Consider the following 56474-nt stretch of genomic DNA (forward strand, 5'->3'; position numbering starts at 1 on the left):
CCACCCCACCCATGCCCACCCTTTGACAGTGGGCTGGTGCGCAAGGGAAAAGCGGACCCTGGCTCCGCGACTGCAGCAGTGACTGGGTTTGTTTTGCCGTCCAGCTTCGTTATGTGGCGTTGCCGCTCCGCTTCGTAGAGCAGCACAGCGCCGCTCTGCTGTTGTGCTCTGCTGTTGTGCTCTGCTGTTGTGCTCTGCCGTTGTGCTCTGCCGTTGTGCTCTGCTGCTCTGCTTTGCTGCTCTGCTTTGCTGCTCCTGCTTTGCTGCTCCGCACTTCTGCACTTCTGCACTTATGTGCTGCTTCGCCGTTTAGCTGTTTAGCTGCCCAGCACCGCCACTCTGAACCACTGGTTGGCACTGCAACTTAATCTGCTGCCTAGCGCTGCTACTCCGCGCTGCCGCTCAGCTCCGCTTACTGGCTTTTGATCTCAGCATGGCCACCAGCCAAGTGTCGGGGGGCGGGCACGTGCAGGCTGGAGGGACCGTATGCCGCCATGGATGGCGGCATACGAGCTTACATGGACGTACTTGCAGCGGGTCCCGGAAGCCTGTGCGTGCCCGACCCAACCAGCGGACACAGGGCATTTGCCGCTTCAAGGCCAATCAGCAAGCACGCTGGCAGGAAGACCCATCCGCGTGCATGCCCGTGTCGCCAGGCCATCCTGCAGCGCACGCCGGAACAACGGCGCCATGCCTTTCAGCATCGCCGCGGACGCCCGCGACTGCGCACGTTGCATCGGTGTGCGCGCCAACATCGACGTTGCCCACTCCGGCAGCAGCGCCGCGCCGGCGCCGAGGAACACCTCGCGTGACAGCCCGGCCATCGGCACCGGCAGGCGGATGCCTGACAGCACCGCCAGCACCTCGCGCGAACGCGCGTCGAACACCAACGCCGATCGCTGACGCGCGAAGTACGCGTCCACCTCTGCTTCCGAAGCGGGCACATCGGCAGCCCCGAGCGCTTCGGCCACGCGCTTGTACTCGCGGTAATACTGATCGGCGATGTCGCCGGGGACGTCGCGGCAATAGCGCCGGCAGCCCTGCAGGAAACCGTAGGCCTCGGTCACGTGCACCCAGGTCAGCAAGGCGGGATCGTCGGCGGAATACGCGCGCCCGTCGGCGGTCTGCCCGCGCACCTGCGCGTGGATGCGCGCCACTTTGCTGATCAGCGCCTCGACTTCCGCGATCGGTGCATAGGTGGTGCCGGCGACGAAAGCGGTGGTGCGGCGCAGGCGGCCAACGAGGTCATCGCGGAAGTTCGAATGGTCGTACACGCCCGCCAGGGCGAGCGGATGCAGGGTCTGCAGCATCAGCGCGCACAGGCCGCCGGCGAGCATGCCGGGGAACTCCGAATGCACGCGCCAGGTGATGCTGTCCGGGCCGAACCAGCCGGGGTCGCCCAGCGGCTGGTCGTAATCGATCCCGCTCTGGCCGCGGGGAAAAGCACCCAATACCCAGCGGCGGATCGGGGCGGTGGCGGGACGGGCAAGCGAACGCAGCAGGGAAGACATCAACAGTACCGAGGGCGGAGCGGACCGGCGTTTTGCGCGGATGCGTCAATTCTGCGTGATACCGGCGGGGCTGGCGAGGACGCTGCCGCCAGGGGCCTGCACATTGTGCACGTGCAGCATGAACACCCCCACGCAACCCCTATTTACCCGGTGATTTACGTGCCGCAATGCGCAAATCCGCTGCGGGTTTCCCCATTCATGCAGGAATGACGCCGGATCTTTGCGCTTTGCCCATTGCCAAGCGCCGTGAAAGTGCTAGAACTGGACCTGCCACAACGTCGTCCAATGCGCTGCCGCACGTTCCAGAAGGAGCTCGTCATGATCGCTTTGTTCAAAGGTTTGGGTTTGCTGTTGCAGGACAACGAGCTGTACAACAGCCCGTTCGAAAAACAGGTCGCGCATTGGCGTAACAAGAGTGAACAGCAGATCCGCGAGGAAGTCGCGGTGCTCGCCAAGGCCAAGGGCCAATGGCTGATGGCCTCGATCGTAGGCTGGCAGGCGTCCTCGCTGCTCATCCTCGGCCTGATCAGCAACTACCTGTGGAAGGATGACTTCCATATCACCTTCACCCGCGTGGTGATCGTGTTCGGTTCGTGGGTCTCGATCCTGTTCGTGATCTGGTTCATGGCCAACATGTTCGATCACACCGCCGGCTTCGAGCGCTGGATGAAGGCCTTCAACAGCCGCGCCCGGATCACCTCCGATGCCGATACGGTGGAGTGCGTGGCCGAAGCATTGGACATGGCCCAGCACTACCCGGAAGTCCTGGATTACAAGCAGGCGGTGAGCGCGAAGCGCGAGCTTCGCCACGAAGACATCCGCATCATGCGCGAGATCGGCCGGATGAAGCAGCACACCGAACTGGTCGGCCAGCTCAACCATGTCGGCGAGCAGCCCAACGGCACCAACCTGCATCTGCAGCCCGCGTTCTGACCCTACTGCAAAGCGGGGGGAGCCACGATGCCACCGTGATCACTCACGGTGGCATTGTTCTTTCTGATCCGCGCTGACGCAGTGCTGGAAGCCGGCCGGCAAGCCCGCCATCTGCTCGGTCTTGCCGACCGCCACGGCCAGCCGGTGCAGCGGCGGGTAGGCACAGTCCTTGTCCTTGGTGCAGCGCGCATCCAGCACCAGGTAATGGCATTGGCCGCTGCTGCTGGCGATGCAGGCGAAGCTGGCCACGCCGTTGTCCACGGTGGTCCTGCTGTGCAGCGTATCCACGCCATTGGCGCGGATGCGGGTGACGGAGGTGTTGCTCGATTGCTGGCACGCGGCCAGCATCACGACGCAGAGACTGGCGGCAACGGCAATACGCATGGCAGGCTCCAGAAAAAGGCGGTTACATCCCGCGGAACAGACTCATGAAGGGCTGGCTGACGTTGAGCACTTCGGTCCGGTGCTTCAAGCGCAGCTGACCGCGGCCGGTGTCATCGCGGGTGACCGCGGCGACCGCTTTCATGTTCACGATGGTGGAGCGGTGGATCTGGCGGAAACGCTGCGGATCGAGCGCGTCGAGCAGTTCGCGCAACGAGGTGCGCAGCAGGCTTTCACCCTGTTCGGTGACCACGGTGGTGTATTTGCTGTCGGCCCGGAAGTAGATCACGTCTTCCAGCATGATCAACTGCGTGTCGCGCCCGTTACTGGCCGTGATCCAGGCCAGCGGCGGGGTGCTCGATGCGGCGGCGGGCTGCTGGCCGAGGCGCTGCAGCAGCTGCTCGAGCATGCCACTGTCAGGGCGGCCCAGCTGCATGCGCGCCAGGATGCGCTCGCGCGTGGCCAGCAGGCGCTCATCGCTGACCGGCTTGAGCAGGTAGTCGATCGCGCCCTGTTCGAACGCATCGATGGCGTACTGGTCGTAGGCGGTGACGAACACTACTTGGGTACGCGGGCTGATCTCCGGCAGCGCGCGGGCCACTTCAATGCCGGTGATACCGGGCATGCGGATGTCGAGCAGGGCCAGATCCGGCTTCAGCTCGGCCAGACGCTCCAGCGCGCTGGCACCGTCCTCGCATTCGGCCACCAGCCGCAGTTCCGGCCACAGCCGCTGCAACTGGGCGGCCAGCGACTGCCGCAACAGGTCTTCGTCTTCGGCAATGAGCGCATCAAGCTGCATGGATCGCCTCACGTGCATCGCGCGGCAGGGTGATCGTCGCCGCCACGCCGCTGGGGAAATTGGACACGATCGCTACACCGGCGCGTTCACCGCAGGTCAGGCGCAGGCGTTCGCGCAGGTTCTTCAGGCCGATGCCGGAACCACTGGTGCCCTGGCCGAAGCCGAGGCCATCGTCGGCCACGGTGAGGGTGACATGGTCCTCGAAGGCGCGCGCGATGATCCACACCGTGCCGCCGCCGGGCTTGGGCTCCAGGCCGTGCTTGATCGCGTTCTCGACCAGGGTCTGCAGTGCCATCGAGGGCAGTGCCAGCCCGAGCAGCGCCGGGGGTACATCCACCTGCAGGGCCAGGCGCGCCCCCATGCGGATCTTGAGGATTTCCAGGTAGGCCTGGGTGCGCTCCAGCTCCACGCCCAGGGTCGACATCGATTCCTCCACGCTGGGCAGCGAGCTGCGCAGGTACTGGATCAGGTGCCCGAGCATCTGGTCGGCGCGGGGCGGATCGGTGCGGGTCAGCACCTGCGCGTTGGCCAGCGTGTTGTAGAGGAAGTGCGGCTCGACCTGGGCATGCAGCAGGTTGAGCTTGGCGACGGACAGCTCCTTCTCGGTGGCGGTCTGCTCGGCAGCGGCCTGCTCATCGCGGCGCTGTTCGGCGACCCGACGGGTAATCGCGCGGCTGACGGCCTCGGCGTTCTCATGATTGCTGCCTTCGTCGACCGCGAGCAGGTCCGCCCAGACCCCGGCATCGGGTTCGAACAGCAGGGTGACGCTGCTGGTGCCCTGCCCCGGGGTGACCGTGGCGAGCACGCTGTTGCGCCGGATCGCCACGCGCGCGGGCAGATTCCAGCGCGATGGCGGGCGGCCGTTGTAGGCGTCCACGCGGCGCACGTACGCCCGCACCTGCAGGCTGCCGGGCGCGCTTTCGATGTCCTCCACGCGGGGCAGCTCGGCGATGGCCGCTTCGAGCAGGGCGAACGCCGGGCCGGCATCCATCGGCAGCTCGATCTGGCGGCGCTGGCGGCTGGACAGCGTGGTGGCATCCAGCCGCCCGGCGACCAGCCAGACCCGGCGGATATGGGTGATGCAGCTGCCCACCGCCGTCACCATCACGAACAGGGCCAGCAGGCCGAAGACCCAGCCGGGACCATCGTTCATGCCGCTGAAGATGCCACTCCAGACGAACCCCGCCACCACGATGGCGGCGGCCCAGGCCAACAGGATGCGGAGAATCAGAGCGAGGCTGGCGAACACGGCGGCGTCATCACATAGGGAGTGAGGCGAGCATAGCCCTGCCGCCAGCGGGAACAAGCGGCATGCGACGAAGGCGGGGTTTGGTGGGACGAAGCGGTGTAGAGCCACCCCATGGGTGGCTGGTTTTCGTTGCGGGACCGCGAAGCCACGCATGGCGTGGCTCTACATCGGGGTTCGGGACCGCGAAGCCACGCATGGCGTGGCTCTACAGCGGGGTCCGGCCGGCGTGCCGGCCGGACGCGGTCTTATTTCCGCTCGGCGGCGCTGGCATCGCGCGGGGCGCGGAACTGGGAGTCGTCGCTCCAGTTCGGCCAGGCACGCGAGTTGGCCAGCTGGTTGCCCAGCGTGTACAGCACTTCCAGATCGCGCGAGGCACCGGCGAAGGTCCAGTCCGGCTGCCACTCGTCGCCCTGCTGGTGGTAGCGCTTGGCGGTGTAGTCATCGGAGGCCGCCTTGCCGGCCGCGACGCCACCCTCCACCCAGTCCTGGCCCGCCGAGTACGACACCGCCGGCACGCCGCGCTTGGCGAACGGGAAGTGATCGGAGCGGAAGAACAGGCCGGCTTCCGGCTTGGGATCCGGGGTGTAGCGGATGTCCCAGCCCTTGGCGACGTCCTTGAGCTGATCCAGCAGTTCCAGCTTGGCCGAGCCGTAGATGCCGAAATCACGCGACGGGCTGAAGGGCGCCATGCCGTCCATGTTGATCAGCGCCACGGTCTTGCCGAGCGGGTACAGCGGGTGGCTGGCGTAGTACTCCGAGCCCAGCAGCCCCTTTTCCTCGGCGGTGACGGCCAGGAACAGCACCGAACGTTCCGGACGCTTGGCCTTGGCGAAGCCGCGGGCCAGCTCGACCAGCGAGGCGGTGCCACTGGCGTTGTCCAGCGCGCCGTTGAAGATGGTGTCACCGTTGGCGTCCGGCTTGCCGACGCCGATGTGATCCCAGTGCGCGCTGTAGATCACGGTCTCGTCCGGATGCTTGCTGCCTTCCAGGCGCGCGGCCACGTTGTGCGAGGTGATCACCTCGGTCTTGACCGCGTACTTGGCCGAGAAGGTCTCGCCCTTCAGCTCGACCGGCTTGAAGTCACGGGTCTGCGCCTGCTTCTTGAGCGCCTCGAAATCCAGGCCCGAGCGCTTGAACAGTTCCACCGCCAGATCGCGCTGGATCCAGCCTTCCAGCAGCGGATGCGCTTCGGCCGGATTGTCGCGGACCACGTCGAACATGGTGTTGGTGTTGGAACCGGCCACGGTGGCCCAGCCGTACGAGGCCGGTGCGGTTTCGTGCACGATCAGCACGCCGAGGGCACCCTGGCGCGCGCCTTCTTCGTACTTGTAGGTCCAGCGACCGTAGTAGGTCATGCCCTTGCCTTCGAAGTCGCCCTGGCCGGTCTCGAAGTCCGGGTCGTTGATCAGCACGACGGCGATCTTGCCCTTCAGGTCGACGCCCTTGAAGTCGTCCCAGTTGCGCTCACCGGCCTTGACGCCGTAGCCAAGGAAGACCAGCGGGGCGTTCTTGATGTCGACTTCGCTGGCACCATTCATCGCGGCGCGCACGGCGATTTCCTTGCCCTGGCTCAGCGTCTGCGGCTTGCCCTTGCTGCTCAGCGACAGGCTCGGGGTGCCGACGATATCGCCTTTGAGCAGCGGCACGGCCTGGGTCCACAGGCGCTTGCCGTCCTTGAGGTCGCCGCCCGGCTGCAGGCCGGCCGCCGCGAACTGCCTGCTCAGGAAGGCGATGGTCTTTTCTTCACCGGCCGTGGCCGGCGAGCGGCCCTCGTAGGCATCCGAGGCCAGTTCCTTGACGTCGGCGGAGATCCGCGCGCCATCGAATTTGGGGGTGGCGGCCATCAAGGCCGACGACACCGACAACGCCAACAGGCTGATTACCACACGCTTCACGCTGCACCTCATGACTGACCGACAATCGCCCGAGTGTAGGCCAGAGCCGCCGCCCGGTGCAGTGCCGGTCTACACAGCCGCCGCGCGTGCCAACAGCAGCGCCTTCTCGCGCGCGTTGGCGGTCAGCGTGGCCGCGCGCTCGAACGCCGCCCGCGCGTCCTCGCTGCGACCCAGCTGGGCAAGGAGGTCGCCCTGGACCGCGGCCAGCGGCGCGTAGTCGCGCAGCCGTGCGTCGCCAGCGAGCGCATCGACCAGGGGCCAGGCCGCGGCCGCCCCCTCCGCGCGCGACAGGGCGACCGCATGGTTCAAGGCGATCACCGGTGACGGCTGCCGCTGGGCCAGGCGCGCATAGAGCGCCGTCATCCGCGCCCAATCGGTGTCTTCGGCACGGCGCGCGCGCGCATGGCACTCGGCGATGGCGGCCTGCAGGACGTACGGATCCTCGCTGCCCCCCAGTGCCACCGCCTGCTGCAGCGCCGCCTGGCCGCGGCCGATCTGCAGCCAGTCCCAGCGCGCGCGGTCCTGCTCGGGCAGCAGGATCGGCGTCCCGGTGGCATCCGTGCGCGCGGCGGTGCGCGAGGCCTGCAGTTCCATCAGGGCGAGCAGCCCCTGCACCTGCGGCCAGGTCGGCAACCGACTGGCCAGCACGCGGCCCAGCCGCAGCGCTTCATCGCACAGCGCCGGACGCATCCAGTCATCGCCGGCACTCGCGGCGTAGCCTTCGTTGAAGATGAGATAGACCACCTCCAGCACCGACGCCAACCGCTCCGGCAACGCCGCCTGGCGCGGCACTTCGAACGGCACCTGCTTCTGCGCCAGCGTGCGTTTGGCGCGCACGATGCGCTGGGCGATGGTCGGCTCGGGCGCGAGGAAGGCCCGTGCGATCTCGTCAGTGGTCAGCCCGCCCAGCAGGCGCAGGGTGAGTGCCACCCGCGCGTCGGCCGCCAGTACCGGATGACAGGCCACGAACATCAGCCGCAGCAGGTCATCGCCGATGTCGTCTTCCAGCGCGTCGCTGTCATCCGGCGCAGGCAACGGCGGCGGCTCCAGTTCACTGCCGTACTGCGCGTGCTGCCCGGCGACGCGCTGGTGCTGGCGCAGCACATCGATGGCGCGGTTGCGCGCGGTGGTCATCAGCCACGCTCCGGGATTGTCCGGTACGCCCTGGCTGGGCCAGCGCTCCAGCGCGGCCAGCCAGGTGTCCTGGACCAGCTCTTCGGCACGGCCGACATCGCCGCCGAGCAGGCGGGTCAGGCGGGCGGTCAGCACTGGCGCCTCCATGCGCCAGATCGTGTCCAGTCGTTGCGTCAGTGCCGTGTCCATGCGGCCGATCAAAGCACCGGTGCGGCCGGGGCACAAGCCGCACTGCGCCGTGCCATCAACCGGGTTCGCCGTCCATGTGTGCGATTTCCCACAGATGGCCGTCCAGGTCCTGGAAGCCGCGCTGGTACATGAAGCCGTAATCGCGCGCCGGCTGCGGTTCGCGTGCACCGGCCTTCAGCGCCGTGTCCACCAGTGCATCGACTGCCTTGCGGCTCCCGGCCGACAGGCAGGTGATCACCTCGGTCTGCCGCCGCGCATCGCTGATCGGCTGGGTCGTGAACTGGGCGAAGAAGGACTCCACCAGCAGCATCACGAAGATGCTGTCGCTGATGATCATGCAGGCCGCGTTCTCATCGGTGAAGGTCGGGTTGAAGCTGTAGCCGAGCGCGGCGAAGAACGCCTTGGAGGCCTCCAGGTCGCGCACCGGGAGATTGACGAAGATCATCTGTTGCGTCGCGTTGGACATGCGGGCGTTTCCTGTTGGACGTGGGAATCAGGGCTGCTTCATGCAATTGACCATCCACGGCTTGCCGTAGCGGTCGATCAGAAAGCCCCAACGATGGGCCCAGAACGTTTCGGTGATCGGCATCTTGATCTCGCCGCCGTCGGCCAGGGCCTTGAACACGCGCTCGGCCTCCTCGATCGAGTCGACATCGATGTTGATCGTGGTGCCGCCCTGCCCTTCCGGGGACGGACCGTCGGCAGCCATCAGGATCGCCGGACCGACCTCCAGCTGGCTGTGCGCAACGTGGTCCAGTGTCTCCGGCGGCATCTCGCCACAGCCTTCCTGGCTCTCCATCGGTGGCATGTCGCGGTACTTCATTTCCGAGGTGACCTTGCCGCCGAGTACCTGCGCGTAGAAGGCCATGGCTTCATGGGTCTTGCCGTTGAAGCCGAGGAACGGAATCAGTTTCATGGGAATGCTCCAGGGGTGAGAGGTGGGTCAATCGGCCGCGCCGATCTGGTCGCGCAGACGCTGTTCCTGCGCCTGTAATTCGGGGGTGAAGGCCGCGCCGAAATCCTCGGCGCTGAGAATCGGGCGCAGCTCGACCACGTCACCCGGCGCGAACGGCGCACGCTTCAGCCATTCGGTGGCTTCGTCCAGCGAACGGACCTGCCAGAGCCAGAAGCCGCAGACCAGCTCGCGGGTTTCCGCGAACGGGCCATCGATCACGCGCGGCGGTTCGCTGCCGAACGCCACCCGGCGCGCACGCGAGGTCGGGTGCAGGCCCTCGCCGGCCAGCATGATCCCGGCCTGGACCAGCTGCTCGTTGTAGGCGCCCATGGCGCGGATCTCCTGCTCGGTCGGCAGCTGTCCGGCCTCGGTGGCCGCGGTGGCCTTGACCAGTACCATGACTTTCATCGGTGTCTCCTTCGGGGCCGGCCCGTCTCTGGGCCGTTCAAGGGATACAACGTTGCAGTGAGCCGGAAATCGACACGCCCGCCAAAAAAAATGCCGATGCCGTCGGCCAGCCGTCGCAGACAGCCTGAACAGGCGCGTCCTGTCGCGCTGCAACACGGCTGCCGCGTGGCCTGGGGCATGATGATGGCCCTGCCCATTCCCTGGCCTGGCCATGCAATTCCTGCTGCTGATCTACATCGACGAGGGCCTGTTGCAGGCCCTGCCAGGCGAGGAGTACGACCGCCTGATGCACGACTGCCTGCAGCACGCCGATGCGTTGCAGGCCGAGGGCACGCTGGTGCTCGCGCAGAAACTGGAGCCGGTGGACAGCGCGCGCACGGTGCGCGTGCGCCAGGGCCAAGCCCGCATCACCGATGGCCCGTTCGCCGAGACCCATGAACTGCTGGCCGGGTTCAACCTGATCAACGCGCCCGACCCCGCCGAGGCGATGCGCATCGCCCAGCAGTTCCCGTGGTCGCGCTTCGGCAGCATCGAGGTACGGCCCCTGGCCGACATGGACGCCGAGCGCGTGCGCGTCGGCGCCTGATACCGCTCAGGGCAGCAGCGTGATCTTCAGATCGCGCGGACCGATCGCTTCATTGCCGCTGTAGTCGCGTGCACTGCCACGCAGGATGTAGTCACCGGCCGGCAACGCATCGGGCTGCCAGCGTGCGGTCTCGACCAGGCCATCGCGCACGGTGTTGGTGACCAGATAGCGGAACCGCGTGATCGCACTGCCATGCACGGTGATGCCACTGTCCGGTGCATAGGCCACGCGGGTGGCGCTGTCTTCGCGCGGCATCCGGTTGAACACGATGTTGAAGCGCGGCTGCTCGTAGCCCGCCAGCGGCCGGCCCTGCGCATCCAGCACCTGGTAGCCGACCTGGTACAGGCCCAGCCGACGCCGCGGCAGGTTGCGGTCGACCTGGTCCCAGGCCTCCACCACGATCTGCACTCCCTGGCCCTGGCGCGGTATCGCAACGCGGCCGTCGGCACCGGCCGTGATCGGCTGGTCGAGATCGTCCAGTACGGCCACGTCGGTGATGCGCGGCGCGAAGGCATCGGCGTAACCGGTGAAACCCAGCGCCACCGCATTGCGTTCGAAGCCGCTGGCACCCACGCTCAGGTGCACGTGCGCCATGCGGTTGATGGTGCCGAGCGCTTCACCTGCGGCGAAGCGGGTGCCGCGGCGCACGCGGATGCGCTGCAACCTGCCGTCCTCACCGGACAGCTGCTGCCAGCGCGCATCGAACGGACGGTCGCGCGGATCGCGGCCGACCTTCATGTGGATGTACCTGAGCGACCCCAGCGACAGGCCCTCGGCCTGCCCGCCCACCGACCACGCCGCGAACGGGGTGTCGACCTTGCCATCGGCGATCGCCAGCACCGGCTGGCCGACATCGCCGCGGATGTCAAAGCCGCCGTGCAGGTGATGGCGGCTCTCCCCCTTGAAGTCGCCGCGCACTTCACCCAGCGTGCCGACCACTTCATGCCACCCCTCCTGCGGGGCCAGCGGCCAACGGCCGGCGGTGGCGGGCAGCGGGGCGTCCGGCGCCGGGCCGATCAGGGCCGGCGGTGCGGTCTGGCCTGCGGCCAACGGACTCAGGCGATGCACACGGTAGGACGCGGCATCGGCCAGATACAGCCCACCGCCCGCATCCAGCGCGAGCGCGGTGGGGCGGGCGAAACGTGGTTGCGGCGGCACCCCGGCCAGCGCGAGCTGGTGGCCCTGCGCCGAAATCTGCACCACCTTGCCATTGATGTCGCTGGCATAGATCACCCCGTCGTGGGTCACCGCCAGGGACAGCGGACCGCTGAGCAGCCCTCCATCGGCAACGCGGGTACTGAGCGTGCCATCCGGGGCGAGCTGGCGGATCGCGTTGTTGAACAGGTCGGCGATCAGCAGGTTGCCGTGCGCATCCAGCGCCAGCGCCACCGGTGTATCCAGCCGCGTGAGCGCACCGCTCCCATCGGCGTTGCCCGGGCGTTCGCCGCCGGCCACGGTATGCACCCGCCCATCGAGCTCGATCACGCGGATGCGATCGTTGTAGCTATCGGCCACGTAGACACGGCCCCCCGCGTCCACCGCCACGCCCATCGGCCCATCGAAACGCGCCTGCGCGGCCGGCCCATCGACGAACCCCCGCCGGCCATCGCCAGCGAGCGTGCTCACCGTGCCATCCACCGCGATGCGCCGGATGACATGGTTGCCGGTGTCGGCGACGAAGACAGTGCCGGCGGCATCCACTGCGATACCGGACGGCGTGTTGAACTGCGCCTGCATCGCAGCGCCATCGCGCCAGCCTTCGCCCTGCCCGGCCAGGGTGTCCACGCGACCGTCGGGATGTACGCGACGGATGCGGTTGTTGTCGCCGGCATCGGCGATGTAGACCACGCCGTGGGCGTCGACGGCCAGCCCATACGGATCGGCAAAGCGTGCCTGGGTGGCGGGGCCGTCTGCAATGCCGCCGACGCCGTCGCCGGCGATGCTGTCGATGCGGGGGGACCAGCCCAGCACGGTAGGCAGCGGGCCGGCGGGCGGCGATGGCGGCGATGGCTCACGCAGGAAGGTCCATGCGAGCACCGCGGCGGTAGCCGCCGCGATCATTCCTGCCCATGCGTTGCGTCCCATTGCGATCCCTGCATTCCAAAGGGCATTGACGATACGGCCTGCGCGCGGATCTGCAAACCCTGACACAGGTCGCTTGTGCCGCCACGGCCCGCCGGGTTCCAATCAGGATTCATGCCATGGAAGGAAGCGCCGCATGCCGCACCTGCGACCCCACCGCATCGCCCTGTTGATCGCCCTGGCACAGGCCGTTGCCGCGCCGGTGCAGGCATCGGCCGATACCCGCGCGCCAGCCGACAGTGCGCACGTACAAGCACTGCAGGACGCGCTGGGCGACGCCGCGCAGCAAGGCGACCAGGGTGACACGCTGGGCGCACTGATCACGTTCGAGCGGCTGCTGGCGGATCCCGGCCTGGCGGACATTCCCGATGCTGATCGGGTCAACGCCTACGTCGTGGCCGGCTGGGTGGCATTGCAGGCTCGCCAGCATGCACCTGCGCGCCGCTATCTGGAGCTTGCCCGACACGCGACACCCGATGAGCCGCGCGCGCTCTATCTGCTGGGCGTGCTGGATGCGGAGGATGGCCGCCACCTCGAGGGCGCGCGTCTGATCACCCGCTCGCTGCAGCTGTCCGGTCAGTTCCTGCCCGACATCAGCATGTCCATGGCCGGATCGCTGGGCCAGCAGCTGCAGGGCCACGATAACGACTACCGGGACTTCCTGCAGGCGCTGTTCGACCAGGGCTGGAAACCCGAGGCTATCGAGCCGACCGATTTCTGGAAGCGGCTGGCGGTGTTGCAGATCGACAGCGGCCAAGACGACCGGGTCGCCGCGACACTGGAACGTATCGACAGCCCGATGGCCATCCTCGCGCTGCGGGCGGACAAGCGGTTCGACCGCTTCATTGATCGCGACAGTCCGCGCTTCGACCCGCTGCAGTCCGCACAGCGCGAACTCGATGCATTGCGCGTGGGTAACCTGCTGGCACCCGAGGAAATCCGCAATCTCGTGGAGATGAGCTATGCGCTGCTGGCGCTCGGGCGCCATGAAGAGGTGGTCGCCATGACCGGGAAGGTTGCTGGCGCGGCGGCCGATCCCAGCCTGCCGCGCAGCTTCGAGCACTCCGGGGATATTGCCTGGCTGCTCAACAACCGCGCCATCGCACAGCGCCGCCTCGGCGATGCGCAGGCCGGGCTGGCGACCTTGGAAACCGCCGCCGCGTTCCACGAGGAAGGCGCGGCCAACGTCAGCCAGCAGTTGAACCTGGCGTCGTGGCAGGCGTCGCTGCTACGGCCGCGCGAGGCGCTGGAGACCCTCGAGAAAACCGGCAGCAACCTGAGCCCGTACGGTGAGGCCGTGCAGCAGTGGGTGCGCTTCTTCGCCTACCGCCAGCTGGGCGATATGGCGCAGGCCGCCACCGCCAAGCGCTGGTTGGAGGATCACAAGGACATCGCCGAAGACTATGTGGTGGAAACCCTGCTGGAAGACAATGCGCTGGACCAGGCCGCCGCACAGCTGGTCGCACGGCTGCACTCGACCGAGCATCGCAGCGAAGCACTGATGTCCATGCAGCAGCTGCTGACCGTACCTTCGCTGCCCGGTGACGCCGAGCGCGATCGCCGATGGCGGCAGGTCGTCGCGCGCGCCGATGTGCAGGCTGCATTGGACGCCGTCGGACGCAGCGAGCACCACCCGTTGTTCAATACAGGTTCCTCGCGCTGAGGCACCGGCCTACTTCGCCGGCGTCTCCACCTTGAAGCCCATCGCCTCGCGATACCGTACATACAGCGCGCTGACCTTCTCCACGTAGGCCAGCGTCTCGGCATACGGGGGCACGCCCTTGTACCGCGTCACCGCACCGATCCCCGCGTTGTAGGCGGCGGCGGCCAGCACGCGGTCGCCTTTGTAACGGCGCAGCAGCGCCTTCATGTAACGCGCACCGCCACCGATGGACTGCTCGGCCGAGAGCGGATCGGCCACGCCGTATTCGGTGGCGGTATCGGGCATCAGCTGCATCACGCCCTGTGCGCCCTTGGGCGAGATCGCGCCGGCGTCGAAGCCACTCTCGGCATGGGCGATCGCCCGCAGCCAGGCATCGTCCACCCCGGTGGCTTTCGCCGCGGCCTTGAACTGCTTGGCATGCCGGTTCAACTGCGGCGTACCGACCTTGCCCAGGCCTTCATGCGCCGGTTCGCCCGGCGGCGTGGCGACAGTGAACTTCAGGAACACGCGCGAGCCCGGCAGGTTGCGGGTCGAGTAGACCATCGCACCGTCCTGCTCGCGTTCGTACAGGGTGCCGCTGAAGACGCCCATGTTGCCCCACAGGTTGGGCGTCTGCACGGCGTTGTCGTCGATCTGCTGCGGGGTGCAGCGGGAGCCCGGCTCGGGCGCGGTGGCCAGGCTGACCGTGTTGCTCTGCACGCAGCGATAGACCGTGCGCGCCGATGCCAGGCCAGGCAGCAGCAACGACAACAGGGCCAACACGGCAGGCAGGGTCGGGTTCATCGGCTCGGATCGGGGGCACGGAAGGGTGCGGCGCGATCATCCGGCCGGCGGCGCGAACCGAAGGTGAATGCCGGGCTTGCACCGGCGGGCTGCTGACGGGATCAGCCAGTTCCGTCCGCGATCAGAGGCCTGCCCCGGTCGGCCGGGCGGGCGCCCCGGACGCACTGGTATCAAATCGACCGCACTGATGGTCATATAGCGCCTGGGGCCGCGACCGCCCTGGCCCGCCGGGCTGCCATGGAACCCCCTTTCGACGAGGCATCGAGATTCGCTTGAACCGCGCCAGGATCATCGCCGTCACCGTCCTGCTGGCCCTGCTCGGCGCCCTGGTGCCGATCGCAACGGTGTTCTATTTCACCTGGAGCCGCGCCAGCGAGTCCGAGCAGGTGCGGCTGCAGACCACCGCCGAGCGCACCCTGCAGCGCGCGCACCGCGCCTACGAGGGTGCGTTGAACACCCTGCGCGAGCTCAACCGCAGCACCCTGGTGCCCTGCTCGCCCGAGCATCTGCAAGTGATGCGCGGGCTGGTGATGCTCACCCATTCGGCCGAGCAGATCGGCTACTTCGAGAACGGACGGCTGGCCTGCACCTCGTGGGGGCCGATGGAGGCCGAGGTCATGCAGCGGCCACCGGCGTACGTCACCGCCGAGGGCGCCGGCATCACGCTGGACATCCGCCCGCTTGCCGGCACGCCGCAGCAGCCGCTGATGGCGCTCAGCTACGGCCGTTACGACATCCTCATGGACCCGGCACGGCTGATCGACGTGATCGTCGATCCCAACGTGCGGCTGGCCGTGGCCAGCCCTGATGGGCGGCTGATCGCCCAGCAGGACATCCAGGACCAGGCATTGCTGCAGCGGCTGCTGCGCGAGCCGGCCACCGGCATGGAAGGCCAGACCCTGTATGCCACCGCGCAGGACCAGGAGTGGCTGGCGATCGCCACCGCACCGCGCACCGATCTGGTCGCCGCGTTCCGCCACCAGATCGGCCAGTTCATTCCGCTGGGCGTACTCGGCGCGCTGGCGGCGATCGGCGGCGTGGTGTGGCTGTCGCGGCGGCGGCTGTCGCTGCGCGGCGAACTGGCCACCGCGGTGCGCAAGCGTGAGTTCTTCATGCACTACCAGCCGATCATCGAGCTGGCGACCGGCATCTGCGTGGGCGCCGAATCGCTGGTGCGCTGGCGCCGTCCCGATGGCAGCCTGGTGCGCCCGGACCTGTTCATTCCACTGGCCGAGGAAGCCGGACTGATCGATGCACTGACCGACCAGGTCATCGACCACGTGATCGCCGACATGCGCACCCTGCTGGTGCAGGATCGCAGCGCGCACATCGCGATCAACCTGGCCGCCGAGGATGTCAGCAGTGGGCGGGCGCTGAAGGTACTGGCGGCCAAGCTGCACGGCACCGGCATCCATCCCCAGCAGATCTGGCTGGAAGCGACCGAGCGCGGCTTCATGGATGTCCGCCGCGCGCGCACCCACCTGGCCAATGCACGACGCATGGGCCACTGCGTGGCGATCGACGACTTCGGTGTCGGCTATTCCAGCCTGCAGTACCTGCAGCAGCTCCCGCTGGATGCGTTGAAGATCGACAAGTCGTTCATCGATGCGATCGGCACCGACAGCGCGACCAGCCCGGTGACCTCGCACATCATCGAGATGGCCAAGACGCTGGGCCTGTTCACCGTCGCCGAGGGCGTGGAAACCCCCGCGCAGCTGGCCTATCTGCAGGCACGCCAGGTGGAGTTCGGCCAGGGCTGGCTGTTCTCCAAGGCACTGCCGCCGGCGGAGTTCGTGGCGTTCCACGAGCAACGCAAGCAGCAGTACGGGCAGGCACCGGAGAACATGCAGAACCCCAACGGCGACATGCCCGACTGAGCGGCCTCCCTACTCCGCATCAAGCCCGGCCAGCGTCATCACCCACGCGGGGACCTGGGGTTCGCCCGCGTAAAAGGCCTTGGGCCTGTTCTCGGCCATGGCCCAGCGCTGGATCCAGCTGATGCCGCCGGCACCGTTGTAGCCGTCGGCATGCTGGTAGGCCGGGTCCTGCAGAGCGGCCTCCAGCGAGACGAAGCGATAGCCGCGCCGACGGGTGGCCGCGACCAGTTCCTCCACGCAATCGGCGCTGAGCGCGTTGGCGTGGATCAACCACACCTGCGCCGGGAGCCGGCCCAGCAGCTGCTGGCCCTGCTGCTCGTAGTAATCCAGCTTGTTGAGCATGTACGGCACATAGCCACGGCGCAGCTGGCGCAGGCGTGCCTCGCGCGCGATGGGATCGGTCTCGGTATCGCGCACGTGGTCGTAGGCGAACGCCCAGATCCACTCGCTGTTGTCGACCGTAACCGGCGCCACCCGATACCCGTGCTGCTGCAGGAACACACCGAGCGCGGCACGTTCCTGCGGCGACTGCCCGGCCCGCAGATAGGGATGCCGGAACCAGCGCGGTGCCTGTCCGGTCTCGGCCAGCAGCGGGCGCAACGTCGCTTCACCGCGCAGGATGTCCTGCTCATACGCGGCCAGCCCGATCGCATGCAGATCGACATGGCCGAAGGTGTGGTTGCCGAGCTCGAACCCGGCATCGCGCCAGTCGCGCAGCATCTGCACGCGTGCCGGCTGTATCCGGCCATCCACCTCCAGCTTGACCTCGTTGACGAAGCCCACCACCGGCACGTCCGCGTGCTTCAGGGCCGCGATCAGCTGCGCATGGCGGGCAGCAAGCTCGGGCTCGGCGCGTTCGTCCAGACGCTGCCAAGGCAGATCGTCGATGGTCAGCGCGATGCGCCGATCCGGCGCCGCCGCGTGGGCGATGCCGGCCAGGCACAGCAGTGCCAGCACAGCACTTCGAAGAACTCCCTTGCGCACCCGCTGCTCCCATCGCGATACCCGCCCCCAGCATAGCGCCGGGTATCGCGGCCCACCTTGCCGTGTGCGGCGGCTGGGCTCAGTGCGCGATCGGTTCCCATGCCCGCGGCTGGCGCAGCACCACGACCAGCGTGGCCAGCAGCAGCACCAGCAGGATTGCCGGCAGCCAGCGTTCACCGACGGTTTCCAGCATCACGCCGCCAAGGATGCCGGCCAGCGCAATCGCCAGGTTCCAACCCGTCACCACGAACGACTGCGCGATGTCACCGGCCTCGTCGGCGCGGCGTGCCACGGCCGTCTGGAACTGGGTGGCGACGCCACCGAAGGAAATACCCCACACCACCGTGCCGGCCACCAGCACCCACGTCGAACCGGGCCACAGGCCAAACGCCACCGCCGAGAGCGCAAAGGCCACCGTGCTCGCGATCACCAGTTCGCGCAGCCAGCGGTCCACCAGCAGGCCGGTGATCCAGATGCCGCCCAGCGCGGCCACGCCGAACACCAGCAGCAGGCGATCCAGCCATGCGGCCGCGCCGGACAACGCCGCGAACGGTTCGATGTAGGTGTAGAGCACGTTGTGCGCCAGCACGTACAGGAACATCGTCAGCAACGCGGTGCGCATGCCGCGCAGGCGCAGCACGCTGCCCAGTGGCTGCTGTGCCGCCGCGCCCGGCGCCGGCAGCGGCGGCAAGGCCAACCGCGCCCACACCAGCAGGCCCACGCTGAGGATCGACATCAGCGCGAACGCCCAGCGCCAGCCGATGGTCTGGCCCAGCAGGGTGCCGGCCGGAATGCCCAGTGACAGCGCCAGCGGTGTACCCACCATCGCCACCGCGATCGCCCGGCCCTGCAGCTGCGGCACCACCATGCGGCTGGCATAGCCGGCCACCAGCGACCACAGCAGGCCGGCGCTGATCCCGGCGCAGAAACGCGCGACCAGCATCACCCCGTAGTGGTGGCTCATCGCGGTGATCGTGTTGACCACCACGAAGCCGGCGATCGCGGTGAGCAGCAGCGGACGCCGCGGCCAGCGCCGGGTCAGCGCGGTCATCGGCAGTGCCGCGACCAGCGAGCCCAGCGCGTAGATCGTGACCAGTTGTCCCACCAGCGCGCGGCTGACGCCGAGATCGGCGCTCATCGGCGACAGCAGCCCGGCCGGCAGTGCCTCGGTGAGGATGGTGATGAAGCCCGCGCAGGCCAGCGCCAGCAGGCCGCCGAGCGGCAACCGGGTGGCGGCGTCGGCCACGGGGACGGCGGTGGGATCGAGCGCATGCCCGCTCATGGGGAGGCCACCGTGCACGCAGCGGTACGGGGGGCGGAGAGCGAGGCAGGGGCGTGGCGAGCAGACATGGGAAGCGGCCGGAAGGAGGGGAGCGCCACCGTAGGCGCTGCGCGGCCGGGGAAACAGCGGGGCGGCGCTCCGCACATTCCGGACTGCGGTGGCGGCAATCGGCAAGGTGCCCGCCCTGCAAGGTCCTGCGCCCGAACCCGCCAACGGCGCACCGCAGTGTTGCGGGCCGATGCGTGCGCCCGTGCTCCTGCGCACCCCGATGGCCGCTAGAGTGGCCGCTTCCCTCCTCTGTGGCCGCCCATGTCAGCCTTGGACAACCTCGGCAATCTGCAGACCTTCGTGCAGGTGGCCGATACCCGCAGCTTCGTCGAGACCGGCCGCGTGCTCGGCATCTCCGCCTCGGCCGCCGGCAAGACCGTGTCGCGGCTGGAGCAGGCGCTGGGCGTGCGGCTGTTCCATCGCAGCACCCGCAGCGTCACCCTCACCGCCGAGGGCGAGCGCTTCCTGGTGCGCTGCCGGCGCATCCTCGACGAGCGCGATGCCGCCCGCGACGAACTGGTCCAGCAGACCGAGGCGCCGACCGGCGTGCTGCGGGTCAGCCTGCCGCTGGTCGGCGACATCTCGCTGCCGCTGCTGACCGAGTTCATGGCCGCTTACCCGGGCATCCGGCTGGAGCTGGATTTCGATGACCGCCTGGTCGATGTGATCGAGGAAGGCTTTGACGCCGTGCTGCGGGTCAGCGAGCCGGCCGACTCGCGCCTGAGCGCGCGGCAGCTGGGCGAATTCCCACGCTATCTGGTGGCCTCGCCGGATTACCTGGCCCGCCGCGGCACCCCGCGCCTGCCCGAGGACCTGCTGCTGCACGACTGCCTGCACTACCGCTTTCCCAGCAGCGGCAAGCTGGAGTGTTGGCCGCTACCGCAGACCCCGGGCGCCGCGCCGCTGGTCCTGCCGATCTCAATGGTCAGCAATACGATCGAGGCGCGGCTTGCTTTCGCCTTGGCCGGGCGTGGCATTGCTTACCTTCCCGAGCACTCGGTGCGCGACGCGCTGGCCGATGGCCGCCTGCAGCGGGTGCTGGCCAACCGCATCCACGCCTGCGGCAGCTTCTACCTGCTGTGGCCCTCGGGCCGCCATGTGCTGCCCAAGCTGCGCGTCTTCATCGATTTCATCAGCGCGCGGCTGACCGGGGTGAGCTGCTGAGCAGGCCGCGTTCATCGCCCGGCCGTCGGGCGGTTTTATACTGGCCGCGGGACAGCCAGTCGCCTTTGTTGCCGAGGTAGGCCTACATGCGCCATTGATGCCGCCGTCGTCTGACGGCCTGTCTCCACCCGCCTGTCCTGCAGGAGGGGAGTCCTTGGCATCCATGGAGGTCGCATGACCGCATTCGCCCTCACGCTCGATCGCGTGACGCATACCCTGCCCGACGGCCGGGTCCTGTTTTCCGAACTGTCCGCCGCGTTCGACGGCACCCCGACCGGCCTGGTCGGGCGCAACGGCGTGGGCAAAAGCGTGCTCGCCCGCCTGCTCAGCGGGGATCTCACACCCACGTCCGGCCGCATCCAGCGCAGTGGCCCCGTGCACCTGCTCGCGCAGCACAGCGGCGTGCCCGCAGGTCGCATCGCCGATCTGGCCGGTGTCGGCCCGGTGCTCGATGCACTGCATCGCATCGAGGCCGGCAGCGTCGACCCGGACGACTTCACCTGCGTCGGGGAGCGCTGGGACCTGCGCGAACAGCTGCAGGCGCAGTGGTACCTGGTGGGCCTGCCAGCGCTGGATCCCCTGCTGCCGGCCGCCACGCTCAGCGGTGGCCAGGCGGTGCAGGTGGCGCTGGCCGGCGCGTTCCTCTCCGGGGCCGAGGGCCTGATCCTGGATGAGCCCAGCAACCATCTCGACGCCGCGCATCGCGAGCGCCTCATCGCGGCGCTGCAGCGCTGGCACGGCGGCCTGATCGTGATCAGCCACGACCGTGCCTTGTTGAACAGCATGGCGCGCATCGTGGAGCTGTCACCGGCCGGACTCCGTCACTACGGCGGCAACTACGCGCTCTACGCCGCGCAGAAGCAGGACGAACGCCGCAGCACGGACGCGCAGCTTGCCCTGCGTAAACGCGAGCGCCGCCAGCAGCAGAACGAGATGCGCGACCAGCGCGAACGGATGGAACACCGCCAGGCGCGGGCGACACGCGATGCACGCACCGCCAACCAGGCACCGATCCTGCTCGGTGGCATGAAGAACCGCAGCGAGCACAGCGCGGGCCGCTGGCAGGCGCAGCAGAGCGAGCGCCGTACCGAACTGGATGCGCGCGTGCGCGAGGCCGCCGGCGAGGTGGAGCAGGACATCGAAATCGCCCTGCTTGCCCCGGTGATCCGCCAGCCGGGCCCACAGCGCGTGGCCGAGCTCGTCGCTGCCGGGCTGCCTTGGGTGCAGGCGCCGTGGAAGACGCTCGATCTCACCCTGCAGCGTGGGCAGCGGATCGGCGTGCAGGGCCGCAACGGCAGCGGCAAATCGACGCTGCTGCGGTTGTTGGCCGGCGCGCTGGCGCCGGTGTCGGGGCATGTGGAGGTGGCGGCCAGCGTCGCCCTGCTCGACCAGTCGCTGACGATGCTGCCGGGCGATGCCTCGGCGCTGTCACTGCTGCAGCGTGCGCATCCGCTAGCCAGCGAAGGCACGTTGCGCACGCAGTTGGCGCTGCTCGGGCTCGATGCCGAGCGCAGCCTGCGGCCGTTGGCCACGCTCAGCGGTGGCGAGCGGTTGAAGGCCGCACTGGCCTCGGTGCTGTACGCGCAGACGCCGCCGCAGCTGCTGTTGCTGGACGAGCCGGGCAATCACCTCGACCTGCCCTCGCTGACCGCACTTGAGCAGATGCTCAACCAGTACACCGGCACGCTGATGATCGTCTCGCACGATAGCGCGCTGCTGGACGCGGTCGGGCTGACCCACACGCTGCACGCGGCCGATGAGGGATGGCGGCTGACCCCGGTGTAACGCCGGCGGTCAGGCCCGTGCCCACGCCGGAAACGCATCCGGCAGCAGCTGCCACAGCAGCGGCCCGGCGCGCAGTTCCTCATCGTTGAGCAGGCAGGCATCCAGCTCGGCGCGGACCGCGTGCTCGTCCATCGCCACCCCGATCACCGCCAGCTCCTGGCGGCGGTCGCCCCACCAGGGATGCCACAGCCTGCGCATGGCCTGGTACTCACCGGCATCGCCGACCTGCTCGACGCTGGGCATTGGCGCGGTCCAGCAGCCCGCCTGCTGGCGGGCCCAGCCCATGTCGGTATACGGCACGCGCGTGGGCGGCAGCGTCGGCGCGGTGTTGTCCAGCCCGGCCTCCATGCGCTCGCGCGAGGCGTACCAGAACCCCGCGACCGAGGTCTGCGTCGCCGCACCGACGCTGGAGAGCTCCCCCACCGAGTCCATGCGGTTGGCCAGCCAGAAAAAGCCCTTGCTGCGGATCACGCTGCCCAGCCCGGTGTCGAGCAGCTGTGCGAAAGGCTGCGGATGGAACGGCCGGCGCGAGCGGTAGACGAAACTGGTGATGCCGTATTCCTCGGTCTCCGGCGTGTGCTGGCCGCGCAGCGCCTGCATCCAGCCCGGCGCCAGCTGCGCTTTGACGAAGTCGTAGCGGCCGGTATCAAGCACCTCGTGCAGCGGCACGTTGCCGTGTTCGGCCAGGACCAGCCGCGCATCGCGGTTCATCGCACGCAGTACGGCCAGCGTGGACTGCAGCCTGTCGTCGTCGATCAGATCGCACTTGCTCACCACGATCACGTTGGCGAACTCGATCTGCTCGGCAAGCAGGTTGACCACACCGCGGTCGTCGTCTTCACCAGCCTGCTGGCCGCGGTCGATCAGCCGATCGCTGGAGCCGAAGTCGTGCAGGAACCGCGCACCGTCGACCACCGTCACCAGCGTGTCCAGCCGCGCGATGTCACTGAGGCTGAAGCCCTCTTCATCGCGCACCGAGAAGGTCGCCGCGACCGGCATCGGCTCGGCGATTCCGGTCGACTCGATCAACAGGTAGTCGTAGCGGCCCTCGGCCGCGAGCCGGCGCACCTCCTGCAGCAGGTCATCGCGCAGCGTGCAGCAGATGCAGCCGTTGCTGAACTCCACCAGCGTCTCCTCGGTGCGGCTCAGCGCAGCGCCGCCGTCGCGGACCAGCTGCGCGTCGACATTGATCTCGCTCATGTCGTTGACGATCACCGCCACCCGGCGGCCCTCGCGGTTGCGCAGCAGCTGATTGAGCAGAGTGGTCTTGCCGGCGCCGAGGAAGCCGGACAGCACCGTCACCGGCAGGCGGGAATCACGAAGGGCAGGAGAGGCAGTCATGGCGGAGCAGGTCAGGACGGGGAATGAATTGTTACTATATAACATTAACGGACCAGGACCCCTACGCCCCATGAAGCGATCCTCTGCCCTGTTGGATGCCGGCGCCATCGCGCTGTCCGGCCTGTGCCTGCTGCACTGCCTGGCCCTGCCGCTGCTCGCGGCGATGCTCCCGCTGATGGGCGTGTGGGCCGAAGCCGAGTGGGTGCATGCCCTGTTCGTGGCGATCGCCGCGCCCCTGACCGGCTTCGCGCTGTGGCGCGCGCACCGCCAGCACCCGCTGCCCGCGTGGGCGATGGCCGGCGCGGCGGCAGGGCTGTTGTTGCTGCTCGCCGGCGCCCTGGGCTGGCCTAGCCACGAGGCCGAGACCCCGATGACCGTGGTCGGCAGCCTGCTGCTGGCCAGCACCCATGTGTGGAATGCGTGGCGGCGGCACCGGCACTGAGCGCACGGCTCAGTGCTTGAACATCATCCCGACCAGGAACAGCACCAGCGGTGCTGCACTGAGCACCGCGCCGATGATGCCCAGCCACGGCCACCGTTCCTGGCGCACGCGCGAGCCGACGGTGGCGATGAGGCCCACCGCGGCCGAGGCGAGTACGCCGATGGACACGCCGGTGGTGCTGGCGCCCGCGGTGACACCGTGATTGGCGGCGGTGGCGATGTGTGCGGCGAAGGCCCCGATGGGGAGGCCGAGGAAACTGACGAGGCCGAGCAGCGGGAGTCGCTGGCTACGCGATTCAATCCGTGCCATGGAGCGAGCAGGGTTGGTTTTTTCTTCTTGCACGCGCATGTCTCGTGGAGTTCACCAACAACGTACACCCTTTCGTTGCGCCATGCCGAGCACCGGCCACGCCTTGGTCAGCACGACATCCCGCTGCCATGGTCATTGACCAAGCTGAGTGGACGAACGGATTCGATGAGCAATGCCAACAGGTGGGAGCGCGGAAGCCAGAGGTAGCGCACAGCCGGAAGATACCGGAGCGTGGAAGCTGGGCGCTTCTGCCGGCCCCCACATCGAGTTCGTCATGCGCCCCCCCTTCGTGCTTTTCCTGACCACGTTGCCATTTTCGTCAGCGCTTCATGCCCAGGTGCCTCATGACAGCATCGAGTTCACCGCCGACGGCCACCGCATCGTCATACGCACGAGCTGCTGGCCGGATCAGAATGGCGGCACGGTGCCGGTCCAGCAGCGTTTGCAAGTCACTGCCGATGGATATCTGCGGTATGACTTCCACGACCAGCGCGCAGAAACCCGGGCCTACCATGAGGCGCTCTGCGCAACATCAGGCATGGAGCCCATGAGAGACGGAGAAGCTCTCATGGTCGGCAACAGCTCAGGCTGGGGCTGCCACCGCAGTCACGAGTACATGCCGGATGCACCTCTTCCTGAGCTCGATGGAAGCGCGGGCGTGGTCCCGCTGGCAGACTGCTTCATCAGAGATGCGCCGGGCAGGACGAAGTAGGCGCTGACGGAAGTTGCCATCTGAGGAGCAGCTTTCGGATCGACAGACCCGACCGGCTTTACACGGGCTTGCGCCGCGCGGTGCCTACAATGCCCTCACCACCCGCCGTCAGGATCCGCCATGCGCTTGTTGCCCAGCCTGCTCCTCCTGTCCCCGCTCCTGCTGGCCGGCTGCGGCGAAGACAACAGCGCCGGCGTCTTCTCCTCCGATCCGATGCTGGGCTGCTATGCCACCCACGCGCGCAAGCCGGCCGAGTTCCGCATCGAGCAGCAGAGCGGCCAGTACTACGTGTCCTTCCACCGCGATGAGCAATGGCAGCGCGACGCCACGCCGCTGCAGGAATCCAGCCGCGCCGAGATCGCACAGTTCTTCCGCGACGATGCGGATCAGATCGACAAAGCGCTGGTCCGCCCCGGTGGCGGCTTCGGCATCTTCAAGTTCAATCCGGGTGCCACGCTCAAGGGCAAGGCCAAGGACAGCGACTACATGGCCCTGGTCCTGATCGGCGCCGGCCCGGTGTTCCCGGTGAAATGCCCCTGACCCTCCGCGTTGGATACTCCCACCCGCCGGACCACCGGCGGCAGGCAGCGATCACCGCCCGCCCGCACCGGTAGCCCGGCCCGCAACACCCATCCCCGACACCGCCCCACCCGCAGGCCTACACAGGCGGGCATCCCCTCCCCGTACTTCAACATGGCGTCTCCGGATCACGGCGACCGCGATGGATCGAGCTGTACGGCCACTGCGTCGCATCGCGCACATGCCCGTGCTTGACCGGGTTGTGGTGGACATAGGCCACATGCCGCTGCAGGTCGTCGGCGTCCACGATCCGATGCTCGCGGAAACCGTTGTGCCACAGCGGCCGCAGACTGCGATCCCGGCGCAGCTGCAGGCGCGGCTCGGCCACCGGCAGCTGGCGGTCGAAGATCGCTTGGATCTGCGACCAGCGACGATGGCCCTCCTCGTCGCCCTCCGGCAGCGTCCAAACCCCATGCAGGTGATCCGGCAGCACCACGATCGCGTTGATCCGGAACGGCCTCGCCTGCTGCGCCACCCGGAACGCCAGCCGCAGGACCTGTGCCTGCTCCACCAGCAGGCTGCTGCTGCGATCGCGCAGGTGCGCACTGAAGAAGTACGCCGTACCGGTGGGCCAGAGAAGGTGGTCGTAGGACATGACCCAAGTATCCAAAGTCCCCGGCCCGCTACGATCAGCGCACTCCCTGCCAGCGCCTCGGACACACGCGCACGGAAGGGTCGGATTCCCGCCTTGGGGGAGTGCACCAGGGCCCGCGACGGCCTTCTCAGGTACGATGCCCACCCCTGACTGACAGACCGCCTGGCGCCCGCGCCCCGGCCCGATCCCGTGCCCCATTACACCGGCCCCCTGCTGACCCGCCCGCTTGCCGAGACCCTGACCCGCGCCCGCGATGCCGGGACCGGGGAATGGACGGGCTCGCTCGACCTCGGCCGCTCCACCGGCACCGCCCTGCTGGCGGCCGACCACTGGCAGTGGGAAGGCGAGACCTATGCCTATCCCGGCAAGACCAAGGACCGCACCCTTTACTACTGGGACGGCGAGGAGTTCCTGGCGATCTCGCGCTTCGGGTCGGCACTGATAAAGCTGGTGCCGACCGACTGGGACGCGCCGACCTTCGAGATCGACGGCATCAAGATGCTGCCGAGCGCGCAGGTGTCTCCGTTCGAGGATGCCCGCCGCAAGGTCGCGCTGATCGCCCCGGCCGGCAAGACCGTGCTCGATACCTGCGGCGGCCTGGGCTATTTCGCCGCATGCTGCCTGGAAGGCGGCGTCGCCCGCATCCGCTCCTTCGAGAAGAATCCGGACGTGCTGTGGCTGCGCACGCTCAACCCGTGGTCGCCGGATCCGGAGGCGGAGAGCAGCGGCGGCCGGCTGTCACTGAGCCAAGGCGATGTGTCGCAGGAGATCGAAGGGCTGGAGAGCGCCTCGGTCGACGCGATCCTGCATGACCCGCCGCGTTTCGGCATTGCCGGCGAGCTGTATTCACAGGTGTTCTACGACCAGCTCGCGCGCGTCATCCGCAAAGGCGGCCGGATGTTCCATTACACCGGTGCGCCGAACAAGCTGACCAGCGGCCGCGACGTGCCGCGCGAGGTCGCCAAGCGTTTGGAAAAGGCGGGCTTCAAGGCCGAGCTGGCGATGGATGGGGTGCTTGCGGTCAAGCGCTGAGGCAGGTGTCGCTCAACTGCCGCGGGGCAGTTTGGCCGCCCACATGTTGTCGACCAGATTGGGATAGCGTCGCCCGTTTTCCTCGGCGCGCTGACGGGCCGCATCCTTCTGTGCCTGGGAGAGCGGCTGCGACTTTTTCCTCCCATTGGGACTGGGCTTCTTCCAGGGCGGTGTCTGGGACTGGGCCATGTGCGGTCTCGACTGGATTATCGCTGCATTTCCGCTCAGCGAGTGCAGCTTACAAGAACGCCCGACACGTGATCGCAACGTGCCGGGCGCTATCTGCGGACGTTCTGCGACTTACTTCTTCAGGAAGTCCAGCAGCGCCGTGTTGAATGCCTCGGCATGGCTGGCATTGCACCCGTGCGGCGCATCCTTCAGCACCACCACCTCACTGCCCGCGATGGCCTCATGCGTGCGCTTGCCCGAGCCTTCGAACGGCACCGTGCCGTCGCTGTCGCCGTGCAGGACGAGGGTCGGCACCGTGACTTTCTTCAGGTCGCTACGGAAGTCGGTCGTGCCGAACGCCTTCATGCAGCCCAGCGCCGCGGTCTGGTCGGACTGACTGCAGAGCGTGATCGCGGCCTGGCGTGCTTCCTCGCTCACCTTCAGCTCGCCGTTGGCGCTGAAGAAATCCTTGGTGAAGCCATCGAAGAACGTATCGCGATCCTTCTCCAGGCCCGCGCGCATTTCATCGGCTTTTTTCTTCGTCAGCGGGCCCTCGCGGTTGTCGCTGGTCTTGAGCATGTACGGGGGCACCGCCGACGCGAACACCACGCTGTGCAGGCGCGATTCGCCATGTTTGGCGACATAGCGCGCCACTTCACCACCGCCCATCGAGAAGCCGACCAGGGTGGCATCCTTCAGGTCCAGATCCTCGATCACACCGGCCAGATCATCAGCGAGCGTGTCGTACTCGTAGCCATCGGCGGGCTTGTCCGAGCGCCCGAAGCCCCGGCGGTCATAGGCCACCACGCGGTAGCCCGCATCGCGCAGCGCGGGAACCTGCGCCTTCCACGATTCGGCCGAGAGCGGCCAGCCGTGGATCAGCACCACCGGGCGGCCGGTGCCACCGGAATCTTCAACGTGCAGGCGAACGCGGGAAGCAGCCATGGGAACTCCTTGGAGCGATGGGGAAGGAAGAAGCGATCCTAGGCAGCGGAGGTTGCGCGGGCCGTGAACGATTCCGCGGCATCACTGACGTGACGTGCACAGGCCTGACTGACATCCGCCGATGGGTTCAGCGAAACGACGACGGGATGACGCGGCGCGATCTCAGCTTCTGAGACGGCGCCCGACCATAGTCGCGGTGGGGCATCGTCGACGCTGGGAACCGGTACATGGACTGTCATGAGATCACGCCGGACGTTGCCACCCGCGCGGCGCCCATCCCGCCCGACGGAGCCTGTTGCGGGCTCGCCATCACGTTGCTGCTGCATGGGCTCGGTGCACACCCCGCGTCCCGCGCGGCATTGAGCACCGCACTACGGCAGATCCCGTTGACCGAACGGTGTGCCAGCTGTGCGCTGCTGCGTCGCCACGCAGACCCGTAGAGGGCTGCCAGCGATCCATTACTAATTACATAGTTGACACCGCCGATCCGGCGGGCGCACGATGCGGCCATCAACTAACGAACCAGTAGACAGCCATGGCCCGCCCCGTCTCGCCCGCCCTGACCGACGCCGAACGCCGCATCCTGGAGGTGCTCTGGAAGAAGAAGGAGGCGTCCGTGCGTGAGGTCACCGATGAGCTGTCCAGGAAGAAGCCGGTCGCGTATACGACCGTGCTGACCATGTTCAAGGTGCTGGACAAGAAGGGACTGGTCCACCATCGCAGCGAGGGGCGCGCCTTCATCTACAGCGCCGCCATCACCCGCAGCGACGCGCGCAGGCAGGCGCTGGAGAATCTGCTCAAATCCTTCTTCAACGATTCGCCCAGCGTGCTGGCCCAGCACCTGATCGATGAGCACGACATGGACGCTGACGAGCTCAAGGCCCTGCAGCAGCGCGTGGATGACGCATCTCCCTCGAGGACGCCCAAATGACCGTGCATTGGACCCAGGCCCTGGCGACGATGGCCGTGCAACACCTCTGGCACAGCGCCCTGCTGTTCGCACTGGCCGCACTCGTGCTGGGGCGAAGCCGGCTCAGTGCGGAAGCGCGCTCCTGGGCGTTGTGCGCGGCCTTCGTGCTGGCGGCGGCGTCACCGCTGCTGGTCCTGCTGCCGCGCAGTGCGCCGACGCCGATTTCCGTCGCGCAGCAGACCGTGTCGCCGCCCGCCGCGAACAGCGCGGTGCAGGTTATCGCGCCGAAACCGGCCGACGTTGCCCACGCGATGACTACCTCCACCACCACACCGACCCTGCTGCACGGCGTCGTGGTGATCTGGCTGCTCGGCACGCTGTGGGGGCTGGGCCGACTGGGCCAAGGCGCCTGGCAGGCGCGTCGCCTGCATCGCAGCGCGCGGCCTGCGCCCGCGTTGGAGTCACTGCTGCGCGGGGAGCTGCCGTCCGGTGCCGGCATTGCGCTGTCCGACCGTGCCCCCGGCCCGATGGTGGTCGGCCTGTGGTCGCCGCGCATTCTGGTGCCGACCACGATGGCATCGACCCTGCCGCCGGCCGCGCTGCGCGATCTGCTGCTGCATGAAGCCGCGCATATCCGTCGGCACGATCTGTGGATCTGCGCCGCACAGCGCGCACTGCTCGCCGTGTACTGGTGGAGCCCGCTCCTGCGCCTGCTGGGCCGCCGCCTGGATCTCGCCCGCGAGATGGCGTGCGACGAGCGTGCCGCACTGCGCAGCGGTAGTGGCCGTAGCTATGCCGACTCCCTGCTGACGGGCATCGCCGGACTGATCCAGCAGCGCGATCGCAGTGTGCCCTTGGCCGTGGCCATGTCCGCCACCCGCACTGGGCTGCGCCAGCGCATCGATGGGCTGCTCACCCTGGATACACGCCCTGCCCGCTGGACGACGCGCCTCGGCTGGGGCGCCCTGTGTGCAATTGCATTGGTCGCGCACGTTGGCGTCACTGTTGCGGCCACGCCGCGGTTGGGCAAGGCCGTCATCCTTGTCGAGGACACGCCCGCCGCCGCGCCGCGTAGCGCCTCGCCGCAGGCCGAGCAGCTGCTCAGCGCTGCCGGCACTGGAGACATCTCCCGCGTGCAGGAGCTGGTCAAGACGGGTGTTGCCGTGGATACGCAGGTCAGTGGCGACGGCACCGCGCTGATCATCGCCGCCAAGCAAGGCGAACTCGCGATGGTCGACGCGCTGCTCGTCCTCGGCGCGCAGCCCGACCTGGCCTCGCGCGGCGATGGCAATCCGTTGATCGCTGCGGCACGTCGCGGCCGTCTGCCGGTGGTCGAGCGTCTGGTCGGCGCCGGGGCCGACGTCAACCGCATTGTCGCCTACGACGAAACCCCGCTGATCAACGCGGCCCGCTCCGGCGACGTCGACACCGTCGCTTATCTGGTCGAGCACGGCGCCGACGTCAACCTGGGCGTAGTCGCCGACCGGGGACAGTGGCGCTCGCCGCTGAACCAGGCGCGCAACGATCGCGTCCGCGACTACCTCACCCAGCGTGGTGCGGTCGCCGGCCGGCGCTGACCGGCCGCACTACCCACGGGTGACGCTGATCGGTGCGATGGCGCCGCGGCCGTCACCCACCCTGCAATGCCCTCCTTCGCTGCACCGTATAGCCCGTCACTGCGGCGTGCACGCGCACGCCTGTCTTTCGCGCATCGCCCCCTCATGAGGTATCGCATGGCTTACGCATCCACTCCGCAGGCACCCCTACATTCACGAACCCGCAGCGTTCAGATCGGCGTACTGCGTGCGTCAGTGTGTGCCGCGCTAATGCTGCTGCTTGCCGGCCCCGCGGCGGCGGCGGCGGCGGACCGCGAAGACACGACGATCCATAAGGCGCTCACCTCCGGCGTGCGCCCCACCGTGGTGCCGGCCGACGGCGCGCTGCCGCACTGGTCGCTGCAGGAACGCATGGCCCAGCACCATGTCCCTGGCGTTGCGATTGCCGTCCTGCGCGACGGCAAGCTCGTGCACAGCGCCGGCTACGGCACACGCGAGGCGGGCACCCAGGCTGCCGTGAATGCCGACACGCTGTTCTCGGTCGGTTCGGTCAGCAAGGTGGTTACGGCCGCCACATCGCTGCGACTGGTCGCAGACGGCACCCTCGCACTGGACCAGGACATTGCGACGTATCTGCGCAACTGGAAAGTGCCTGCCACCCCAGCGGTTCCGGAGCCGCGGCTGACCCTGCGCATGCTGATGTCGCAGACCGCCGGGCTGGGCGTGCACGGCTTCGCCGACTACCTGCCCGGCGAGCCGCTGCCCACCCTGCTGCAGACACTGGATGGCATCGCCCCGGCCAGAAACAAACCCGTCCGCCTGATCCACCCGCCCGGCGAGCGGGGCGATTACTCCGGCGGTGGCGTGATGGTCGAACAGCTTGTGCTCGAAGATGTGACCGGCCAGCCGCTGGACACGCTCGCACGCAAGCAGGTCTTCGAGCCACTGCACATGCAGCGCAGTCGTTTCACCGATCCACCCTCCAACACCGACAACATCGCCAAAGCGCATGACGGCGACGGCAAGCTCACCGCCCTGCCGCGCGGCTGGCAGTCGTTCCCCGAACAGGGCGCCTCCGGCCTGTGGACCAGCGCCAACGACCTTGCTGCGTTCGTGGCTGCGCTTACGGCCAGCTACCGTGGCCAGGGCGACTTCCTGCCGCACCCCATCGCGACCGACATGATGACCGAGGTCTCGCCGAGCTGGCACGGCCTTGGCCCGCGCCTGAACGGTGCCGGGCAGACCCGGATCTTCCACCATGGCGGCTCCAACGACAGTTACCGGGCGTGGATCGAGGGGTATCTGGAGACGGGCGACGGCTTCGTGATTCTGACCAATGGCGAGAATGGCGCCGCGCTGGCGACGGAGATCCGCAATGCGCTGTCCGATGCGATCGGGCGTGGGGTGAATCCCGCCGTACGCACGATTGCGCTGGACCTGCGCGAGCCGCGGTATGCGGACTATGTCGGGGTGTTCGAGCAGGACAAGAGCGTGCCGATGGCGCAGCGCCGCGCGTTGGCGGACATCTTCGATGTGCCCGCGCTGCAGGTGAAGGTGGCTGATGGGGACGTGCGGGTGGGTGTGGCGGGCACGAACCGCGATGGACGTGTGCTGCCGGTGTCGCCGAATCGGTTCGTGTCACCGGATATCGATGGGCTGGAGATTGAGTTCCATCGGGATGCGTTCGGGAAGGTGGCGGCGTTGAGTGTGGTGTTTGGGGAGGGGCGGGGGTATTACGTGCGGCGGGAGCACGCTGGTCAGCCCGGAGCTTCGAAGAAATTGTAGAGGCGCCCGAAGTGTTGCGCTGGTGCTTTGCAGATTGGGGGCACCATAAATTACAGCGATGTGGGGCTGCCTATCCCTGTGCCCGTAGAAAAAATGACGTCATACCGAGAGCCTAGAACCCTCGAATCCAAGACGGAACGGAGAGTGGACCACTTACCGTGCATGCAAGCAAAATCCCCCAAACAACAACAAGTGAAAGCGCTGCGTAGATAGGAATTCTACTGGTCGAGAAACGCTTGTTCACCAGCCATGCGACACGCTTGTTCCCCATCCGCTTCCTTACGATCTCATTGATCTTTTCCTCGCTTTCAGCATACAGGTCAATTATCTCTGCAGTAGTTCCATTACTTTCAGAGCCATTGCAACAAGCACCCTTGCATTCACTGCTTCCGCCTCGCAACGCGAGCAACAGCTGCCTTTCGACGCGCTCAACTGCGTCCTCCCAGCGTTCCTGCCAGAATTTAGCACCTGCGGCCATCCCGACTTGCAAGACCGATATAAGCACCCCTGCCAAACACAAGCAGAAGCTGACGATCGGCTTCGCTGTCACGGAAGCACTCGCTTGTGCCAAGCCCGCGAGGAGCACTCCCTGAAAGATCATGAAGAAGTTGTTTCGTTGAACTAGCTGAGATATTTCGAAGTCACGAGATTTCCGAGCAATTTCATACAATTCTGCAATACGCTTCACTTTATCCGTCATGTCTATCCCCTAGCAGACGACCTATCCATGGTCACTGTAGCGCAGCCCCTAAATGATCAGGAGACCATACCACGGCGCAATCATTCAATTAGATGTCGGACATGGCAAGTGGGTAACGAGATCTGCTCCGCTTCGTATGCTAACCGCTTATACAAGCATGGAGAGAATCCTGTGGGTGAATAGCTTGTGCCGTACGTACGAGTATGCAGCCAGCTGCAGGACACTCTGCAGTTGATAGAGAGCGTCATGATCCGCCCCACGGCTAGCATGATCGGCTGCGGTTTAGCATTAATAGTGAAATGCCTATCCCGGTAGCGCGGAAGAACCACAATGCTAGGCTACAGCCGCCGTCCAATTGGAGATTGACGGCGGCCTGGAAGGAGGATTGCTTTGCGGCTCTCCAGCCGTTTCAAATTCTGCAGCGCTGGCAACGCCTATCAGCAGGCGACTATTTCCGTAGGATCTCTCTGCGGTGATAGGCCATGTAGAGCCGTTGCTGCTCGGATAGGGACCTCGCAACCGCGACCTTAGCCAGATTCCACTTGTCCTTGACCTCTGCAGGTAGTTGGACGCTAATGAGCAGCGCGCCGAGATCGTCGAAGGAGATGTACCCCTTGTCGAACAGTCGATCAATGTGAGGCGAGAGCATCAGCCCGTTGTTGCCGTCAAGCCGCGCTTCATTGTCACTTTTCGACCAAGGCTTGATGTGACTCGCCGTCAGAAATCGCTCGTCGTCTACACCAGTGACACGACAACGAACTTCGGTTGCGCTCACGCGGCGGCGGAATAGACCTTGTCCCCTACGGGCCTTGATCAGCTGCTCCTTCTCCGTGACCGTCAGATTCTTGTCCTGACAAATCGCGTTTGCTGCTGCCTCGGCGAGCTTCTCGTCACCTTCTTCACCTATAAGGGAAAGGAGCGCTTTAGCCAAGGAGGGGGAGATATGAGCCAGGTACACCTGGTTCGCATCTCCATTGGACTGAAGGGGCGAGTACTTGCCAGGCAGCAGGGGAGCCAGGATAGCCATATGATCACGGGGTCGCACCTTGTTCTCCAGCAAGGTGTAATCGACCTTTACGTACCAACCATTTTCCGTCCAATTGGGATCCGCCGTCTTGAACTCCGCAGGCTTGTCTCGGCTCTTATGTGGCTCCGCAACAACAGCGAGTGCTTGGATGTAAGTGTCCACGAACGAAAAGACGATGTCCCCCGGCTGGACCTTCGTCATGTTGTCGTAGAACTCACTCCGGCCGCCGTCGCTCCGTTGCTTGGGCGACCACAAGTAGCCTCCGTTCAGCGCGATCTTGAAGGTCTTATTCTGGTTAACCCACCAATAGTTCATCCCTGTTCCTATCTCTCAAGTCATTAGTCCGCCTATTGGCGGATCGACTTGCGATAGTAACTAGCTATTGTCGTGTTTGGCACCATTTCTGCCGTGGACACAGCGTTACTCAGGGACTCTGACGAGTAGCCCTAAATTTCGCAGCAGGTCGGCCGATGTTGTTGTATAGATCGATCCGGGGCGGCCTTGCTGCATTGGATGCGTACCGCTGATTCGCGCAGACGCGACGGCGCCACCAAAGTGGTTAGCTGGGCTCTGTCGCGATAGCGCGTGCCGGGCAGATGTACTGTGCACCACCGTTTCGAGGCGTCGACCACGATTTATCGCCCGGCGCATGAATAAAAACGCGACCGCCAGCTTGGGGATCACCACAATTGGCCATCGCAAGCTGCCCGGCGCCTATCGGCCACCGGGCAGCGCGGCCCTACTATTTGTTAAAGCGCAATCCGAGCAACTGACTCTTCGCTGCCCTTCGGCTCGCTGTCACCATTCTTGACGGTCACGTACAGCACGTTCTTCTTGGCATCCAGTGCCAGGCTGTTCGGGTGCGTCGGCACCGCGTACGTCGCCACCTGCTTGTAGGTTTCGCTGTTGTACGCGGTCACTGTGCCGCCATCGCGGTTGGTCACATACAGGCGCTTGCGCGGTGCATCCAGCAGGATGCCCAGCGGGCCGGCGTCGGTCGGGATGCTGGCCAGTTCCTTGCCGGTGGTGCGGTCCAGCACCAGCACACGCTGGCCCGGGTGCTTCGATTCGAAGCCCGAGCTGCTGCCCTGGTACTTGCGGATCATCTCCGAGCCCTGGTCGGTCACGAACAGGCGCTTGCCGGCCGGGTCCAGCGCGATGTTCATCGGCTGCTCCGCACTGACCTTGAAGCGCTGCTCGACCTTGCCGCTGTCGGTGCCGACAGTGACGACCTCGGCCAGCAGGTTGGACGTGTAGACGCGCTTGGCCTTGGCATCCAGCGCCAGACCCGGCGCCTTGGCATTGCCCAGGCCCGGAATGGTGTTGATGACCTTCAGCGACTTCGTGTCCACCACGAACAGCACGCTGCCCTCACCCGAGTGGCCGGTGACGTACAGACGGTTGTTGGCGCCATCGACGACCAACTCGCGCAAATCGTGGGTGTAGGCGGCCTTGCCATCCTTGCCGACCTTCTTCTCCATCAGCTGCACGATGCCAACGGACTTGTTCGTGGCGGTGTCGACCACGGTGACCGAGGTATCGACGGTGTTGCCGACGTAGAGGCGGTTGTTGGCATCGTCCAGCACCACACCGAACGCCTTGCGCTCCAGCGGGATGGCGGTTTCGACGGCCAGGGTTTCCGGGTTCAGGCGCAGGACCTGGGACGGACCGGCGGCATCACCGAAGCCGCCCGAGGAGGCGACGAACACGGCGTTCTGCTTGGGGCTGAAGGCGAGCTCGTACAGGCCCTGGGCGACGGCCTTGCGCTGCACGGCGGCGGCGGTGGCCGATGCGGTGGCCGACGCGTCAGCGAAGGCGGCGGGCACGCCAAGCGTGAGGGAAATGGCCAGGGCCAGGGTGGCAGAACGGATGAGGGTACGCGGGTGCATGCGAGCTTCCTTGAATGGGCACGGGGTGTCCTGGCTCGCGGGGCCGTCGTACAACGGCCGCCCCATGCTACTACTGCGCAAGGGAAGGCTGGCTATGGCGCAGGGATGGTAGCAGGCCGGGGAGGTCTGCGTGCGCTCATTGCCGTCCTACTGCCAGTGGGAAGACCCGGATCCACGCCTGTTTGGCGCCTTGCGGTTTGGAGTCGCTACAGCCGCACCTCCGCAGAGCGCTTGAAATGAAGGTGGACGCCTAGCGCCTTTTCCACTTCGGCCTGGCGCGCGCGGTATGCCTTTGAGGGTGTCTGGATCCACAACACCAATGTCGATGCGGCCCTCTGCAGCGTTCACGCCCATCCCGCCAGCGTTGGGAAAGTAGGACCGCAATCGGTTGGACGCAACGATCTGCTGCAGGTCCTTGCTTGAATGCCGTACCCCCGGTACAAACCGCACTTGGGCAGGCCCCATCGCTGTGGCCACGATGCGGCCAGGCACGGCGCCGGCGCCTTTCAGGCGCACTGTCATCCCCAGGGGATCCCGCGTGATCACGCGCCCTGCGTAACGGTCGCCGAACTCCTGCACCAGCGCCGCGTTCACGGGCGCCAGCGCCCTTCTCTCAGCGATGCGCCGGCTTGCTGCTGCCTCGTCGACGGCCTCTGAAGACGTCACGCGCTTCACGGCGGCGTTCAGTGGTGGCGCAGGTGGCTCTGCCGCACCCAAGCGAGTGGCGATCAAAAGCAGGATGCATGCGGCTGTTGGTGTTTTCATGCGCTTCTACCCTTTTGTGCAGGTACCAACCGATGTCAGTTGCTTGCTGCAGACCGTACCACCTGAGAAGCGGCGCATTCTGTTAACCCGTTCACCTGACCTCAGCGGCACGACAATCTCTCGAACCGTATCCTCTTGAATTTTGCATGCGCATTCTTCACGTGCGTTCAACACCTCGAGACCAGCTGGAGCCCTACCGGCACCTCCTCTATAGTTGCCCCATCCAATGCAATGGAATGGCCCATGAGCGTGATGTCATCCGGGCGGTGCCTCACGGCTGCACTCGCCGTTGTCCTGAGCGCCAGCGCCTGTGCACGAACGCCGCCTACAGATCAGAAAGGGAACTCGAAGATGTCGGAAGCAACTGAAACCGGTCGAACCATCAATGGGCACACCTACACCGATGCATCGGTCGACGTAGAGCTTGGGCCGAATACCTTCCGCATCCCGGCCAACTACCTGGATAGCCAGATTGCGCCTTGGCCCGGTGGAGGTGTGAGCCTGATCCTTGAGTGGCCGGACATGAAGCCCACTGCGCCAGGCGCTCGGGCAAATCCCCGGACGAATGACTTCCGCAATGAGATCGCGGTCTCTATCGATTACATCGACAGCGCTCCCATTGAAACCTCACTGGAACGGCTGTCTTCCAATGAGGCTGTCACCGAGGCTGACTCGGTGGAGCGTGGAAATCCCAAGGATCGCCTGGACCTGCGCGTCGCCCAGCCTGAGACGATGGGGCTGACTCCCTACGCCATCGACGAAGCGAAGATGGCCGTGTACTCAGAGCAATACGAAGCCCGCTACCGCAAGTCGCATACCCGCAATCCGGGTTTCGAGGATGACTGGTACGTTGCACGCGGTCCGAACGGCAACCTCACGACCTTCATCAAGTGCGACAGCACCAAATTCCGCAGCGATGGTGTACGGCTGGAGGGTCAGCAGGTCATCCATGAAGAGGGTTCAGTAGCCGCTGGTTGCGTCCACTACTTCTCGGATGTTGAGAACAAACTTTCGATCACCCTGAACTACAAGCGAGCATTCCTGAAAGACTGGAAGCGCATGGAAGACGCAGTGCGTGACCTCTTGGCCAGCAGCAAGGCCAAGTGAATCAAGCATCTACAGGGAGTAGTAAATGAGTGGATTGACTCAGCGCGACATCAGAATTTTGAGCAGCTATGCGGACGCCGGAAACCGGGAGCTGTACTGGAATTACCTCTCTCAGCTGCCGGGCGCGGACGGCTATGGCACGCTCGCACTGGGCGTGGTTCGCAATGATAGCCTGCCCGGCCGGGTGGCAAACACCTATGCACAGGACCATGCAAAGACTCAGCACGACAGTGGTTCGCGTCACCCCAATGCCGAGCTTAGTGAGCGCCAGTGGGAGGACTTTGGGCAAACGCTGCTCAAGCAGGACCTTGAACTCCGCAGCTACTGGATGGAACAGAAGCAGCCTGACAAGGCGCTGAACCTCCCTGGTAAGGATGTCATGAGAGCGCATGACCGCGCGTTTGACCTTCACGAGCTGGATCCCAACTGCTGGACGCCCCGTGTCCTGCTGCAGGCCGCCCTCGAGAAGAGCGGACCTCAAAAGCTCGAGCAGATCTGGACGAACATGCTCGACAACGACTACGTCGGCGCAATCCGTGTGGGCAAGACAGGATATGACGCAATTGATCAAATGGGCTTGGTGGACGGTGGGGAATACCTGGCCAAGCTCGGCGCGACGGAGGCCGCCCAGTTTCTTGAAGGCCGCTCCTCGACCAACCCCAACGTGATCGGCGGCAACAGCTACTACGCCATGTACTTCGAAGGCGAACGAAAGTGGGCCAATGTGAGCACCGGCGGCGGCCACCTTTCTATGAGGGAAGAGATCAATCCGGCCCGGATCGCCGAACTGAACGATGCGCGCGACGTGCGCCTGGAACGCCAGCAGAAGGCCACTCAGTTCCATGAGGATGATCCGTACCGTACGATCACCCGCAGCCCGATGACCGCATCCCTTGATGGCGTGCCGGGCGAGCGGCAAGCACCTACCCGCTTGGCCGACATCGGCCCCGGCCACCCGGACTACGCGTTGGTACAGCAGGTCCGCGAAGGCGTTGCCGCCATCGACGCCAAGCAAGGTCGCACTCCGGACGAGACCAGCGAGCGCCTGACCGCAAGCGTGGTTGCGCTGGCGCGACAGAATGGATTGGAACGCGCCGACCACGTGCTGCTGAGTTCGCAGACCTCGGATAGCCCTGCTGGCCGAAATGTCTTTGTTGTCCAGGGCGAACTGGCCGACCCGGCGCATCGCCGCGCTTCAATGCCGACCGATGTCGCTGTGCAGACGCCGGTGGAGCAGTCCATGCGGCAGCTGGACGTCGCCGGTCAGGAGCGGCAGCAGCAGGCGTTGGCACAGACCACGCAGCAGGAACTGGACGCCCGCGTTCGTGAATCCCAGAGCCAAGCGATACGTATGGGGTGATGCGGCCCCTTGTTAGCAAAAGAGCCGCATACGCGGCTCTTTTGCTTTCCATCTCATACGTTAAAAAGGTCAAACCCCAACCGGATTAGCCTTCTCAGGATCAATCTTGTACTGCTTGATCGCCCGGGCAACATCCTTACCCGTCATCTTCCCTTCCTTCGCCAGCGCCGCAATCGCGGCATGCGCGATGTAGTACCGGTCAACCTCGAAAAAGCGACGCAGGTTCGCCCGGGTATCCGAACGACCAAAGCCATCCGTACCCAGCACCGTGTACGACATTGGCACGAACGCACGGATCTGGTCCGCATACGCACGCACATAGTCGGTCGCGGCAATCGCCGGGCCCTGGCGGCCTTCCAGCAGCTCGGTCACGTAGGCCTTGCGCTGTTCGGCTTCCGGGTGGAAGCGGTTGTAGCGCTCGGCATCGAAACCATCGCGGCGCAGTTCGTTGATGCTCGGGCAGCTCCAGATATCGGCGGTCACGCCGAAGTCCTTGTCCAGCAGCTCGGCCGCGGCAATCGCTTCACGCAGGATGGTGCCCGAACCCAGCAGCTGCACGCGCAGCTCGCCCTTCTTCGGCTTGCCGGCGTCGGTGAGCAGGTACATGCCCTTGACGATGCCTTCGGCCGCGCCTTCCGGCATTTCCGGGTGGGTGTAGTTTTCGTTCATCAGGGTGATGTAGTAGTACTCATCAATCTGATCTTCCATCATGGCCTTGGTGCCGTGCTGCAGGATCACCGTCACTTCGAAGCCGAAGGTCGGGTCATAGCTGCGCACGTTCGGGATGCCACCGGCGACGATATGGCTGAAGCCATCTTCGTGCTGCAGGCCTTCACCGTTCAGCGTGGTGCGGCCGGCGGTGCCGCCGAGCAGGAAGCCACGGGTACGCATGTCCGCGGCCTGCCAGGCGATGTCGCCCACGCGCTGGAAGCCGAACATCGAGTAGTAGATGTAGAACGGCAGCATCGGCACGTTGGAGACCGAGTAGCTGGTACCGGCAGCCATCCAGGAGCTGATCGCACCCGGCTCGCTGATGCCCTGCTGCAGCACCTGGCCGCTCTGGTCTTCGCGGTAGAACATCAGCTGGTCCGCATCGACCGGCTTGTACTTCTGGCCGAACGGGGCGTAGATGCCGATCTGGCGGAACAGGCCTTCCATGCCGAAGGTACGGGCTTCATCGGCCACGATCGGCACGATGTGCGGGCCCAGTTCCTTGTCGCGCAGGGTGATGTTGAGGCTCTGCACGAAGGCCATGGTGGTGGAGTAGCTGCGCTCACCGCTGGACTTCAGCAGGCGCTCGTAGCTTTCCAGCTTCGGTGCGTTGAAGCTCTTGGTCGCCTTGCGGCGGCGCTGCGGCAGGTAGCCACCCAGGGCGGCACGGCGTTCCTGCAGGTACTTCACTTCCGGCGAATCCGGGCCCGGGTGGTAGAACGGCACCTGGCCATCGGCCAGCTGTGCGTCGGTCACCGGGATGTTGAAGCGGTCGCGGAAATGGCGGACGGCATCGTCGTCCAGCTTCTTGGTCTGGTGGGTCGGGTTCAGTGCTTCACCCGCGCTGCCCATGCCGTAGCCCTTGACCGTCTTGGCCAGGATCACGGTCGGCATGCCCTTGGTGTTCACGGCCTGGTGGTAGGCGGCGTACACCTTGTGCGGATCGTGGCCACCACGGTTGAGGCGCCAGATATCGTCGTCGGACAGGCCGGCGACCATCGCAGCGGTTTCCGGGTACTTGCCGAAGAAATGCTCGCGCGTATACGCGCCACCGAAGGCCTTGCAGTTCTGGTATTCGCCGTCGACGGTTTCCATCATCAGCTTGCGCAGGACGCCATTGGTGTCCTTGGCCAGCAGGGCATCCCAGTAACCGCCCCACAGCAGCTTGATGACATTCCAGCCGCCGCCACGGAATACCCCTTCCAGTTCCTGGATGATCTTGCCGTTGCCACGCACCGGGCCGTCGAGGCGCTGCAGGTTGCAGTTGACCACGAAGATCAGGTTGTCCAGGCCTTCGCGGCCGGCCAGCGCGATCGCGCCGAGGGTTTCCGGCTCATCGCTCTCGCCGTCGCCGATGAAGCACCACACCTTGCGGTCGGACTTCTCGATCAGGCCACGGTTTTCCAGGTAACGCAGGAACTGCGCCTGGTAGATCGCGGCGAGCGGGCCCAGGCCCATCGACACGGTCGGGGTCTGCCAGTAATCCGGCATCAGCCACGGATGCGGGTAGCTGGAGAGGCCACCGCCGTCGACTTCCATGCGGAACTTGTCCAGCTGGGCTTCGTCGATGCGGCCTTCCAGGAAGGAACGCGCATAGATGCCCGGGGCGCTGTGGCCCTGGATGAAGAGCAGGTCGCCCGGGTGGTCTTCGCTCGGGGCGCGCCAGAAGTGGTTGAAGCCCACGTCATACAGCGTGGCGCCGGAGGCGAAGGAGGCGATGTGGCCGCCCAGGTCGCCCGGCTTGCGGTTGGCGCGCACGACGGTCGCCATCGCGTTCCAGCGGATGATGGAACGAATGCGCCATTCCAGTTCGGCGTTGCCCGGGCTCTTGGCCTCCAGGGTCGGCGCGATGGTGTTCACGTACTCGGTGGTGGGAGAGAACGGCAGGTAAGCACCCGAACGACGGGTCAGTTCCACCATGCCTTCCAACAGCTGATGCGCGCGCTCGGGGCCCTCGACATCAATAACGGCCTTCAGCGACTCGATCCATTCCTGGGTTTCCACAGGATTCGGGTCGTTGTTCAGCACCTCGTTCAACCAGTTCATTTGCGCTCCCATGACCGCACGCACGCGCGCGACTGTTTTAGATTTCTAGCCGCAAAGTGTAGCGCACCAAGGGGTTTGCTTACTTCGCTACGGTTGCGTATGGAACCATCCGGGCGTGTCCGGAAGGACAGCAGGCGACAGCGCGCGGACCGCGCTTGAAGGTTCCACGCTGCATTTCAGCCTGCCCGGCGGCGATGACACCGGCGCGTCAACAGGACACCGCTGGACAGCGCAGCCGCTGCGGCAGAGGCGATTGGCGTGGATCGTGCGCGGCGGGAAGGCGTTCCAGGGTGCGTCGGCGTGGATCATCGGCCGCGTTCGTCGGCCAGGAGGGCGCGCAGTGTTCCATCACAAGCACGCACCGTCGCACGCTGGATTCACCTGAACGCATCCCTGCCATGCGTGCGCCGCGGCTGGCCGAACGGGAGTTTTCGATATATCGTTCCGTCACTGCATTCGATATATCGAAATGACCTCTCCGCGCGATCTCGACCGCCCTGCCCGCCCGCTGACCGCCCGGCCGCTCAGCCGTGGCGATCTGCGCCTGCTGGTGCTGTCGCTGCTGGCCGACCAGCCGCGCCACGGCTATGAGCTGATCCAGCTGATCAGCGACATGTTCGTGCGGGTCTACACGCCCAGCGCCGGCTCGATCTACCCGGTACTGGCGCAGTTCGAGGCGGCCGGCTGGGTCGGCGCGGTCGAGGACGGTGGGCGCAAACGCTACGCGCTCAGCGCGCTGGGCCAGGCCGAGCTGGAGGCGCAGCGCGACGAGGTCGATGCAGCGGTGCACCGGGTGCGCGACAGCGCGCGCACGATCACCAAGGCCAACCTGCCGCCGTCCGTGCGCGATGCGCTGCGCGAGCTCAAGCACGCGCTGGGCCTGTGCCACGGCCGCTGGCAGGACGACAACGCCGCTGCCGTCGCCGAAGCGCTGCGCGAGGCCGCCGCGCACATCCGTGCGCAGGGCCGCTGACCTTCCCTCTTCGTTTCAGACCCAGCCAGCCACCGCCCGCCAGGTCCTTCTCTCTCAACGCCGCGCTGCGGCACTGATCCAGGTATTCCCATGGCTCTGCATGAAAACCGACTGCTCCGTCATACCGTGAAGTTCCGCCCGCTGCAGGTGCTGCGCACCGAAGAGATCAGCCCGTGCATGCGCCGGGTGATCGTCGGTGGCGAGGCGCTGGAAGGCTTCGATTCGCCCTCGCCGGACGACCACGTCAAGCTGTTCTTCCCCAACGCCGAGGGCCAGTTCGTGGTCCCGACGATGACCCCGGAAGGCCCGCGCTACCCGGAAGGCCAGGCGCCCTCCCCCTCGCGCGATTACACCCCGCGCTGGTGGGATCTGGAGACCAACGAGCTGGCGCTGGACTTCGTCATGCATGGCGACGGCCTGGCTTCGACCTGGGCCGCCAACGCGCAGCCGGGCGATGCGATCGCCGTCGGCGGCCCGCGCGGCTCGCACATGACCGCCGATGACTTCGACACCTACGTGCTGATCGGCGATGAAACCGCGCTGCCGGCGATCGGCCGCTGGCTGGAGACGCTGCCGGAGGGTGCGAACGCCGATGTCTACATCGAGATCCCGGAATCCGGCGACCGCCAGGAGCTGCCGGAGGACGACTGCATCCGCATCTCGTGGCTGGAGCGCAACGGCTTCGACGCCGCCAGCAGCACCCTGCTGGAAGACGTGCTGACCGATTTCGAGGAACCGGAGGGCGACACCTTCTACTGGATCGCGGCCGAGTCGCGCCGGGCCCGGATGATGCGCAAGTACATCGAGGGTCACCTGGGCGTGCCGAAGGACTGGATCCGCTCGACCGGCTACTGGAAGGCCCACGGCAGTGAGCACCACGACGACTGAGCCCGCGACGGGCACCGGCCACGGATGCGACAATCGCGTTTTGTGCCGGTGCCTTTTCATGCAAGCCTCTCCTCTTTCGGCACTGACCGATCTGATCGACCGCGCCGAGCGCGCCGATCCCGCGCTGGACGCCGCCCTGGCGGCGCTGGCGCCTTCCGTGGGCGGGAACATCGCCCCGTTGCGCACCGCCCTGATCCCGCTGGCCCGCGCCCAGGCAGCATTGGTGCAGGCGAACATCGATATCGACCTGGTCGCCGATGAGCTGCGCCGTTACCAGAAGTACGCGATGCCCGGTAAGCCGAGCCTGCAGATCGTGCAGCTGCGCAAGCAGCAGGCCTCGGTGAAGCAGGCCGCGCTGCTGGCCCGCCAAGCGTTCGCGCAGGCGACGCATGCATTCCTGCGGGAGAGCGGATTGAGTGCACCGGCACGGCGGACGCCGACCGATTTCACCACGCTGTGGCTCGGCAAGGTGAGCGCGCAGGTGGCGGCGGGGTGATCATCGCGCCGGTAGCGGCGGCTTGATCGCGCTGATATCCACGCGTGGCGTGGATCTACCCGGTCCCATCACCGGTAGAGCCACGCCATGCGTGGCTGCGCTTCGGCGGGATTCCTGGTTGCCGGCCAGCGGCCGGCACTACCGTTCGTAACTCATCGGTCATCGTTTGCGGCTCACGGTTGGCGCCCCACCGACCAACGGTCGGTGGCTACCGCTTTCAGGGTGGCTACCGCTGTTAGGTTGCAACCGCGCAAAAAGAAAGCCCGCCAATTGGCGGGCTTTCTGCCTTCTCACGACGAGTGAGGAGAAACTCAGGCAGCCGGCTTTTCGCCAGTGGCCTCGGTGGTGATGCGGATGTTCACTTCATCGCTGACGTTCGGGGCGTACGCGCCGACGCCGAAATCGCTGCGCTTGATGGTGGTGGTGGCATCGAAGCCCGCCGCCGGCACCTTGGCCATCGGGTGCTCGCCGCCGCCGTTGACGGTGACATCCAGGGTCACCGGCTTGGTGATGTCCTTGATGGTCAGGTCGCCGGTGACGGTCAGCTTGTTGGTGCCGTTGGCCTCAACCTTGGTGCTCTTGAAGGTGGCGGCCGGGAACTTGGCGGCGTCGAAGAAATCGGCGCTCTTCAGGTGCTCGTCGAACTTGGCGGTGAAGCTGTTCAGGCCGGTCAGCGGCAGCTTCACTTCGACGGTCGACTTGGTCACGTCGGCCGCGTCATACACCAGGGTGCCTTCGGCCGCGCCGAAGTGGGCGGTCGGGTGCGAGAAGCCGAAGTGGCTCCACTGGACCAGCACGTCGGTGTGGGTCGGGTCGAGCTTGTAGGTGCCCGAGGCAATCTGGATCGCATCGGCAGCCGGGGCGGCAGCGGCAGCAGCAGCGTCCGCAGCCGGGGCGGCGGTTTCGGTGGCGGCCGGCGCGTCGGCAGCCGGGGCAGCGGCTTCGTCGGCCGGCTTGGAGCAGGCGGCGATGGCCAGGGTCAGGGCGAGCGGCAGCAGCAGTTTGCGGGTCACGGTCATGTCAGGTCTCTCTCGATTCGAAGGGAAAAGAAGCAAAGGTCATGCAGCCTATCCGCACGGATGGGCCACGATCCGGCGGTAACGCTTAAGCGATGCGGGCGGCTTCGTCGAACGACAGGCGAGGCAGCCGCGGGAACAGGCCCGAGGCGTCACCGTACCCCAGGTTGACGAGGAAATTCGACTTGATCGCGGTGCCCTTGAAGAAGGCTTCGTCCACCTTGGCGTTGTCGAAGCCGGACATCGGGCCGGCATCCAGACCCAGCGCGCGGGCGGCCAGGATCAGGTAGGCGCCCTGCAGGCTGCCATTGCGGAACGCGCCTTCGGTACGGCCTTCACGCGGGCCGTCGAACCACGCCTTGGCGTCGGTGTGCGGGAACAGGAACGGCAGCTTCTCGTGGAAGTCTTCGTCGAAGGCGACGATCACCGTGACCGGGGCGGCCAGGGTCTTGTCGTGGTTGCCTTCGGACAGCGCCGGGGCCAGCTTGGCCTTGGCTTCCGGGGACTTCACGAACACGAAGCGCGCCGGGCTGCCATTGGCGGCGGTCGGGCCCCACTTCAGCAGCTCATAGAGCGCCTTCAGCTGGCTGTCCTCGACCGGCTTGTCGAGGAAGGCGTTCTGGGTGCGGGCGGTACGGAACAACTGATCGAGCGCAGCATCGTCAAGGACGTGGGACATGAAGCCTCCGGAAACAAGGGGAATCGTTCGCGCATCGGCTACCGTGGCAGGGCGACCGCGCGATCGGCGAAGGCTGGCAGTGTAGAGTGTCGCGACAGTTGCAACACCCAGCCTGACTGAAACGAATTAATGCCATACGTGAAACGATGGAGTCCGCCCTGGACGATCACTGACGGCCGTGCCGGCAATGTGCGGCAGGCGGTGGCCCTGGCCACGGCATTGAAGCTGGGGGCGCATCGTCCGCTGGTACTCACGCCGCGCGCGCCCTGGCGCTGGCTGGCCCCGCGCTGGTTGCCGGGCGCCGCCGCCGGCTACGGCGAGGCCTTCGCCGCGCTGGCCGAAGAGGTCCCGGAGCTGGCCATCGGCTGTGGCCGCCAGGCTGCCGGGGCGCTGCGCGAACTGCGCCGCCGTGGCACCCGGGTGGTGCAGATCCTCGATCCCCGCCTCAGCCCGCGCCACTGGGACCTGCTGGTCGTCCCCGAACACGACCGCCTGCGCGGTGGCAACGTGCTCACCCTGCTGGGCAGCCTCAATCCGGTCAACGATGACTGGCTGGCCTGCGGCCGTGCCGCCTTCGCGACGTTCAGCGCCCTGCCCGGCCCGCGCACCGCGCTGCTGGTCGGCGGGCCGACCCCGCACGCACCCTGGCATGAGCCGGACATGGTGCAGGTATTCCAGCAGTTGGCGTCGCAGCTGCGCGCGGAGGGAGGCAGCCTGCTGGCTACGACCTCGCGACGCACGCCCCCGGCGCTGGTCGGCGCGCTGCGCAGTGCGTTCGCCGATGTGCCGAACGTGATCTGGGGCGACGGCGGTGATGGCGTCAATCCCTATGCCGGCCTGCTCGGCTGGGCCAATCGCGTCGTGGTGTCGCCGGATTCGGTGAACCTGCTCTCCGAAGCCTGCGCCACGCGCATGCCGGTGGCCGTCGCCCTGGCCGATCAGGCGCAGGGACGACTGGCGCACTTCCAGGGCGCGCTGCGCGAGCGTGGCCGCCTGCAGCTGCGCTGGCTGGATTGGCAGAAGGACGGCCGCATCGAACCGCTGCGCGAGACCACGCGCGTTGCCGAAGAGGTGCGCGCGCGGTTGGGCATCCACGCCTGACGTCCTGCACAGCGTTATGATGCGGCCGCGGCCGGTGCCGCCGGAGACTGTGTGACATGGATGTACCCTTCGCTGCCCTGCGCAAGCGCTTTTCCCCTGCCTTGCTGTGCGCGGTATTGCTGGGCGCTGCGCTGACCGCACACGCCGAGCCGCAATGCACCGAACGCTATCCCACGCCCGCCGCGCTGGCCTCGATGTTCGATGTGGCGCTGGCCACCACGGACGCCTTGGACGCCCTCGAGGGCGTGGACGTGGTGCTGATCGCCCGCGGCGGCCAGGACCTGAGCAAGTACGGCTTGCGCCACAGCCACCTGGCCTTCCTGATGCGCGAGGAGGATGGCCAATGGCGCGCAGTGCATCTGCTCAATCCCTGCAAGACCGCGGAGTCGCACTTGTTCCGCGAGGGTGTTGCCACCTTCATCGGCGAGACCTCCAGCCATACCGATCTGCGCATCGGGGTCCCCACCCCGGCCGTGCGCGATGCGCTCAAGGCGATGCTCACCCAGCCGGCGATCCAGGCGAAGGCGCTGCACGAAGCACGCTACAGCGTGGTGGCCTATCCGTTCCGCACCGAATACCAGAATTCCAACCAGTGGGTGCTGGAAGTCCTGGGCGCGGCAATGGCGCAGGTGGAAGAGCGCACGTTGATCGTCAACCGTACCCAGGCGCAGGAATGGCTGCAGCGGCACATGTATACGCCCAGCACGCTGCACATCGGCGTGGCCAAGCGGCTCGGCGCGCGCTTCTTCGTGCCCAATGCGGCCGTTACCGACCACCCGGCCAGCGAGCGCCTTTCCGGCAACTACTCGGTGGTGACAGTGGAGTCGATCTTCGATTTCCTGCAGCTGCGCAGCAGCCTGCAGCAGGAACTGGCCGTGCCGCATGTGCCGGTCAAGGGCATTACCGCACCCAAACCGTGAGTCAGCGGCAGGCAGCACGCCAGCGGGCATACTGCGGACCCATGTTGAGACATTAGAAGGATCTTCGATGACACGTGTTTCGCGCAGAGTCGTTTCACCGCTGCTGGCCATTGCCGTATGCGCGGCCAGCCTGCCCGCGCCCGCGCAGGTGGTGGGCATCAATCACCCGGTGACCAGCAGCGTCATCGTCACTTCGGTGGTGAGCGTGGTGGTGGTGACCGCACCGGTGTGGCTGGTCTCGGCCGGCCTCAGCAGGGCCAGCGATGCCTCCGCTCGACGCAGCCGCGCGGCCAAGGACGCACGTGGCAAAGCCGGTCCGCTGCCGCCGCTCACCGTGGAGAAGGTGGAACGCACGCCCGAAGGCGGCATCGAAATGGCCCTGCAGAACCCGCAGGAACCGGACGAACCGGCCGTGATTGCCTGGCCTGCGCGCGAGGACAACCCGGCAGCAGCGGTGGCGGTGGGCGATGTCCTGGCGCTGACGCCCACCCAGGGCGGCGCCGGCTGGACGGTGACCACGGCCGAGGGCACGGCCTTGGCCTTCCTGCCCATCGATGCGGCGGCGGCGCAGCCGAGTGCACGTTGGTAACCCCTCGCTGTCCACTGTCTCGTGGAGCTACTGAATGAACCGGATGTCCCGTCCTGCCGTTGCGCCACTGCTGACGCTGGCCTTGCTCACGGCCAGCCTGCCGGTCAGCGCCCAGAACCTCAGCAATGCCTCGCCGGTCACCAGCAGCGTCCTCACGACGTCGGTGGTGAGCCTGGCGGTGATCACCGCACCGGTCTGGCTCAGCGCGCTGGGCGTGAGCGAACTGCATGACGCCTCCATGCCGCACAACCGCGCCGCCCGGGCCGCGAAACGGCAGAAGGCCGCGCCGATGCCGCCCCTCACCGTGGAGCGCGTGACGCACCAGCCGGACGGCAGCTACGAGGTGGAGCTGAAGAACCCGCAGGCCCCGGATGCACCGGCGGTGGTGGCATGGCCCGCGCGTGCCGACAACCCGGCGGCAGGCGTGAAGGTGGGCGATGTGCTGGCTTTCACCCCGACCCCGGCCGGTGCGGGCTGGATGGTGGCCGATGCCGGAGGTGCCGCGCTGGCGTTCCTGCCGACCCAGGATGCGGCGGCGACCAGCATGAGCGAACGCTTCTGACTGAACCGGCCCGGGCTGGCCCTGGGCCGGCCAAGCCCGGATAATCCGCTGTTCCCCGACTTTTCCGGCTCGCCATGTCCGCGCGTCCTGCCACTGCGTTTGCCCCGTTGACCCCCCGCTCGCTGCTGCTGGCGGTGCTGGCCATGGGCGCGGTGGTGCTGGGCTCGAACGTGCTGGTGCAGTACCCGATCAATGATTGGCTGACCTGGGGCGCCTTCAGCTACCCGGTCGCCTTCCTGGTCAGCAATCTGATCAATCGCCGCTTTGGTCCGGCGGCGGCACGGCGGGTGGCGTGGGCAGGTTTCGCGCTGGCGGTGCTGTTGTCGATCTGGATCGCCACGCCGCGGATCGCGGTGGCCTCGTGCCTGGCCTTCATCGCCGCGCAGCTGCTGGACATCACCGTGTTCGACCGGCTGCGCCGCGGGCACTGGTGGCGCGCACCGATGGTGGCGACGACCTGCAGCGCGACGCTGGATACGACGATTTTCTGGAGCATCGCGTTTGCCGGCTCCAGCCTGCCGTGGGTGAGCTGGGCGCTCGGCGATCTTGCGGTGAAGCTGACGATCGGCGTGTTCCTGCTGGCGCCGTTCCGCGCGTTGCTGTGGAAGATGGCGCCGCGCGCGGTGTGACATCTGCGCCGGCCGCCCGGTGTGGCGCTGTCGGTCGGAAGGCGCTGTCGGTCGAAGATCGCTGTCGGTAGTGCCGGCCGCTGGCCGGCTCTGCAGGGTTCACGGGAGCCGGCCAGCGGCCGGCACTACAGGTGCCCGAGCGATGCAAGGTCGATGCCCGAGCGATGCAAGGTAAATGCCCGATCGATGCGGTCCATGCCCGGGCAAACCGGCGTCAGGGCGCGACGTCGATCCGCGCCTGGAACGGCAACCCCGCTGCATCGCTCGCCGCGATGATCATCGCGCGTGCCGCTTCGAGTGCCGGCGTCGGCGGTGCCAGGCGCGGGCGGCGGTCCAGCGTGCAGGCCAGGCCCACGTCCAGCAGTGCCGCATGCGCCTCGTGCAGCCCATCCCGGGTGCCGCCGGGCAGCCACGCGATATCGGCCAGCGCGTCGATCAGGCTCGGGGTATCGCGCGGCAGCACCACCTGCGGATGCATGCCGGCACTGTCCAGCACACCGGTCTGCAGCAGGAATTCCAGATCGACGATGCCGCCCGCGCCCTGCTTCAGATCGAGCCGCGCGGCGTCGCTGCGGTCCAGCTCGGCGCGCATGCGGGCGCGCATCTTCAGCACATCGGCGTAAAGCACCGCGTTGTCGCGCGGGCGCGCCAGCGTGTCTGCGCGCACCCGTTCGAAATCGGCCAGCAGCGAGGCATCGCCCGCAATCGCACGGGCACGCACCAGTGCCTGGTGCTCCCAGGTCCACGCGCGCTCGCGCTGGTACTCGGTGTAGCTGGCCAGCGAAGACACCAGGGCACCTTTGCCACCGTCCGGGCGCAGGCGCACGTCGATGTCGTACAGGCGGCCGGCGGCGGTCACCGCGCCCAGCATCGCCATCACCTTCTGCGCCAGGCGTGCGTACCAGCGGCCAGGATCAAGCGGGCGCGGACCATCGCTGCTGTCCTGCCCGGCCGGGTGATCGTGCAGGAAGACCAGATCCAGGTCCGAGCCGAAGCCCAGTTCCAGTCCGCCCAGGCTGCCGTAGCCGATGATCGCGAAACGTCCGCCCGGTATGCCGCCGTGCTGGCGCTGCATGTCGGCCTGCACCAGCGCGAGTACGGTGACGACCACCGCCTGTGCGAGCTCGGCCAGCTGTCGCGTGGTGTCGACGGCGCGCTGGCGGCCGTCCAGCGTGGCCATCGCCATGCGGAAGCTCAGCGCCAGCCGGGTCTCGTTGAGCAGGCGCAGCGCGCCTTCGGGATCATCGATGGTCAGCGCGACATCGCACTCGGCCTGCATGCCCGCGGCATCCGGCATCGGGCCGGAGACGCGCACGTCGAGCAGTTCGTCGAGCAGCAACGGGTAGGCGGCCAGCCGCTCGGCCAGCAGTGCACTGCGCGCCAGCACGTCGACCAGCCGCGCCAGTGCGCTGGGTTGTTCGTCGAGCAAGGCGAGGTAGCTGGTGCGGCGCAGGACCGCCTGCAGCAGGCCGAGCACGCGCTTGAGCGCGGCATCCGGCTGCGGCGAGCGGGTGGCCGCGTGCAGCAGCGCCGGCAGCACGCGGTCCAGGCGCGCACGCGCGGCATCGGACAGCGACTTCACCCCGGAGCTCTGCGCGAAATCGCGCAGGGATTGATCGGCGCTGCCGGCATCGAAGAAGCCAGCCTCGGCCAGTACCTCGGCGCTGCCGTTGTCGGGCAGGCCCCGCCAGTAGCTGGCCAGTGCATCCGGCGCGGCCTGGCCGCGGCGCGGTGCAAGCAGGGCGGCGAACTCGGTGCTGACCCGCTCGCGCTGTACGTCGAGCGCGGCGACCAGCGCGTCCCAGTCCTCGTAACCGAGGCCGGCGGCGATGCGCAGGCGGTCGGTGGCATCGGTGGGCAGCGCGTGGGTCTGTGCGTCGCGCAGCATCTGCAGGCGGTTTTCCAGCCGACGCAGGAAGCCGTAGGCATGCAGCAGGTCGGCGCCGTCCTGCTCGGCCATCTGGCCCGAAGCGACCAGCGCCGGCAGCGCGTGCAGCAGGCGGCGTTCGCGCAGCGGCGCCTCGCGGCCCCCACGGATCAGCTGCAGCGCCTGCGCGAGGAATTCGATTTCACGGATGCCGCCGGGGCCACGCTTGATGTCGTCGTGCATCTCGCGGCGCGAGACCTCGGCGGTGATCGCGGCCTTCATCTCACGCAGGCCATCGAGCGCGGTGAAATCCAGATAACGGCGGTAGACGAACGGGCGCAGGGTCTGCAGCCAGGCTTCACCGGCGGCGATGTCCCCGGCCACGGCGCGCGCCTTCAGCCAGGCGTAGCGCTCCCAGTCGCGACCTTCGCGCTGGAAGTACTGGTCCATGCCGGCGAACGACAGCGCGACACGGCCGGCATTGCCGAACGGGCGCAGGCGCAGATCGACGCGGTGGCTGAAACCATCCACGGTGGTGTCATCCAGCAGCCGCGCGAGGCGCTGCCCGAGGCGCGCGAAGTATTCCTCGGCCGCGAGTGGGCGCGCGCCATCGGATTCGCCGCCCTGCGGGTAGGCGTAGACCAGATCCACATCCGAGCTGAAATTGAGTTCGCCACCGCCCAGCTTGCCCAGCCCGAATACGACCAGTTGCTGCGCGCTGCCGTCGGCGGCCCGGACAACGCCATGACGGCCAGTGAATTCCTGCTCCAGCGCGGACAGCCCCAACTGCAGGCACTCTTCGGCCAGCCGGGTAGCGCCGGCGAGCGTGGCCGGGACGTCATCCAGCCCGGTCAGGTCGCGCCAGATCAACCGGGTGGAGGCGGCGGTGCGGTAGCGGCGCAGGCGCTGCTGCCATTCGCTGGGTTGCAGCGGGTCCAGCTCGGGCAGCGGCAACGGCGGGCAGCCTGCCTGCGTGAGGTGCGGCAACAGCGTCGGCTGGCGGCACAGGGTGTCGATGGCGAAGTCGCTGGTGACGGCCAGCGCGCGCAGCGTGTCCAGCACGGGGCCCGGCGGCGGCCAGTGCCCGGCATCGGTCAGCGACAGGGCCAGCCGCGCGAGCGCACGGTCGACCAGGGGAACAAGGGCGTCGGGGACGCGCGCGGGCGCGGCGAGGTCGGAAATCGGCATGAGGGGATTATGCCCGGCGCGGGTCGCCCTGCAGGGCAGAAGCGTGTTCACCGGTTGAGCGGTCATGCCCGGGCGCGTGTCGACGCGCGAAACCCCATCGGCGCCCCGATGTTCCGGAGGCGAGACATAAAAAAGCCCGCTTGCAGCGAACTGCCAGCGGGCTCTGCTCCCTCCCCCACGTCGGGATGCAGGTCGATCTTCTAGGGTCGGCGGAGAACTTGCACGCTGCACTGCAAAACAATACTTGCGGGTACAGAAGTAGGCCGGAAAGCTGAACAGGGAGGCGCCGATGTGAAAACGCCATCCCACCAAGGTAGAACCCCTGCCCCTGCGTGGATCGCCGATAATGGGGATCCCCCCAAAAACGTTGTCGTCATGTCTGTCGATCGCATTGCAAACGCGCGTCTGCGTGACCGCGTTGTCTCCGCCGAAGCTGCCGCCGCCCTGATCCAGCCGGGTGAAACCGTCGCCATGAGCGGCTTTACCGGTTCAGGCTATCCCAAGGCGGTGCCGGTCGCGCTGGCGCAGCGCATCGAGGCGGTGCACGCCCAGGGCCTGCCGTTCCAGATCAGCCTGATGACCGGCGCCTCGACCGCGCCGGAGCTGGACGGCGCGCTGGCCAAGGCCGATGGCATCGCGATGCGCATGCCCTTCCAGAGCGACCCGGATGCGCGCAACCGCATCAACGAGGGCAAGCTGGATTACATCGACATCCACCTCAGCCATGTCGCCCAGCACGTGTGGTTCGGCTTCTATGGCGACATCGACACCGCGGTGATCGAGGTCTCGGCGATCCGCGAGGACGGCTCATTGGTGCCCTCCACCTCGGTCGGCAACAACAAGACCTGGCTGGATCTGGCCAAGAAGGTGATCGTCGAGGTCAACGCGTGGCAGCCGGCCGGCGTGGACGGCATGCACGACATCTACTACGGCACCGCGCTGCCGCCGCACCGCAAGCCGATCCCACTGGTGCACGCCAACGACCGCATCGGCGAGACCGCACTGCGCTGCGACCCGGACAAGATCGTGGCGGTGGTGCGCACCAACGGCCCGGACCGCAACAGCCCGTTCAGCCCGATCGATACGACCAGCGAGCAGATCGCGCAGTACCTGATCGAGTTCCTCAAGCACGAAGTGGCCAAGGGCCGCCTGCCGGCCAACCTGCTGCCGCTGCAGAGCGGCGTGGGCAACATCCCGAACGCGGTGCTGGCCGGGCTGGCCAAGAGCGGCTTCCGCGATCTGAGTGCGTTCACCGAGGTGATCCAGGACGGCATGCTCGACCTGCTGCGCGACGGCGTGTTGAGCTATGCCTCGTGCACCGGCTTCGCGCTGAGCCCGCAGGCGAACGAGACCTTCAAGGAACACATCGATTTCTACCGCGAGCGCATCATCATGCGCACGCAGGAAATTTCGAACCACCCGGAACTGGTGCGCCGCCTGGGCTGCATCGGCATGAACGGCATGATCGAAGCCGACCTGTACGGCAACGTCAACTCGACCCACGTAATGGGAAGCCGGATCATGAACGGCATCGGCGGCTCGGGCGACTTCGCGCGCAACGGCTTCCTGTCTGCCTTCCTGAGCCCGTCGACGGCCAAGAACGGCAGCATTTCGGCGATCGTACCGATGGTGAGCCACGTGGATCACACCGAACACGATGTCTCGGTGATCGTCACCGAACAGGGCCTGGCTGATCTGCGCGGCCTGACCCCGCGCAAGCGCGCGCGGGTGGTGATCGACAACTGCGCGCATCCGGATTTCCGCGACCAGCTGAACGACTACTTCGACCGCGCGAGCCGTGAGAGTTACGGCAAGCACACCCCGCACCTGCTGCCGGAAGCGCTGTCGTGGCACCAGCGGTGGCTGGATACCGGGACGATGAAGGCCTGATGCTGCACGGTACCGACCAACGGTCGGTACCTACCGGGGGATAGCCGGTCGATACCCACCCGCGGGATAGCCGGTCGATACCCACCCGCGGGATTCACCGGTAGGCCACGACCGTTGGTCGTGGCGCACGCGACCCGGGTATTACGCGTTGCGCAGCGTTGCCAGCGACTCGGCCTGCAGCCGCTCGTAGATCGCGAACTCGTCCTCCACCTTCATGCCCAGCGCCTGCTCGAAGGCATCGCGGTTGGCATGTGCGGCGTAAGCGCGTTGTTCGTCGCCACCGAGATTGGACTGGAAGATGCCCGCGGCGCTGACCGGCAGGAAGTCCTCATAGACGATCGGATCGGCACTGGCCAGGCCGGCGGCGATCAGCGCTTCGGCCGGCAGGTCACCCACCGCACCCAGGTTGGCACGACCGGCCTCGGTCAGGGCATAGCGGTAGTAACCCAGGCCTTCGCGACGCAGGGTGTCGTGGTCATCCGGGAAAGCGGTGAACGCCGCGGCCAGGCGGGTCGGGTAATCCTGGCCGGTGCTGCCGGCACCCCCACTGTCGCGCGCCTGCGCCAGCAGCTGGTCATACAGCGCGCGGCCCTTGGGCGTCAGGGCGAGGCCACGCTGTTCAATCTCACCAAAGCGCGCGGTATGCGTACCGGCATCGCCGGCGTCCCCCGAGGGGAAGTGCACGGTCTCTTCCAGCGCCTTGAAGCTGGTCTGGCGCAGGAGGATCGGGCAGCGGCGCGGTGGCGGACCTTCGATCACCGCTTTGGCGTCGATGCCACGCGCGAGCATGCCGGCCTGCGCGGCGTCGATGTCCAGCGTGCGCGGGGTCAGGTGGTTGATGTGCGGGCCGCGGAAGCTGACCACGTCGGCGATGAGCCGGTGCGCGTCATGCAGCGCGTGATATGTGTCCAGCGATACCGTGGCATCGCCGTGCCAACGGAAGGTCTCCAGCGCCTCGATGACGAAGCGTCGCGCATCGGCTTGGTCGAGGCCGCCCTCGCGTTCGGCCTGCGCGATCAGGGCCAGCGCGGTATCGGTGAAGATCCGGCGCTTGGCGAGAATGGCAGCGGACTGCTCGCGCAGCGCGACGTTCTCGATCAGCTCCAGCCGCAGCAGCGAAGTGAACACCCGGAACGGATTGCGTGCCAGCGCCTGCGCGGTACGCGGCCGGAACGCGGTGGAATGCACCGGCACGCCGGCCACGGAGAGGTCGTAGTAGCCGATCGGGTACATGCCCATCAGCGCGAACAGGCGGCCCAGCGTGGCCAGTTCTTCCGCCGTGCCGACCCGGATCGCGCCGTGGCGTTCCTGGTCGAGGCGGGCACGTTCGTCAGTGCGGTCCAGTTGCTCGGCCAGCGCCGGATTGGCGGTCAGCACGGCGTCGTTGATCTCGGCCACCAGGTCGACCAGGGTGCCGTACAGCGGCACCTCGGTGCGGTACATGGTGGACATCGCCTGGGCGAACAGGCTGCGGATATCGTCGGGTGAAACGAAACGGTCGGTGCTCATGACGTACTCGGCAACGGATCACGGGGAGGGACAGCAGTCCGCCATTGTCGCCGAGGCGGTCGCGCGCGGCGATCTGCACAGCAGCAAAGGGGGCGGCAGGGTAGAGCCACCCCATGGGTGGCTGCATCGAATGCGATGGGCGCGAAGAGCATCCACGCATGGCGTGGATACGCGGTATCTCAGCGCGTCGCCGCGTCCGCCGGGTTGGCCGCCGTGCGCTGCCGCTGCTCGCGGTTGCCGAGCTGGCGCTGCAGCGTGGCGTCGAGCTTCACCGGGCGGTCCCAGTGGTCGTGGCTGGCGACGATGGCGTGGCGCAGCGCGCGCCAGTGCAGGTTGGTCGGGGTGACCGGGAGCTCGGCGACCACCGCTTTCCAGCGTTTGGCCTCACCCTCCTCCGGCACCGCGCGCGACCACGCCTGTACGCTCTCGCGGCAGGAATGTTCGATCACGTGCGCCCAGAAACAGGCGAAGTAGATGTCG

At 66.9% G+C, this 56474-nt stretch carries 51 protein-coding genes (1 of these 51 running past the window's edge); 24 read left to right on the forward strand and 27 right to left on the reverse strand.

The annotated features are described in order from the left end of the window. Window positions 1–593: 593 nt before the first annotated feature. Window positions 594–1511 (reverse strand): oxygenase MpaB family protein, encoded by a 918-nt coding sequence (locus AB9O74_RS15560; RefSeq protein WP_369349860.1) that lies wholly within the window; start codon window positions 1509–1511, stop codon window positions 594–596. 318 nt (window positions 1512–1829) lie between these two features. On the opposite strand from AB9O74_RS15560, the gene AB9O74_RS15565 reads away from it, so the two are divergent. Beyond that, a complete protein-coding gene (locus tag AB9O74_RS15565) occupies window positions 1830–2444 on the forward strand; it encodes a hypothetical protein (protein WP_176990458.1) in 615 nt (204 codons plus the stop codon). A gap of 39 nt (window positions 2445–2483) precedes the next feature. Here AB9O74_RS15565 and AB9O74_RS15570 read toward each other — a convergent pair whose 3' ends face one another. From AB9O74_RS15570 to AB9O74_RS15605, 8 genes are all read right to left on the reverse strand, one after another. Continuing rightward, window positions 2484–2828 carry a hypothetical protein gene (locus AB9O74_RS15570; RefSeq protein ID WP_369349861.1) on the reverse strand — a complete coding sequence of 115 codons (345 nt, stop codon included), beginning with the start codon at window positions 2826–2828 and terminating at the stop codon, window positions 2484–2486. Window positions 2829–2850: 22 nt separating this feature from the next. Then, window positions 2851–3624, reverse strand: a complete 774-nt coding sequence (locus tag AB9O74_RS15575; RefSeq protein ID WP_369349862.1) for a LytR/AlgR family response regulator transcription factor — start codon at window positions 3622–3624, stop codon at window positions 2851–2853. Then, the gene (locus tag AB9O74_RS15580) at window positions 3614–4873 is read right to left on the reverse strand and encodes a histidine kinase (protein ID WP_176990461.1); all 1260 of its coding nucleotides are present in this window, start codon (window positions 4871–4873) and stop codon (window positions 3614–3616) included. The genes AB9O74_RS15575 and AB9O74_RS15580 overlap by 11 nt, the downstream gene beginning before the upstream one ends. A 245-nt stretch (window positions 4874–5118) precedes the next feature. Continuing rightward, the gene (locus tag AB9O74_RS15585; RefSeq protein ID WP_369349863.1) at window positions 5119–6768 is read right to left on the reverse strand and encodes a M28 family metallopeptidase; all 1650 of its coding nucleotides are present in this window, start codon (window positions 6766–6768) and stop codon (window positions 5119–5121) included. Window positions 6769–6837: 69 nt separating this feature from the next. Beyond that, window positions 6838–8091 (reverse strand): RNA polymerase sigma factor, encoded by a 1254-nt coding sequence (locus AB9O74_RS15590; protein WP_369349864.1) that lies wholly within the window; start codon window positions 8089–8091, stop codon window positions 6838–6840. 55 nt (window positions 8092–8146) lie between these two features. Continuing rightward, window positions 8147–8557: a VOC family protein gene (locus AB9O74_RS15595; RefSeq protein ID WP_369349865.1), complete on the reverse strand. Its 411-nt coding sequence runs from the start codon at window positions 8555–8557 to the stop codon at window positions 8147–8149. A gap of 27 nt (window positions 8558–8584) precedes the next feature. Then, on the reverse strand, window positions 8585–9007 hold the full coding sequence (locus tag AB9O74_RS15600) for a VOC family protein (RefSeq protein ID WP_369349866.1): 423 nt from the start codon (window positions 9005–9007) through the stop codon (window positions 8585–8587). 27 nt (window positions 9008–9034) lie between these two features. Further along, entirely contained in the window at window positions 9035–9454 is a 420-nt protein-coding gene (locus AB9O74_RS15605) for a YciI family protein (protein ID WP_176990466.1), read from the reverse strand. Window positions 9455–9665: 211 nt separating this feature from the next. On the opposite strand from AB9O74_RS15605, the gene AB9O74_RS15610 reads away from it, so the two are divergent. Further along, window positions 9666–10040 (forward strand): YciI family protein, encoded by a 375-nt coding sequence (locus AB9O74_RS15610; protein ID WP_369349867.1) that lies wholly within the window; start codon window positions 9666–9668, stop codon window positions 10038–10040. Window positions 10041–10046: 6 nt separating this feature from the next. Here the strand turns inward: AB9O74_RS15610 and AB9O74_RS15615 are convergent, their stop codons facing one another. Then, window positions 10047–12125 (reverse strand): gluconolaconase, encoded by a 2079-nt coding sequence (locus tag AB9O74_RS15615; protein WP_369349868.1) that lies wholly within the window; start codon window positions 12123–12125, stop codon window positions 10047–10049. A gap of 133 nt (window positions 12126–12258) precedes the next feature. On the opposite strand from AB9O74_RS15615, the gene AB9O74_RS15620 reads away from it, so the two are divergent. After that, entirely contained in the window at window positions 12259–13785 is a 1527-nt protein-coding gene (locus AB9O74_RS15620; protein WP_369349869.1) for a hypothetical protein, read from the forward strand. Between the two features lie 9 nt (window positions 13786–13794). Here AB9O74_RS15620 and AB9O74_RS15625 read toward each other — a convergent pair whose 3' ends face one another. Continuing rightward, entirely contained in the window at window positions 13795–14568 is a 774-nt protein-coding gene (locus AB9O74_RS15625) for a lytic transglycosylase domain-containing protein (protein ID WP_176990469.1), read from the reverse strand. A gap of 272 nt (window positions 14569–14840) precedes the next feature. Here AB9O74_RS15625 and AB9O74_RS15630 point away from each other — a divergent pair, with 272 nt between their 5' ends. After that, window positions 14841–16445, forward strand: a complete 1605-nt coding sequence (locus AB9O74_RS15630; protein WP_369349870.1) for an EAL domain-containing protein — start codon at window positions 14841–14843, stop codon at window positions 16443–16445. 9 nt (window positions 16446–16454) lie between these two features. Here AB9O74_RS15630 and AB9O74_RS15635 read toward each other — a convergent pair whose 3' ends face one another. Together AB9O74_RS15635 and AB9O74_RS15640 are read right to left on the reverse strand one after the other, a co-directional pair. Then, window positions 16455–17402, reverse strand: a complete 948-nt coding sequence (locus tag AB9O74_RS15635) for a polysaccharide deacetylase family protein (RefSeq protein ID WP_346489219.1) — start codon at window positions 17400–17402, stop codon at window positions 16455–16457. A 106-nt stretch (window positions 17403–17508) separates the two neighbouring features. After that, complete coding sequence (locus AB9O74_RS15640; RefSeq protein ID WP_369349871.1) at window positions 17509–18711, reverse strand: MFS transporter; 1203 nt, start codon at window positions 18709–18711, stop codon at window positions 17509–17511. Window positions 18712–19020: 309 nt separating this feature from the next. Between AB9O74_RS15640 and AB9O74_RS15645 the strand changes: the two genes are divergently transcribed. Together AB9O74_RS15645 and AB9O74_RS15650 are read left to right on the forward strand one after the other, a co-directional pair. After that, window positions 19021–19923: a LysR family transcriptional regulator gene (locus AB9O74_RS15645; protein WP_346479354.1), complete on the forward strand. Its 903-nt coding sequence runs from the start codon at window positions 19021–19023 to the stop codon at window positions 19921–19923. A 174-nt stretch (window positions 19924–20097) separates the two neighbouring features. Next, a complete protein-coding gene (locus AB9O74_RS15650) occupies window positions 20098–21708 on the forward strand; it encodes an ABC-F family ATP-binding cassette domain-containing protein (RefSeq protein ID WP_369349872.1) in 1611 nt (536 codons plus the stop codon). A 9-nt stretch (window positions 21709–21717) separates the two neighbouring features. On the opposite strand, the gene AB9O74_RS15655 is transcribed toward AB9O74_RS15650, so the two are convergent. After that, on the reverse strand, window positions 21718–23049 hold the full coding sequence (locus AB9O74_RS15655) for a GTP-binding protein (RefSeq protein WP_369349873.1): 1332 nt from the start codon (window positions 23047–23049) through the stop codon (window positions 21718–21720). A gap of 70 nt (window positions 23050–23119) precedes the next feature. On the opposite strand from AB9O74_RS15655, the gene AB9O74_RS15660 reads away from it, so the two are divergent. Next, window positions 23120–23491 carry a MerC domain-containing protein gene (locus AB9O74_RS15660; RefSeq protein WP_176990476.1) on the forward strand — a complete coding sequence of 124 codons (372 nt, stop codon included), beginning with the start codon at window positions 23120–23122 and terminating at the stop codon, window positions 23489–23491. A 9-nt stretch (window positions 23492–23500) separates the two neighbouring features. On the opposite strand, the gene AB9O74_RS15665 is transcribed toward AB9O74_RS15660, so the two are convergent. Then, a complete protein-coding gene (locus tag AB9O74_RS15665) occupies window positions 23501–23800 on the reverse strand; it encodes a hypothetical protein (RefSeq protein WP_176990477.1) in 300 nt (99 codons plus the stop codon). Window positions 23801–24074: 274 nt separating this feature from the next. Between AB9O74_RS15665 and AB9O74_RS15670 the strand changes: the two genes are divergently transcribed. Beyond that, window positions 24075–24512 carry a hypothetical protein gene (locus AB9O74_RS15670; protein ID WP_369349874.1) on the forward strand — a complete coding sequence of 146 codons (438 nt, stop codon included), beginning with the start codon at window positions 24075–24077 and terminating at the stop codon, window positions 24510–24512. A gap of 120 nt (window positions 24513–24632) precedes the next feature. Next, the gene (locus AB9O74_RS15675) at window positions 24633–25052 is read left to right on the forward strand and encodes a hypothetical protein (protein ID WP_369349875.1); all 420 of its coding nucleotides are present in this window, start codon (window positions 24633–24635) and stop codon (window positions 25050–25052) included. 148 nt (window positions 25053–25200) lie between these two features. On the opposite strand, the gene AB9O74_RS15680 is transcribed toward AB9O74_RS15675, so the two are convergent. Beyond that, window positions 25201–25686: a transposase gene (locus tag AB9O74_RS15680; RefSeq protein WP_176990480.1), complete on the reverse strand. Its 486-nt coding sequence runs from the start codon at window positions 25684–25686 to the stop codon at window positions 25201–25203. Between the two features lie 189 nt (window positions 25687–25875). Between AB9O74_RS15680 and AB9O74_RS15685 the strand changes: the two genes are divergently transcribed. Next, the gene (locus tag AB9O74_RS15685) at window positions 25876–26718 is read left to right on the forward strand and encodes an MnmC family methyltransferase (protein ID WP_369349876.1); all 843 of its coding nucleotides are present in this window, start codon (window positions 25876–25878) and stop codon (window positions 26716–26718) included. Between the two features lie 12 nt (window positions 26719–26730). Here the strand turns inward: AB9O74_RS15685 and AB9O74_RS15690 are convergent, their stop codons facing one another. Continuing rightward, complete coding sequence (locus tag AB9O74_RS15690; protein WP_369349877.1) at window positions 26731–26907, reverse strand: hypothetical protein; 177 nt, start codon at window positions 26905–26907, stop codon at window positions 26731–26733. Window positions 26908–27018: 111 nt separating this feature from the next. Further along, entirely contained in the window at window positions 27019–27831 is an 813-nt protein-coding gene (locus AB9O74_RS15695) for an alpha/beta fold hydrolase (protein WP_369349878.1), read from the reverse strand. Between the two features lie 535 nt (window positions 27832–28366). Between AB9O74_RS15695 and AB9O74_RS15700 the strand changes: the two genes are divergently transcribed. The 3 genes from AB9O74_RS15700 to AB9O74_RS15710 all read left to right on the forward strand — a co-directional run bounded on the left by AB9O74_RS15700 (window position 28367) and on the right by AB9O74_RS15710 (window position 32082). Beyond that, window positions 28367–28762, forward strand: coding sequence for a BlaI/MecI/CopY family transcriptional regulator (locus AB9O74_RS15700; protein WP_369349879.1), 396 nt, complete (start codon window positions 28367–28369; stop codon window positions 28760–28762). Beyond that, window positions 28759–30318: a M56 family metallopeptidase gene (locus AB9O74_RS15705; protein WP_369349880.1), complete on the forward strand. Its 1560-nt coding sequence runs from the start codon at window positions 28759–28761 to the stop codon at window positions 30316–30318. The genes AB9O74_RS15700 and AB9O74_RS15705 overlap by 4 nt, the downstream gene beginning before the upstream one ends. Window positions 30319–30567: 249 nt before the next feature. Further along, a complete protein-coding gene (locus AB9O74_RS15710; RefSeq protein ID WP_369349881.1) occupies window positions 30568–32082 on the forward strand; it encodes a serine hydrolase domain-containing protein in 1515 nt (504 codons plus the stop codon). Between the two features lie 112 nt (window positions 32083–32194). Here the strand turns inward: AB9O74_RS15710 and AB9O74_RS15715 are convergent, their stop codons facing one another. From AB9O74_RS15715 to AB9O74_RS15725, 3 genes are all read right to left on the reverse strand, one after another. Then, window positions 32195–32782 carry a hypothetical protein gene (locus tag AB9O74_RS15715; RefSeq protein ID WP_346491786.1) on the reverse strand — a complete coding sequence of 196 codons (588 nt, stop codon included), beginning with the start codon at window positions 32780–32782 and terminating at the stop codon, window positions 32195–32197. Window positions 32783–33230: 448 nt separating this feature from the next. Continuing rightward, window positions 33231–34124, reverse strand: a complete 894-nt coding sequence (locus tag AB9O74_RS15720) for an HNH endonuclease (RefSeq protein ID WP_369349882.1) — start codon at window positions 34122–34124, stop codon at window positions 33231–33233. Between the two features lie 434 nt (window positions 34125–34558). Then, a complete protein-coding gene (locus AB9O74_RS15725; protein WP_369349883.1) occupies window positions 34559–35698 on the reverse strand; it encodes a YncE family protein in 1140 nt (379 codons plus the stop codon). Window positions 35699–36706: 1008 nt separating this feature from the next. Here AB9O74_RS15725 and AB9O74_RS15730 point away from each other — a divergent pair. Further along, window positions 36707–37570 carry a hypothetical protein gene (locus tag AB9O74_RS15730; RefSeq protein ID WP_369349884.1) on the forward strand — a complete coding sequence of 288 codons (864 nt, stop codon included), beginning with the start codon at window positions 36707–36709 and terminating at the stop codon, window positions 37568–37570. 25 nt (window positions 37571–37595) lie between these two features. Further along, window positions 37596–38930, forward strand: coding sequence for an XVIPCD domain-containing protein (locus AB9O74_RS15735; RefSeq protein ID WP_369349885.1), 1335 nt, complete (start codon window positions 37596–37598; stop codon window positions 38928–38930). Between the two features lie 69 nt (window positions 38931–38999). Here AB9O74_RS15735 and aceE read toward each other — a convergent pair whose 3' ends face one another. Beyond that, window positions 39000–41687 (reverse strand): pyruvate dehydrogenase (acetyl-transferring), homodimeric type, encoded by a 2688-nt coding sequence (gene aceE, locus AB9O74_RS15740; protein WP_369349886.1) that lies wholly within the window; start codon window positions 41685–41687, stop codon window positions 39000–39002. Between the two features lie 469 nt (window positions 41688–42156). On the opposite strand from aceE, the gene AB9O74_RS15745 reads away from it, so the two are divergent. From AB9O74_RS15745 to AB9O74_RS15755, 3 genes are all read left to right on the forward strand, one after another. Beyond that, window positions 42157–42660 carry a PadR family transcriptional regulator gene (locus AB9O74_RS15745; RefSeq protein ID WP_176990507.1) on the forward strand — a complete coding sequence of 168 codons (504 nt, stop codon included), beginning with the start codon at window positions 42157–42159 and terminating at the stop codon, window positions 42658–42660. A gap of 90 nt (window positions 42661–42750) precedes the next feature. Next, on the forward strand, window positions 42751–43548 hold the full coding sequence (locus AB9O74_RS15750; protein ID WP_369349887.1) for a siderophore-interacting protein: 798 nt from the start codon (window positions 42751–42753) through the stop codon (window positions 43546–43548). A 58-nt stretch (window positions 43549–43606) separates the two neighbouring features. Beyond that, window positions 43607–44044 carry a hypothetical protein gene (locus AB9O74_RS15755; RefSeq protein WP_176990509.1) on the forward strand — a complete coding sequence of 146 codons (438 nt, stop codon included), beginning with the start codon at window positions 43607–43609 and terminating at the stop codon, window positions 44042–44044. 311 nt (window positions 44045–44355) lie between these two features. Here AB9O74_RS15755 and AB9O74_RS15760 read toward each other — a convergent pair whose 3' ends face one another. Both AB9O74_RS15760 and AB9O74_RS15765 read right to left on the reverse strand, forming a co-directional pair. Beyond that, on the reverse strand, window positions 44356–45063 hold the full coding sequence (locus tag AB9O74_RS15760; protein WP_346479326.1) for a YceI family protein: 708 nt from the start codon (window positions 45061–45063) through the stop codon (window positions 44356–44358). An 85-nt stretch (window positions 45064–45148) separates the two neighbouring features. After that, window positions 45149–45739 carry a malonic semialdehyde reductase gene (locus tag AB9O74_RS15765; RefSeq protein ID WP_176990511.1) on the reverse strand — a complete coding sequence of 197 codons (591 nt, stop codon included), beginning with the start codon at window positions 45737–45739 and terminating at the stop codon, window positions 45149–45151. A 129-nt stretch (window positions 45740–45868) separates the two neighbouring features. On the opposite strand from AB9O74_RS15765, the gene AB9O74_RS15770 reads away from it, so the two are divergent. The 5 genes from AB9O74_RS15770 to AB9O74_RS15790 all read left to right on the forward strand — a co-directional run bounded on the left by AB9O74_RS15770 (window position 45869) and on the right by AB9O74_RS15790 (window position 49540). After that, window positions 45869–46840 (forward strand): mitochondrial fission ELM1 family protein, encoded by a 972-nt coding sequence (locus AB9O74_RS15770; protein ID WP_369349888.1) that lies wholly within the window; start codon window positions 45869–45871, stop codon window positions 46838–46840. Window positions 46841–46896: 56 nt separating this feature from the next. Then, the gene (locus AB9O74_RS15775) at window positions 46897–47760 is read left to right on the forward strand and encodes a DUF2145 domain-containing protein (protein ID WP_369349889.1); all 864 of its coding nucleotides are present in this window, start codon (window positions 46897–46899) and stop codon (window positions 47758–47760) included. A gap of 67 nt (window positions 47761–47827) precedes the next feature. Beyond that, on the forward strand, window positions 47828–48349 hold the full coding sequence (locus AB9O74_RS15780) for a hypothetical protein (protein ID WP_369349890.1): 522 nt from the start codon (window positions 47828–47830) through the stop codon (window positions 48347–48349). A 34-nt stretch (window positions 48350–48383) separates the two neighbouring features. Beyond that, window positions 48384–48911, forward strand: coding sequence for a hypothetical protein (locus AB9O74_RS15785; RefSeq protein WP_369349891.1), 528 nt, complete (start codon window positions 48384–48386; stop codon window positions 48909–48911). A 74-nt stretch (window positions 48912–48985) separates the two neighbouring features. Then, a complete protein-coding gene (locus AB9O74_RS15790; RefSeq protein ID WP_176990514.1) occupies window positions 48986–49540 on the forward strand; it encodes a queuosine precursor transporter in 555 nt (184 codons plus the stop codon). A gap of 214 nt (window positions 49541–49754) precedes the next feature. On the opposite strand, the gene glnE is transcribed toward AB9O74_RS15790, so the two are convergent. Continuing rightward, on the reverse strand, window positions 49755–52595 hold the full coding sequence (gene glnE, locus AB9O74_RS15795) for a bifunctional [glutamate--ammonia ligase]-adenylyl-L-tyrosine phosphorylase/[glutamate--ammonia-ligase] adenylyltransferase (RefSeq protein WP_369349892.1): 2841 nt from the start codon (window positions 52593–52595) through the stop codon (window positions 49755–49757). 375 nt (window positions 52596–52970) lie between these two features. Between glnE and AB9O74_RS15800 the strand changes: the two genes are divergently transcribed. Continuing rightward, on the forward strand, window positions 52971–54485 hold the full coding sequence (locus tag AB9O74_RS15800; RefSeq protein ID WP_354274069.1) for an acetyl-CoA hydrolase/transferase family protein: 1515 nt from the start codon (window positions 52971–52973) through the stop codon (window positions 54483–54485). Window positions 54486–54626: 141 nt separating this feature from the next. Here AB9O74_RS15800 and AB9O74_RS15805 read toward each other — a convergent pair whose 3' ends face one another. Then, a complete protein-coding gene (locus AB9O74_RS15805) occupies window positions 54627–55994 on the reverse strand; it encodes a VOC family protein (protein WP_369349893.1) in 1368 nt (455 codons plus the stop codon). A gap of 179 nt (window positions 55995–56173) precedes the next feature. Beyond that, window positions 56174–56474 carry the 3' portion of a hypothetical protein gene (locus AB9O74_RS15810; protein WP_369349894.1) on the reverse strand. 248 nt of this gene lie beyond the right edge of the window, so 301 of the gene's 549 nt are visible here — the last part of the coding sequence; the start codon falls outside the window, past its right edge; the stop codon is at window positions 56174–56176.

This window comes from Stenotrophomonas sp. JAG2 (assembly GCF_041080745.1).
In the GTDB taxonomy this organism is placed as follows: Bacteria; Pseudomonadota; Gammaproteobacteria; order Xanthomonadales; family Xanthomonadaceae; genus Stenotrophomonas; species Stenotrophomonas maltophilia_AA.

Coding starts and splice junctions, on each gene's coding strand:
- AB9O74_RS15560 (WP_369349860.1), bottom strand. CDS start 1,511: ATGTCTTCCCTGCTGCGTTCGCTTGCCCGTCCCGCCACCGCCCCGATC.
- AB9O74_RS15565 (WP_176990458.1), top strand. CDS start 1,830: ATGATCGCTTTGTTCAAAGGTTTGGGTTTGCTGTTGCAGGACAACGAG.
- AB9O74_RS15570 (WP_369349861.1), bottom strand. CDS start 2,828: ATGCGTATTGCCGTTGCCGCCAGTCTCTGCGTCGTGATGCTGGCCGCG.
- AB9O74_RS15575 (WP_369349862.1), bottom strand. CDS start 3,624: ATGCAGCTTGATGCGCTCATTGCCGAAGACGAAGACCTGTTGCGGCAG.
- AB9O74_RS15590 (WP_369349864.1), bottom strand. CDS start 8,091: ATGGACACGGCACTGACGCAACGACTGGACACGATCTGGCGCATGGAG.
- AB9O74_RS15595 (WP_369349865.1), bottom strand. CDS start 8,557: ATGTCCAACGCGACGCAACAGATGATCTTCGTCAATCTCCCGGTGCGC.
- AB9O74_RS15600 (WP_369349866.1), bottom strand. CDS start 9,007: ATGAAACTGATTCCGTTCCTCGGCTTCAACGGCAAGACCCATGAAGCC.
- AB9O74_RS15605 (WP_176990466.1), bottom strand. CDS start 9,454: ATGAAAGTCATGGTACTGGTCAAGGCCACCGCGGCCACCGAGGCCGGA.
- AB9O74_RS15610 (WP_369349867.1), top strand. CDS start 9,666: ATGCAATTCCTGCTGCTGATCTACATCGACGAGGGCCTGTTGCAGGCC.
- AB9O74_RS15615 (WP_369349868.1), bottom strand. CDS start 12,125: ATGGGACGCAACGCATGGGCAGGAATGATCGCGGCGGCTACCGCCGCG.
- AB9O74_RS15620 (WP_369349869.1), top strand. CDS start 12,259: ATGCCGCACCTGCGACCCCACCGCATCGCCCTGTTGATCGCCCTGGCA.
- AB9O74_RS15625 (WP_176990469.1), bottom strand. CDS start 14,568: ATGAACCCGACCCTGCCTGCCGTGTTGGCCCTGTTGTCGTTGCTGCTG.
- AB9O74_RS15640 (WP_369349871.1), bottom strand. CDS start 18,711: ATGAGCGGGCATGCGCTCGATCCCACCGCCGTCCCCGTGGCCGACGCC.
- AB9O74_RS15645 (WP_346479354.1), top strand. CDS start 19,021: ATGTCAGCCTTGGACAACCTCGGCAATCTGCAGACCTTCGTGCAGGTG.
- AB9O74_RS15650 (WP_369349872.1), top strand. CDS start 20,098: ATGACCGCATTCGCCCTCACGCTCGATCGCGTGACGCATACCCTGCCC.
- AB9O74_RS15655 (WP_369349873.1), bottom strand. CDS start 23,049: ATGACTGCCTCTCCTGCCCTTCGTGATTCCCGCCTGCCGGTGACGGTG.
- AB9O74_RS15660 (WP_176990476.1), top strand. CDS start 23,120: ATGAAGCGATCCTCTGCCCTGTTGGATGCCGGCGCCATCGCGCTGTCC.
- AB9O74_RS15665 (WP_176990477.1), bottom strand. CDS start 23,800: ATGGCACGGATTGAATCGCGTAGCCAGCGACTCCCGCTGCTCGGCCTC.
- AB9O74_RS15670 (WP_369349874.1), top strand. CDS start 24,075: ATGCGCCCCCCCTTCGTGCTTTTCCTGACCACGTTGCCATTTTCGTCA.
- AB9O74_RS15675 (WP_369349875.1), top strand. CDS start 24,633: ATGCGCTTGTTGCCCAGCCTGCTCCTCCTGTCCCCGCTCCTGCTGGCC.
- AB9O74_RS15680 (WP_176990480.1), bottom strand. CDS start 25,686: ATGTCCTACGACCACCTTCTCTGGCCCACCGGTACGGCGTACTTCTTC.
- AB9O74_RS15690 (WP_369349877.1), bottom strand. CDS start 26,907: ATGGCCCAGTCCCAGACACCGCCCTGGAAGAAGCCCAGTCCCAATGGG.
- AB9O74_RS15695 (WP_369349878.1), bottom strand. CDS start 27,831: ATGGCTGCTTCCCGCGTTCGCCTGCACGTTGAAGATTCCGGTGGCACC.
- AB9O74_RS15700 (WP_369349879.1), top strand. CDS start 28,367: ATGGCCCGCCCCGTCTCGCCCGCCCTGACCGACGCCGAACGCCGCATC.
- AB9O74_RS15705 (WP_369349880.1), top strand. CDS start 28,759: ATGACCGTGCATTGGACCCAGGCCCTGGCGACGATGGCCGTGCAACAC.
- AB9O74_RS15710 (WP_369349881.1), top strand. CDS start 30,568: ATGCTGCTGCTTGCCGGCCCCGCGGCGGCGGCGGCGGCGGACCGCGAA.
- AB9O74_RS15715 (WP_346491786.1), bottom strand. CDS start 32,782: ATGACGGATAAAGTGAAGCGTATTGCAGAATTGTATGAAATTGCTCGG.
- AB9O74_RS15720 (WP_369349882.1), bottom strand. CDS start 34,124: ATGAACTATTGGTGGGTTAACCAGAATAAGACCTTCAAGATCGCGCTG.
- AB9O74_RS15725 (WP_369349883.1), bottom strand. CDS start 35,698: ATGCACCCGCGTACCCTCATCCGTTCTGCCACCCTGGCCCTGGCCATT.
- AB9O74_RS15730 (WP_369349884.1), top strand. CDS start 36,707: ATGAGCGTGATGTCATCCGGGCGGTGCCTCACGGCTGCACTCGCCGTT.
- AB9O74_RS15735 (WP_369349885.1), top strand. CDS start 37,596: ATGAGTGGATTGACTCAGCGCGACATCAGAATTTTGAGCAGCTATGCG.
- aceE (WP_369349886.1), bottom strand. CDS start 41,687: ATGAACTGGTTGAACGAGGTGCTGAACAACGACCCGAATCCTGTGGAA.
- AB9O74_RS15745 (WP_176990507.1), top strand. CDS start 42,157: ATGACCTCTCCGCGCGATCTCGACCGCCCTGCCCGCCCGCTGACCGCC.
- AB9O74_RS15750 (WP_369349887.1), top strand. CDS start 42,751: ATGGCTCTGCATGAAAACCGACTGCTCCGTCATACCGTGAAGTTCCGC.
- AB9O74_RS15755 (WP_176990509.1), top strand. CDS start 43,607: ATGCAAGCCTCTCCTCTTTCGGCACTGACCGATCTGATCGACCGCGCC.
- AB9O74_RS15760 (WP_346479326.1), bottom strand. CDS start 45,063: ATGACCGTGACCCGCAAACTGCTGCTGCCGCTCGCCCTGACCCTGGCC.
- AB9O74_RS15765 (WP_176990511.1), bottom strand. CDS start 45,739: ATGTCCCACGTCCTTGACGATGCTGCGCTCGATCAGTTGTTCCGTACC.
- AB9O74_RS15770 (WP_369349888.1), top strand. CDS start 45,869: ATGCCATACGTGAAACGATGGAGTCCGCCCTGGACGATCACTGACGGC.
- AB9O74_RS15775 (WP_369349889.1), top strand. CDS start 46,897: ATGGATGTACCCTTCGCTGCCCTGCGCAAGCGCTTTTCCCCTGCCTTG.
- AB9O74_RS15780 (WP_369349890.1), top strand. CDS start 47,828: ATGACACGTGTTTCGCGCAGAGTCGTTTCACCGCTGCTGGCCATTGCC.
- AB9O74_RS15785 (WP_369349891.1), top strand. CDS start 48,384: ATGAACCGGATGTCCCGTCCTGCCGTTGCGCCACTGCTGACGCTGGCC.
- AB9O74_RS15790 (WP_176990514.1), top strand. CDS start 48,986: ATGTCCGCGCGTCCTGCCACTGCGTTTGCCCCGTTGACCCCCCGCTCG.
- glnE (WP_369349892.1), bottom strand. CDS start 52,595: ATGCCGATTTCCGACCTCGCCGCGCCCGCGCGCGTCCCCGACGCCCTT.
- AB9O74_RS15800 (WP_354274069.1), top strand. CDS start 52,971: ATGTCTGTCGATCGCATTGCAAACGCGCGTCTGCGTGACCGCGTTGTC.
- AB9O74_RS15805 (WP_369349893.1), bottom strand. CDS start 55,994: ATGAGCACCGACCGTTTCGTTTCACCCGACGATATCCGCAGCCTGTTC.